59 protein-coding genes (2 of these 59 running past the window's edge) are annotated in these 54296 nt (G+C 64.9%); 19 read left to right on the plus strand and 40 right to left on the minus strand.

Annotation, left to right across the window (positions count from 1 at the left end):
• The 3 genes from DUGA2_RS16195 to DUGA2_RS16200 all read right to left on the minus strand — a co-directional run.
• Positions 1–228 carry the 5' end (the start) of a ligase-associated DNA damage response exonuclease gene (locus tag DUGA2_RS16195; protein WP_070270371.1) on the minus strand. 813 nt of this gene lie to the left of the window's left edge, so 228 of the gene's 1041 nt are visible here — the first part of the coding sequence; it begins with the start codon at positions 226–228; its stop codon lies off the left edge, out of view.
• Positions 229–301: 73 nt separating this feature from the next.
• Positions 302–508, minus strand: a complete 207-nt coding sequence (locus DUGA2_RS33565) for a hypothetical protein (protein WP_141753294.1) — start codon at positions 506–508, stop codon at positions 302–304.
• A gap of 145 nt (positions 509–653) precedes the next feature.
• Complete coding sequence (locus tag DUGA2_RS16200) at positions 654–1607, minus strand: aldo/keto reductase (protein WP_070270369.1); 954 nt, start codon at positions 1605–1607, stop codon at positions 654–656.
• Positions 1608–1695: 88 nt separating this feature from the next.
• On the opposite strand from DUGA2_RS16200, the gene DUGA2_RS16205 reads away from it, so the two are divergent.
• The 4 genes from DUGA2_RS16205 to DUGA2_RS16220 all read left to right on the plus strand — a co-directional run bounded on the left by DUGA2_RS16205 (position 1696) and on the right by DUGA2_RS16220 (position 4736).
• Positions 1696–2577 carry a LysR substrate-binding domain-containing protein gene (locus DUGA2_RS16205; RefSeq protein ID WP_070270367.1) on the plus strand — a complete coding sequence of 294 codons (882 nt, stop codon included), beginning with the start codon at positions 1696–1698 and terminating at the stop codon, positions 2575–2577.
• A gap of 67 nt (positions 2578–2644) precedes the next feature.
• Positions 2645–3151 carry a GAF domain-containing protein gene (locus DUGA2_RS16210; RefSeq protein ID WP_070270366.1) on the plus strand — a complete coding sequence of 169 codons (507 nt, stop codon included), beginning with the start codon at positions 2645–2647 and terminating at the stop codon, positions 3149–3151.
• Between the two features lie 132 nt (positions 3152–3283).
• Complete coding sequence (locus DUGA2_RS16215; protein ID WP_070270364.1) at positions 3284–3871, plus strand: TetR/AcrR family transcriptional regulator; 588 nt, start codon at positions 3284–3286, stop codon at positions 3869–3871.
• Positions 3864–4736 (plus strand): alpha/beta fold hydrolase, encoded by an 873-nt coding sequence (locus DUGA2_RS16220; protein ID WP_070270362.1) that lies wholly within the window; start codon positions 3864–3866, stop codon positions 4734–4736. Before DUGA2_RS16215 ends, DUGA2_RS16220 begins: the two co-directional genes overlap by 8 nt.
• Here the strand turns inward: DUGA2_RS16220 and DUGA2_RS16225 are convergent.
• The 6 genes from DUGA2_RS16225 to DUGA2_RS16250 form a co-directional block, all read right to left on the minus strand.
• On the minus strand, positions 4703–5446 hold the full coding sequence (locus DUGA2_RS16225) for a GntR family transcriptional regulator (RefSeq protein ID WP_070270361.1): 744 nt from the start codon (positions 5444–5446) through the stop codon (positions 4703–4705). The genes DUGA2_RS16220 and DUGA2_RS16225 overlap by 34 nt on opposite strands.
• A 195-nt stretch (positions 5447–5641) precedes the next feature.
• On the minus strand, positions 5642–6865 hold the full coding sequence (locus tag DUGA2_RS16230; protein WP_210402568.1) for an RNA polymerase sigma factor: 1224 nt from the start codon (positions 6863–6865) through the stop codon (positions 5642–5644).
• 40 nt (positions 6866–6905) lie between these two features.
• Complete coding sequence (locus DUGA2_RS16235; protein WP_070270358.1) at positions 6906–7718, minus strand: YciI family protein; 813 nt, start codon at positions 7716–7718, stop codon at positions 6906–6908.
• 33 nt (positions 7719–7751) lie between these two features.
• Positions 7752–8165, minus strand: a complete 414-nt coding sequence (locus DUGA2_RS16240; protein WP_008451034.1) for a YciI family protein — start codon at positions 8163–8165, stop codon at positions 7752–7754.
• Between the two features lie 12 nt (positions 8166–8177).
• Complete coding sequence (locus DUGA2_RS16245; RefSeq protein WP_070270356.1) at positions 8178–8651, minus strand: VOC family protein; 474 nt, start codon at positions 8649–8651, stop codon at positions 8178–8180.
• 158 nt (positions 8652–8809) lie between these two features.
• Positions 8810–9748, minus strand: coding sequence for an alpha/beta fold hydrolase (locus tag DUGA2_RS16250; RefSeq protein WP_141753293.1), 939 nt, complete (start codon positions 9746–9748; stop codon positions 8810–8812).
• 93 nt (positions 9749–9841) lie between these two features.
• Between DUGA2_RS16250 and DUGA2_RS16255 the strand changes: the two genes are divergently transcribed.
• A complete protein-coding gene (locus tag DUGA2_RS16255) occupies positions 9842–10657 on the plus strand; it encodes an ABC transporter substrate-binding protein (RefSeq protein WP_070270354.1) in 816 nt (271 codons plus the stop codon).
• Here DUGA2_RS16255 and DUGA2_RS16260 read toward each other — a convergent pair.
• Together DUGA2_RS16260 and DUGA2_RS16265 are read right to left on the minus strand one after the other, a co-directional pair.
• Positions 10654–11238, minus strand: a complete 585-nt coding sequence (locus DUGA2_RS16260; protein WP_070270524.1) for a cohesin domain-containing protein — start codon at positions 11236–11238, stop codon at positions 10654–10656. The genes DUGA2_RS16255 and DUGA2_RS16260 overlap by 4 nt on opposite strands.
• A gap of 75 nt (positions 11239–11313) precedes the next feature.
• The gene (locus DUGA2_RS16265) at positions 11314–14226 is read right to left on the minus strand and encodes a M12 family metallo-peptidase (protein WP_229214702.1); all 2913 of its coding nucleotides are present in this window, start codon (positions 14224–14226) and stop codon (positions 11314–11316) included.
• Between the two features lie 327 nt (positions 14227–14553).
• On the opposite strand from DUGA2_RS16265, the gene DUGA2_RS34240 reads away from it, so the two are divergent.
• Positions 14554–14889, plus strand: coding sequence for an AAA family ATPase (locus tag DUGA2_RS34240; protein WP_071658923.1), 336 nt, complete (start codon positions 14554–14556; stop codon positions 14887–14889).
• A gap of 33 nt (positions 14890–14922) precedes the next feature.
• A complete protein-coding gene (locus DUGA2_RS34245; RefSeq protein WP_071658922.1) occupies positions 14923–15129 on the plus strand; it encodes a hypothetical protein in 207 nt (68 codons plus the stop codon).
• 19 nt (positions 15130–15148) lie between these two features.
• On the opposite strand, the gene DUGA2_RS33575 is transcribed toward DUGA2_RS34245, so the two are convergent.
• Both DUGA2_RS33575 and DUGA2_RS33580 read right to left on the minus strand, forming a co-directional pair.
• Complete coding sequence (locus DUGA2_RS33575; RefSeq protein WP_141753292.1) at positions 15149–15442, minus strand: hypothetical protein; 294 nt, start codon at positions 15440–15442, stop codon at positions 15149–15151.
• Complete coding sequence (locus DUGA2_RS33580; protein ID WP_141753291.1) at positions 15439–15792, minus strand: hypothetical protein; 354 nt, start codon at positions 15790–15792, stop codon at positions 15439–15441. The genes DUGA2_RS33575 and DUGA2_RS33580 overlap by 4 nt, the downstream gene beginning before the upstream one ends.
• Before the next feature lie 142 nt (positions 15793–15934).
• On the opposite strand from DUGA2_RS33580, the gene mutS reads away from it, so the two are divergent.
• Both mutS and DUGA2_RS16280 read left to right on the plus strand, forming a co-directional pair.
• Positions 15935–18625 (plus strand): DNA mismatch repair protein MutS, encoded by a 2691-nt coding sequence (mutS, locus tag DUGA2_RS16275; RefSeq protein ID WP_070270349.1) that lies wholly within the window; start codon positions 15935–15937, stop codon positions 18623–18625.
• The gene (locus DUGA2_RS16280) at positions 18622–19593 is read left to right on the plus strand and encodes a hypothetical protein (RefSeq protein WP_070270347.1); all 972 of its coding nucleotides are present in this window, start codon (positions 18622–18624) and stop codon (positions 19591–19593) included. The genes mutS and DUGA2_RS16280 overlap by 4 nt, the downstream gene beginning before the upstream one ends.
• A 5-nt stretch (positions 19594–19598) precedes the next feature.
• Here DUGA2_RS16280 and DUGA2_RS16285 read toward each other — a convergent pair whose 3' ends face one another.
• Complete coding sequence (locus DUGA2_RS16285; protein ID WP_008451059.1) at positions 19599–20141, minus strand: peptidylprolyl isomerase; 543 nt, start codon at positions 20139–20141, stop codon at positions 19599–19601.
• 103 nt (positions 20142–20244) lie between these two features.
• Here DUGA2_RS16285 and DUGA2_RS16290 point away from each other — a divergent pair, with 103 nt between their 5' ends.
• The 3 genes from DUGA2_RS16290 to DUGA2_RS34515 all read left to right on the plus strand — a co-directional run bounded on the left by DUGA2_RS16290 (position 20245) and on the right by DUGA2_RS34515 (position 22395).
• On the plus strand, positions 20245–21366 hold the full coding sequence (locus DUGA2_RS16290; RefSeq protein WP_070270522.1) for a cupin domain-containing protein: 1122 nt from the start codon (positions 20245–20247) through the stop codon (positions 21364–21366).
• Between the two features lie 16 nt (positions 21367–21382).
• On the plus strand, positions 21383–21859 hold the full coding sequence (locus tag DUGA2_RS16295; RefSeq protein WP_070270345.1) for a hypothetical protein: 477 nt from the start codon (positions 21383–21385) through the stop codon (positions 21857–21859).
• Positions 21860–22155: 296 nt separating this feature from the next.
• A complete protein-coding gene (locus DUGA2_RS34515; protein WP_071658921.1) occupies positions 22156–22395 on the plus strand; it encodes a hypothetical protein in 240 nt (79 codons plus the stop codon).
• Between the two features lie 169 nt (positions 22396–22564).
• Here DUGA2_RS34515 and bamC read toward each other — a convergent pair whose 3' ends face one another.
• From bamC to DUGA2_RS16345, 10 genes are all read right to left on the minus strand, one after another.
• Positions 22565–23680 carry an outer membrane protein assembly factor BamC gene (gene bamC, locus DUGA2_RS16300; RefSeq protein WP_070270343.1) on the minus strand — a complete coding sequence of 372 codons (1116 nt, stop codon included), beginning with the start codon at positions 23678–23680 and terminating at the stop codon, positions 22565–22567.
• 138 nt (positions 23681–23818) lie between these two features.
• Positions 23819–24694 (minus strand): 4-hydroxy-tetrahydrodipicolinate synthase, encoded by an 876-nt coding sequence (dapA, locus tag DUGA2_RS16305; protein ID WP_070270342.1) that lies wholly within the window; start codon positions 24692–24694, stop codon positions 23819–23821.
• A gap of 84 nt (positions 24695–24778) precedes the next feature.
• Positions 24779–25339, minus strand: a complete 561-nt coding sequence (locus DUGA2_RS16310; protein WP_070270341.1) for a bifunctional 2-polyprenyl-6-hydroxyphenol methylase/3-demethylubiquinol 3-O-methyltransferase UbiG — start codon at positions 25337–25339, stop codon at positions 24779–24781.
• Complete coding sequence (locus DUGA2_RS16315; RefSeq protein ID WP_008451074.1) at positions 25336–26538, minus strand: tryptophan--tRNA ligase; 1203 nt, start codon at positions 26536–26538, stop codon at positions 25336–25338. The genes DUGA2_RS16310 and DUGA2_RS16315 overlap by 4 nt, the downstream gene beginning before the upstream one ends.
• An 8-nt stretch (positions 26539–26546) precedes the next feature.
• Positions 26547–27224, minus strand: a complete 678-nt coding sequence (locus DUGA2_RS16320; RefSeq protein ID WP_070270339.1) for a site-2 protease family protein — start codon at positions 27222–27224, stop codon at positions 26547–26549.
• 107 nt (positions 27225–27331) lie between these two features.
• Entirely contained in the window at positions 27332–27955 is a 624-nt protein-coding gene (locus DUGA2_RS16325; protein WP_070270337.1) for an L-threonylcarbamoyladenylate synthase, read from the minus strand.
• A gap of 43 nt (positions 27956–27998) precedes the next feature.
• A complete protein-coding gene (gene htpX / locus DUGA2_RS16330; protein ID WP_070270335.1) occupies positions 27999–28883 on the minus strand; it encodes a protease HtpX in 885 nt (294 codons plus the stop codon).
• Positions 28884–29014: 131 nt separating this feature from the next.
• Positions 29015–29848 (minus strand): 3',5'-nucleoside bisphosphate phosphatase, encoded by an 834-nt coding sequence (locus DUGA2_RS16335; protein WP_070270333.1) that lies wholly within the window; start codon positions 29846–29848, stop codon positions 29015–29017.
• 29 nt (positions 29849–29877) lie between these two features.
• Positions 29878–30918 (minus strand): threonine/serine dehydratase, encoded by a 1041-nt coding sequence (locus tag DUGA2_RS16340; RefSeq protein ID WP_070270332.1) that lies wholly within the window; start codon positions 30916–30918, stop codon positions 29878–29880.
• A gap of 251 nt (positions 30919–31169) precedes the next feature.
• Positions 31170–32054, minus strand: a complete 885-nt coding sequence (locus tag DUGA2_RS16345) for an alpha/beta fold hydrolase (RefSeq protein WP_070270330.1) — start codon at positions 32052–32054, stop codon at positions 31170–31172.
• Between the two features lie 155 nt (positions 32055–32209).
• Between DUGA2_RS16345 and DUGA2_RS16350 the strand changes: the two genes are divergently transcribed.
• Together DUGA2_RS16350 and hslO are read left to right on the plus strand one after the other, a co-directional pair.
• Positions 32210–32734 carry a gamma carbonic anhydrase family protein gene (locus DUGA2_RS16350; RefSeq protein ID WP_008451088.1) on the plus strand — a complete coding sequence of 175 codons (525 nt, stop codon included), beginning with the start codon at positions 32210–32212 and terminating at the stop codon, positions 32732–32734.
• 3 nt (positions 32735–32737) lie between these two features.
• On the plus strand, positions 32738–33703 hold the full coding sequence (gene hslO, locus DUGA2_RS16355) for an Hsp33 family molecular chaperone HslO (RefSeq protein ID WP_070270329.1): 966 nt from the start codon (positions 32738–32740) through the stop codon (positions 33701–33703).
• Positions 33704–33809: 106 nt separating this feature from the next.
• Here hslO and DUGA2_RS16360 read toward each other — a convergent pair whose 3' ends face one another.
• From DUGA2_RS16360 to DUGA2_RS16370, 3 genes are read right to left on the minus strand one after another with little or no spacing between them, the layout of a single operon-like run.
• Entirely contained in the window at positions 33810–34373 is a 564-nt protein-coding gene (locus tag DUGA2_RS16360) for a GNAT family N-acetyltransferase (RefSeq protein ID WP_070270327.1), read from the minus strand.
• 7 nt (positions 34374–34380) lie between these two features.
• Positions 34381–35121: a hypothetical protein gene (locus tag DUGA2_RS16365; RefSeq protein WP_070270325.1), complete on the minus strand. Its 741-nt coding sequence runs from the start codon at positions 35119–35121 to the stop codon at positions 34381–34383.
• Positions 35122–35123: 2 nt separating this feature from the next.
• On the minus strand, positions 35124–35447 hold the full coding sequence (locus DUGA2_RS16370; RefSeq protein WP_070270323.1) for a hypothetical protein: 324 nt from the start codon (positions 35445–35447) through the stop codon (positions 35124–35126).
• Between the two features lie 120 nt (positions 35448–35567).
• On the opposite strand from DUGA2_RS16370, the gene DUGA2_RS16375 reads away from it, so the two are divergent.
• Positions 35568–37964, plus strand: a complete 2397-nt coding sequence (locus DUGA2_RS16375) for a TonB-dependent receptor (RefSeq protein ID WP_070270321.1) — start codon at positions 35568–35570, stop codon at positions 37962–37964.
• Positions 37964–39139 carry a glycerophosphodiester phosphodiesterase gene (locus DUGA2_RS16380; protein ID WP_070270318.1) on the plus strand — a complete coding sequence of 392 codons (1176 nt, stop codon included), beginning with the start codon at positions 37964–37966 and terminating at the stop codon, positions 39137–39139. The genes DUGA2_RS16375 and DUGA2_RS16380 overlap by 1 nt, the downstream gene beginning before the upstream one ends.
• 97 nt (positions 39140–39236) lie before the next feature.
• On the opposite strand, the gene DUGA2_RS16385 is transcribed toward DUGA2_RS16380, so the two are convergent.
• Both DUGA2_RS16385 and DUGA2_RS16390 read right to left on the minus strand, forming a co-directional pair.
• Entirely contained in the window at positions 39237–40625 is a 1389-nt protein-coding gene (locus DUGA2_RS16385) for an ATP-binding protein (RefSeq protein WP_229214700.1), read from the minus strand.
• Positions 40622–41314 (minus strand): response regulator, encoded by a 693-nt coding sequence (locus DUGA2_RS16390; RefSeq protein ID WP_070270316.1) that lies wholly within the window; start codon positions 41312–41314, stop codon positions 40622–40624. Before DUGA2_RS16390 ends, DUGA2_RS16385 begins: the two co-directional genes overlap by 4 nt.
• 157 nt (positions 41315–41471) lie before the next feature.
• On the opposite strand from DUGA2_RS16390, the gene DUGA2_RS16395 reads away from it, so the two are divergent.
• A complete protein-coding gene (locus DUGA2_RS16395; RefSeq protein ID WP_168167798.1) occupies positions 41472–42251 on the plus strand; it encodes a MipA/OmpV family protein in 780 nt (259 codons plus the stop codon).
• Here DUGA2_RS16395 and DUGA2_RS34520 read toward each other — a convergent pair.
• The 6 genes from DUGA2_RS34520 to DUGA2_RS16430 all read right to left on the minus strand — a co-directional run bounded on the left by DUGA2_RS34520 (position 42245) and on the right by DUGA2_RS16430 (position 49985).
• Positions 42245–43000, minus strand: a complete 756-nt coding sequence (locus DUGA2_RS34520) for a DUF4440 domain-containing protein (RefSeq protein WP_083296344.1) — start codon at positions 42998–43000, stop codon at positions 42245–42247. The genes DUGA2_RS16395 and DUGA2_RS34520 overlap by 7 nt on opposite strands.
• Before the next feature lie 48 nt (positions 43001–43048).
• Entirely contained in the window at positions 43049–44314 is a 1266-nt protein-coding gene (locus DUGA2_RS16410; RefSeq protein ID WP_070270313.1) for an FAD/NAD(P)-binding oxidoreductase, read from the minus strand.
• Between the two features lie 5 nt (positions 44315–44319).
• The gene (locus DUGA2_RS16415; RefSeq protein ID WP_070270312.1) at positions 44320–45039 is read right to left on the minus strand and encodes an SCO family protein; all 720 of its coding nucleotides are present in this window, start codon (positions 45037–45039) and stop codon (positions 44320–44322) included.
• Positions 45020–46306: a selenium-binding protein SBP56-related protein gene (locus tag DUGA2_RS16420; protein ID WP_070270310.1), complete on the minus strand. Its 1287-nt coding sequence runs from the start codon at positions 46304–46306 to the stop codon at positions 45020–45022. Before DUGA2_RS16420 ends, DUGA2_RS16415 begins: the two co-directional genes overlap by 20 nt.
• Before the next feature lie 132 nt (positions 46307–46438).
• Positions 46439–47608 carry a hemin-degrading factor gene (locus tag DUGA2_RS16425; protein ID WP_070270309.1) on the minus strand — a complete coding sequence of 390 codons (1170 nt, stop codon included), beginning with the start codon at positions 47606–47608 and terminating at the stop codon, positions 46439–46441.
• A 10-nt stretch (positions 47609–47618) separates the two neighbouring features.
• A complete protein-coding gene (locus DUGA2_RS16430; protein WP_070270398.1) occupies positions 47619–49985 on the minus strand; it encodes a TonB-dependent receptor domain-containing protein in 2367 nt (788 codons plus the stop codon).
• A gap of 286 nt (positions 49986–50271) precedes the next feature.
• Here DUGA2_RS16430 and DUGA2_RS16435 point away from each other — a divergent pair, with 286 nt between their 5' ends.
• Positions 50272–51348, plus strand: a complete 1077-nt coding sequence (locus DUGA2_RS16435; protein WP_070270305.1) for a poly(3-hydroxybutyrate) depolymerase — start codon at positions 50272–50274, stop codon at positions 51346–51348.
• Positions 51349–51366: 18 nt separating this feature from the next.
• Entirely contained in the window at positions 51367–51858 is a 492-nt protein-coding gene (locus DUGA2_RS16440; protein WP_070270303.1) for a hypothetical protein, read from the plus strand.
• Here DUGA2_RS16440 and DUGA2_RS16445 read toward each other — a convergent pair.
• The 5 genes from DUGA2_RS16445 to DUGA2_RS33155 all read right to left on the minus strand — a co-directional run.
• Positions 51843–52373, minus strand: coding sequence for a gamma carbonic anhydrase family protein (locus DUGA2_RS16445; RefSeq protein ID WP_070270517.1), 531 nt, complete (start codon positions 52371–52373; stop codon positions 51843–51845). The genes DUGA2_RS16440 and DUGA2_RS16445 overlap by 16 nt on opposite strands.
• Positions 52374–52378: 5 nt before the next feature.
• The gene (locus DUGA2_RS16450) at positions 52379–53005 is read right to left on the minus strand and encodes a glutathione S-transferase N-terminal domain-containing protein (RefSeq protein WP_070270301.1); all 627 of its coding nucleotides are present in this window, start codon (positions 53003–53005) and stop codon (positions 52379–52381) included.
• A gap of 20 nt (positions 53006–53025) precedes the next feature.
• Positions 53026–53718 (minus strand): aspartate/glutamate racemase family protein, encoded by a 693-nt coding sequence (locus DUGA2_RS16455; RefSeq protein ID WP_070270299.1) that lies wholly within the window; start codon positions 53716–53718, stop codon positions 53026–53028.
• Positions 53719–53794: 76 nt separating this feature from the next.
• Positions 53795–54184 carry a VOC family protein gene (locus DUGA2_RS16460; protein ID WP_070270298.1) on the minus strand — a complete coding sequence of 130 codons (390 nt, stop codon included), beginning with the start codon at positions 54182–54184 and terminating at the stop codon, positions 53795–53797.
• Positions 54185–54231: 47 nt separating this feature from the next.
• Positions 54232–54296, minus strand: partial view of a hypothetical protein gene (locus DUGA2_RS33155; protein ID WP_083296343.1) — the end only. Its footprint extends 1132 nt past the window's final position; 65 of the gene's 1197 nt are visible here — the last part of the coding sequence; its start codon lies off the right edge, out of view — the gene reads right to left on this strand; it ends in the stop codon at positions 54232–54234.

Consider the following 54296-nt stretch of genomic DNA (forward strand, 5'->3'; position numbering starts at 1 on the left):
CGTGACGCGTTCGCCGTAAGCGAGCCCATCCACATTGATCGGGCCGAGCCGCGCCCGCATGACGTTCACGCCCGGTGCGGCCGCCAGGTAGTGCTGGTGTCCGCCGCGGGCATGGTCGCCATGGGCGTGCGTGATGACAGCGCGCTCGACCGGCCGCCATGGATCGATGTAAAAACCGCCTGGAACACAGTACAGGCCTTCCTTGCGCACTACCACCATATCGGACATGGCTTGCTTTCAAAATTCGATGTCCGATGCTAGCGCCTGCCGGCAAGCCTATCTGTCATCCAACGCACCCAGCTCACACAGTATCGATATATTCCGTCATGAATCCTATGTTGTCGTTCACCTTCTGGTTGATGATAACGTGCTCGTCGCCGACCATCAGCATGGCGTCGATATACGGCGACACCCTGGGCGGCCCGTATGACACGGGTTTTTCTTCCCTGGACAGTACTCCCTGCTTTCCCTGACGCGGTAGGACGGCGTTCTTTTTTCTGGTTGACATAGGTAATCCGTTTTTTATGATCAACAAATCGCTGGACGGGCGAACCGCAGCGCACCGACTCCAGAGTATCGCGGGCGGCGCGCGCACGCCATCGGAGGCTGCCTACAACTATCGTAGGAGTGTCACGGAAAACGGCTAGGAGTCGCTAGGAGTTGATTCCCTTCATGCCCTCGGCCGGGTAGCGGTCGCCGGCCGCCATGCCCGGCGGCAGCGCGGTGGCGATGCGCGCCAGTTCTTCGCCGCTCAGTTGCACGCGCAGCGCGCCCAGGTTCTCCAGCAGATAAGGGATGCGCTTGGTGCCCGGGATGGGCACGATATCGTCGCCCTGCGCCAGCAGCCAGGCCAGCGCCAGCTGGGCCGGCGTGCACCCCTTGCCGGCGGCGATCTCGCGCACGATGTCGACGATGCGCTCGTTGGCGGCCAGGTTGTCCCCGGCGAAGCGCGGGCTGAACCTGCGGAAATCGCCTTCTTCCAACGGCATCACCTTCCCGGTCAGGAAGCCGCGGCCCAGCGGGCTGTAGGCGCAGAACACGGCGCCCACTTCGCGGCAGGCTTGTAGCACTCCTTCCTCCGGGTCGCGCGTCCACAGCGAGTACTCGCTTTGCACGGCCGCCACCGGATGCACGGCGGCGGCGCGGCGCAAGGTGGCGGGCGACACTTCGCTCAGGCCGATGCCGCCGATCTTGCCCTCGCGGACCAGTTGCGCCAGCGCCTCCATCGAGGCCTCCAGCGGCGTCTGCGCCAGGTTCAAACGGTGCATATAGTATAAATCGATATGCTCGACGTTCAGCCGGCGCAGCGAGGCCTCGCACGCTTCGCGGATGTAGGCCGGCGAATTGTCGACGCGGCGCTCGTAGCTGCCGGCCTTGCGCACCAGGCCGAACTTGGTGGCCAGCGTGACATGCTCGCGCTTGCCGCGCAGGAAGCGGCCCAGCAACGCTTCATTGTGGCCGGCGCCGTAGGAATCGGCCGTGTCGTACAGCGTGACGCCGGCCTCGTAGGCCGCCTCCAGCGTCGCCAGCGATTGGGCGTCGTCGGTGGAACCGTAGAACTCCGACATGCCCATGCAGCCCAAACCGATACCCGATAATTTTTTCATGCTGACCTCCTTGTTTGTCGATGCAGGCGAGTCTAGCCAGCATGGGCGGCGCGCGGAATGGGCAAAATCGTGATACCTTTTCGGTATCATGAGAAAACTCGATACCCACGCCTTGGAGATCTTCGTCGCCGTCGCCCAATGCCTGAACTTCCGCCAGGCCGCCGAACAGCTGCACATGACGCAGCCGCCGCTGAGCCGCGCCGTGCGGCAGCTGGAGGAACGGCTGGGCACGCGCCTGTTCGAGCGCGACACCCAGCACGTCGCGCTGACGCCGGCCGCCGCCGAACTGCTGCCGCGCGCGCTGCGCATCCTGGCGCTGCTGGAGCAGGCCGAGCAGGCGCTGCAAACGCGCCAGCCGGCCACGCGGCTGCGGCTGGGCATGACGTCGTCGATGGAGTCCGACCTGTTCCGCGCCTTCACCGACGGCGTCACGGCCGCCATCGACGGCGCCGCGCTGGACACCGTCTTCGACGCCTCGCCGCGCCTGGTGGCCCGCCTGCGCGCGCGGCGGCTGGACGCGGCCATCATCGCGCTGCCGACCAAGACCTTCGACCTGCCCGTGCTCCAGCTGGGCAAGCAGCCGACGCTGGTCGCGCTGGCCAGCCGCCATCCGCTGGCCAAGCGCCGCAGCCTGTCGCTGGCCGACCTGCAAGACCAGCCGGTGTACTGGTTCGAACGCGCGCGCCAGCCGGCCTTCTTCGACCACAGCCACGCGGTGTTCCGCCGCCACGGCTTCGCGCCGCGCTTCCTGCTGGAGCCGCACGACCATCATGTGCTCTTGAGCGACGTGGCGGCCGGCAAGGGCATGGCGCTGCTGCCGGCCTCGTTCGCGGCGATCAGCCGCGGCGGCGTGTCCTACCGCAAGCTGAAGGAAGGCGACGAACTGGCGGCCGGCCTGGGCCTGATCGTCGCCGACGGCCACCCCGCCGCCGCCGTGCTGCGGCGCCTGGCGGCCGAGACGCTGGGCTGATCGGCAGCGTACCGGCGCGGAAACGGCTACCATATCGTCCTCGGCATATTTTTCTTAGAAGAACACCATGACTTTCACCCTCAGCGACACCGCCTACGGCACCGACACTCCCGCAGCCAAGCTCGCCATGTTCGACGACCTGCGCTCGCAACTGACCGGCCTGGTGCACGGCGAGCGCGACCTGATCGCCAACACCGCCAACTTCAGCTCGCTGGTATTCAACAGCATGCCGGGCTTGAACTGGGCCGGCTTCTACTTCCTCAAGGGCGACGAGCTGGTACTGGGGCCGTTCCAGGGCAAGCCGGCCTGCATCCGCATCAAGAAGGGGCGCGGCGTCTGCGGCGCCACCGTGGTCGAAGGCAAGTCCATCGTCGTGCCGGATGTGCATGCATTCCCCGGCCACATCGCCTGCGACGTCAACTCGCGCTCGGAGCTGGTGGTGCCGGTGCGCGGCGCCGGCGGCGAGATCGTCGGCGTGTTCGACCTCGACAGCCCGCTGCCGAACCGCTTCGACCAGACCGACGCCGACGGCATCGAGATGCTGGTCAAGATCCTCGAAGCCACGCTGGCCTAAGCACGTCATTCCCGCGCACGCGGGAATCCATGCTGAGCCGGCACGCACGCGGCCTATGGGTTCCCGCCTGCGCGGGAACGACTTCGTTTTTTTTCGCTTGCCAACAGACCGACCGGTCTGTACAGTAAACCCATGACCACCCCACCTACCCGAGACCGCCTGATCCGCGCCATGGGCGACGCGCTGCAACGCAAGGGCTTGCACGGCGTCGGCCTGAGCGAGATCCTGGCCGCCGCCGACACGCCCAAGGGCGGCCTCTACCACCACTTCCCCGGCGGTAAGACCGAACTGGCCGTGGCCGCCATCGAACAGCAGGTGGCCGAACTGTGCGCCCTGCTCGACAAGCTGCTGCCCGCCGCGTCCGACCCGGTGGCCGCGCTTGAGCAGTGGACCGCCCGCGCCCAGCAACTGCTGGCCGCCAGCGGCTTCCAGCGCGGCTGCCCGCTGGCCACGGTGGCGCTGGAGTCGGAAGTGGACGACGTCGCCATCCGCAAGGCGCTGGCCGACGGCTTCGCCGCCATCCGCGAACGCCTGGCGCTGGCCTTGCAGGCGTCGGGGAAAATCGCCAACGCCGCCGGCCTGGCCGCGCTGATCGTGGCCGCCTACGAAGGCGCGCTGCTGCAAGCCCGCGTGGCCGGCAGCGTGGCGCCGATGGAGCTGGTCAGCGCCACCCTGTTCCCGCTGCTGCGCACCCAACTCCAAGGAAATACCCATGACTAAGCAGCTCACCCTGACAGCGGCCGACGGCTACCCGGTCGTCGCCACGCTCTACCCGGCCGCCGGCGCGGCCAAGGCGCAGCTGATCGTCGCCAGCGCCACCGGCGTGCCGCAGGGCTACTACCGCCGCTTCGCCGAATTCGCCGCCGCGCGCGGCTACCGCGTGCTGACGCTGGACTATCGCGGCATCGGACTGTCCAGCCCGGCCACGCTGAAGGGCTTCGACGTGGACTTCCTGGACTGGGGCCGGCTCGACCTGGCCGCCGCCGTCGACTACATGGCCGACACGGCGCTGCCCTTGCTGATGATCGGCCATTCCTACGGCGGCCACGCGCTCGGCCTGCTGCCCAACCAGCACAAGATCGCCGCCTGCTATCTGTTCGGCACCAGCGCCGGCTGGCACGGCTGGATGCCGCCGCTGGAACGCGTCAAGGTCTGGATCACCTGGCACATCGCCGGCCCGCTGCTGACGCGCTGGCACGGCTACCTGGCCTGGAGCAAGCTGGGCATGGGCGAGGATTTGCCGCTGTCCATCTACCGCCAGTGGAAACGCTGGTGCGGCTTCCCGCGCTACTTCTTCGACGATCCCAGGATGGGCGACATCCGCAGCAGCTACGACCGGGTGCGCATGCCGGTGATGGCGGTCAACGCGCTGGACGATCTGTGGGCGCCGCCGGCCTCGCGCGACGCCTTCATGGCCGGCTACCGCAACGCCAGCGTCACCACCGCCGACATCGATCCGGCCCGCGCCGGCATCGGCGCCATCGGCCACATGGGCTACTTCCGGGCCAGCGCCCAGCCGCTGTGGGAAGACGCGCTGGGCTGGCTTCAGCTTCAGACCGAGCTGAGCTCCGCCACGAAATCGTAGGCGTCGCCGCGGAAGTACGAGCGGCAAAACTCCACCACCCGGCCGTCGGACAGGAAACCCAGGCGTTCGACGGCCAGCCCGGCATCGGCCGCCTTCGCCTCCAGCAGCCGCGCCTGCTCGGCATCCAACAGCAGCGCCGACAGCCGCTGCAAGGCGCGCACCGGCCGGTGGCCGTAGCGGTGCAAGGCCTCGTACATCGATTTATCCACCGCCTCCAGCGAAGGCAGATAGCAGCCGGGCACGGTCGCGTACTCCAGGCACATCGGCGTGTCGTCGGCATAGCGGATGCGGTTGAAACGGTAGACCTGCTCGCCCGGGCTCAGCCGCAGCCGCGCCGCCTCCTCGCTGGTGGCGATGCCGACGGCGCGGTGCAGCCAGGTGCTGTTGGGCCGCCGGCCGCGCGCGCGCATGTCCTCTGAAAATGAGCTGAGCTTGGAAAAATTCTGCTCGATGCGGGTGTGGTTGATGAAGTTGCCGGAACCGGGACGCCGCACCAGCAAGCCCTCCGCCACCAGCCCGTCCAGCGCCTTGCGCACCGTCAGCCGCGACACGTTCAAGTCGGTGGCCAGCTTGCGTTCCGGCGGCAGGGCGTCGTCCGGCAGCAGCACGCGCTGGGCGATGGCCTCGCGCAAGGCGCGCTGCAACTGGTGATACAGCGGCAAGCTGCTGCTCTCGCTCAGCACCTGCTTGATGTTGGTTAACGTCACCATGCGATCCCTTTTTGCCCATAAACAAGTACCAATCCAGTACCAAAAACACACTGGAAACATTGGCGTATTCTTAATTTTCTGCACCAACAAGGTGAATACTAAGCCATTATTTGTCTAAAAAGCACTGGAATCGCATTTATTTTATAAGTGGTATTGTTTTGGTATTAATAGCTGCCGGCGCCACGGCCGGCTTGCTTATTGGGCGGCGGCGCGCGCCAGCAGCAGGCTGCGTTCGCGCTCGTTCTGCGTCAACTGCGCCGCGCGTTCGAATTCGAGGCGGGCCTCGCCGTGCCGTCCCAGCTTGGCCAGCAAATCGCCACGCACGCTGGGCAGCAGATGGTAGTGCTTCAGCGCCGCCACCTCCATCAAGCCATCCACCACTTCCAGGCCCGCCGCCGGCCCGAAGGCCATGGACAGCGCCACCGCGCGGTTCAACTCCACCACCGGCGAAGGCGCCAGCTGCGACAAGGCGTCGTACAGCGCGGCGATGCGCTGCCAGTCGGTGTCGGCCGCGCGCAGCGCGCGCGCATGGCAGGCCGCGATGGCCGCCTGCACGCCATAGGAACCGAGGCCGCGCCCGGTTTGCTCGGCGCGCGCCAATGCGGCCAGGCCGCGCCGTATCAGCATCTGGTCCCAGCGCGAGCGGTCCTGCTCCAGCAGCAGGATGGGCTCGCCGCCCGGGCCGACGCGGGCGCGGGCGCGCGAGGACTGGATCTCCATCAGCGCCACCAGGCCGTGCACCTCCGCCTCGTCCGGCGCCAGCGCGGCCAGGATGCGGCCCAGCCGCAGCGCCTCCTCGCACAGCGCCGGCCGCATCCAGTCGGCGCCGGCGCTGGCGGAATAGCCTTCGTTGTAGATCAGGTAGATCACCTGCAGCACCGACGCCAGCCGCTCGACCAGCTCGTGCGCGCGCGGCGCTTCGAACGGCACCCTGGCCTCGGCCAGCGTGCGCTTGGCGCGCACGATGCGCTGCGCCACCGTCGCTTCCGGCACCAGGAAGGCGCGGGCGATTTCCTCGGTGCTCAGGCCGCCCAGCAGGCGCAAGGTCAAGGCCACCCGGCCATCGGTGGGCAGCACCGGATGGCAGGCCACGAACACCAGCCGCAGCAGGTCGTCGCCGATATCGTTTTCCAGCGCGTCGGCGACGGCGGCGTCGAGATTGGGCGCGGCGTCCTGCAGCACGCCTTCGATTTCGTAGGTGAGCTCCGCTTCCTTTTCCTGATGCATCTGGCGGCGGCGCAGCACGTCCAGCGCGCGGTTCCTGGCGACCGTGGTCAGCCACGCGGCCGGCTGGTCCGGCACGCCGCTTTCGGGCCAGCGCTCCAGCGCCAGCACCAGCGCATCCTGCGCCAGCTCCTCGGCCTGGCCGACGTCGCGCAACATGCGCGCCAGCACGGCGATGATCTTGGCGGACTCCATCCGCCACACCGCCTCGACGATCTTGTCGACCTTGTGCTGCTTATCCGCCACGGGCTTTTTTCTTGAACGCTTCGCGCAGCTCCGTCTCCAGCAGCTCGGCGCGCAGGCGCTCTTCGGCGGCGCGCATTTCCGGCGTGAACTCCTGGTGGGCGATGCGCTCGCAGGCTTCGCGGATCTCCAGCGTCAGGTCGCCGTCGCCCGGATAGGGGTAGGTCTTGGCCCAGGCGATGGCCTCGTCCAGCGACGCCGCCTGCACCATCCAGTAGCCGGCGATCAGTTCCTTCACTTCGGTGAACGGACCGTCGACCACCGAGGTTTTCGAATTGGCGAAATGGACGCGCGTGGCCGAGGCGCTGGCCTTGAGGCCCTCGCCCGCCAGCAGCACGCCCTGCCGCACGCCGGCCTCGTTGTAGGCGTTCATGCGGTCGATCACTTCCGGCGGCGGCGCCAGGTCGGCCTCGGCGCCGGCGTCGGAACGGATGAAGATGACGTAGCGCGTCAACGCCTCGTCACGGCGCGGGATGTTGCCCGCCACCGTGCCGCGCTCGTCGAAGCCGTGGCAGTTGCCGGGACAGCCGGCGTCGCGGATTTCATACACTGCGCCGCTGTCGAACAAGGGCCACCAGCGCACCTGCTCGATCGCATCCTCTTTCGACGCCGCCTCGATCAGCGTGAAGCCGGCCACCAGCTCCCTGGGCGCGAACGGCCCGTGCAGCTGGCTCCACTCGCCGCCGCGGCGCAACAGGCGCACCGCCTCCGTGCTGGGCTTGAGAAAAGTTCCCGGCTCCAGCGCCGGCGGCTGTTGGCCGCGTTCGGTGCTCTGGTTGGCGCGGCGCAGTATCATGAATTCCATCGCATGCTCCTTTTTTCCGCTAAGGTAGCAGCATCACAGGCGGGCGCGCAAGGCCTCTTCCTGCGCGACCAGCTCCGGCGTGGCGACCTCGCCGAAATCCTCCATCTCGAACACCTGGCGGATTTCGATTTCCGACGGCACGTCGAACGGATTCGGGCAGCGCTTCATCCATTCGATGGCCTCTTCCTTGGACTTCACCTGCAGCAGCCAGAAGCCGGCGATCAGTTCCTTGGTTTCGGCGAACGGACCGTCGGTGACGGTGCGCGTGGCGCCGTCGTAGCGGATGCGCGCGCCCTTGGAGCTGGGATGCACGCCCTCGCCCGCCAGCAGCACGCCGGCGTTGACCAGTTCCTCGTTGAACTTGCCCATCGCCGTCATCAACTCGATGCTGGGCATCTTGCCGGCCTCGGAATCCTCGGTGGCCTTGACGATAATCATGAAGCGCATGTCGTTCTCCCCTTAGCCGCAGTTAGGCATCTGCTGTTTCATGGCCTCGGCCATTTCTTCCGGCGTCATGTCCTTGACGTGGGTGGCGATCGACCAGACGTGGCCGAACGGATCCGTGACCTGGCCGTAGCGGTCGCCCCAGAACATGTCGGCCGGCGGCATCCTGGCGGTGGCGCCGGCGTCTATCGCCTGGGCGTAGGTGGCGTCGGCATCGGGCACGTAGATGTGCAGCGTCACCGGGCTGCCCTTGAGCTTGAGCGGGCCGAGGTTGCCGAAGTCGGGGAACTCGTCCACCAGCATGACCTGGGAATCGCCGATGCGCACGGCGGCGTGCATGATCTTGCCGTCAGGCCCGCCCATGCGCGCGGTCTCGACGGCGCTGAAGGCTTTTTTGTAGAACTCGATGGCGGCCGCCGCGCCGTCAACCACCAGGTGCGGGGTGACGCTGTGCATGTCTTTCGGGATGGGATCTACTTTCGCAGTCATGGTGCTCTCCTTTAACGTGGGTTGAAACGAGTGAGAACGCTCACTCTACCTCCACGACGAAGCGGCACAAACCAAATCGACAGGCTTTTCAAAATATTTTTAAATATTTTTTATTGCCGGCATCGCGCGCCGGCCCCGCGGCCGGCGCGGCAGACCGCCTACTGGTCGATGAAGCCCACGATGGCCGGCACCACTTGTTCCGGCGCTTCGTCGATCAGCCAGTGGCCCGAGCCCTGGACGATGACGCTCTTCACATTGGTGGCCACGGTGCCGACCTGCTTGCCGAGGAATTCGCCGGCCGAGTACTGGCCGGCCAGCGTCAGCACCGGCATGGTCAGCTTGGTCTGCGACAGCGGGCCGAAGTCGGCGGCGTCGCGTTCGAAGTCGCTGAAGTAGGCGAAGCCGGCGCGCATGCCGCCCGGCTGGGCATAGGCCGCGGTGTACAGCTTGCGGTCCGCTTCCTTGACCGATTTGGTTTTATCGGCCGAGAAGTCGTTCCAGAAGTGTTCGAAGTAGATGCGTTCGCGGCCCTTCACCAGCGCCAGCGGGGTGTCGCCGTAGAAGTGGAAGTGCCACACGGCCTTGGCCGGGAAGGCGTTGCGCCAGTCGCCGACGCCGGGAATGAAGGCGTCCATCAGTACCAGCTTGCTGGTGTCGGCCGGGAACTGGACTGCGTAGCCGTAGGCCACCATCAGGCCGATGTCGTGGCCGACCACGGCGGCGGGCTCTCTGGTGATGCCTTTGACCAGTTCATGGATGTCGGTGGCCATGGTCTTCTTGTCGTAGCCGCTCTCCGCTTTTTCCGAGCCGCCGGCGCCGCGCAGGTCGGGCACGATGACGGTGTGGCGCTTGACCAGTTCGGCCATGGCGGGCGTCCACATATGGCCGGTCTGGCCGTAGCCGTGCAGCAGCACGACCGGGCTGCCCTGGCCGCCGATCTTGTAGTGCAGCTTGACGCCGTTGACTTGCGCGTATTTGTCGGCGAAACCGGCGACCTTGACGTCGATCGGGGCGGCGGCCGCGACGGCCAGGCCGGTGCTCAAAACCAGTGCTGCGGCAAGCACGGTGCGGCGAAGAATCGTGGTGCTGGTGTTCATGTTAGGCTCCTGAATGGGTGGGTGGTGCAATCACTATATGATTTAAATTCATGGCTATCAATCAGCCAAAAGGCAAGTAATCATTCATAATTTATGAACCTTAGACACCCTTTCCTGACCTCACTGCTGGTTCTGCTGAGCGCCGGAGCGGACGCCTGCGTGCTGCGCATCGGCTACACCTCGCAAAACGCCCCGCCCTATTTCATCGGCACGGATACGATCCCGGCGGCGCCCGGCGCCACCGTCGACCTGCTGAACGAAATGGCGGCGGCGGCAGGCTGCAAGACCGAACTGGTGCGCCTGCCGACCGCGCGCCTGCTGCTGGCGGTGAACGCCGGCCAGATCGACGCCACCGCGCTGGCCTCGCCGCCGGCCGGCCTGCCGTCCGTGGTCTATCCGCGCGACGCCGACGGCAAGCCCGATCCGGCGCGCGGCCTGCAGCACTACACGGTGATCATCGTGCGCGCGGCCGACCGGGCGGCGGCCGAGCGCGACCTGCCCGGCTTCCTGCATAAGCGGCGGGTGGGCGTCTCGCACGGCGTCTCGTTTGCCGGCGAGCTGCGCGCGGCCGGCCTGGCCGTGGACGACGGCGCCGCCGACGCGCGCCGCAATTTCGACAAGCTCAAACGCCACCGCGTCGACGCCGTCGCCATGTCGCTGAACGTGCCCGGCGATATGGACGAGGTGCTGGCGCGCGAACACGGCAAGGATCTGGTGCGGCTGGAACAGCTGTGGAGTTCGCACTCGCTGTGGTTGATGGTCAACAAGGATTACTACGGCTCGCACGGCGCGGCCGTGGAAGCGATGTGGAACTGGATGGGCAGCAAGGGCCGCAAGCGCCTGCCGGTACTGCTGAAGAAGTATGAAGCGCTGCCGCCGCAGGGTGGCGGCAGCGCTGCGCGGCTTTAGCCGGCGCGACGGCGGCGCAGTGCCGCCAGGCCGATCAGGCCGACACCCATCATCAGATAGGTTTCCGGTTCCGGCACGGCGGTCGTCACCAGCGTCAGCGCGCCGTACTGCGGCGCGATGTCGTTGCCGGCGAAGTTAAAGAAGCCGACGTCGGAGAAGTTCAGGGTGCTGGTGCCGGCGCCGATCACCTTGAAGCTCAGGTGCGCCAGGCTGCCGCCGCCGCTCTCGCCGGGCACGGCGCCGAACTTCGCGCCGTACACATAGGACACCAGCCCCGGCGTGCCGTTCAGGTCGACCACGCCGAAGTCGGTGGCGCCGCCGCCCGTGCCCAGGAAGCCGCCCTCGCTCGCGCCGGTCACTTGCAGGTAGGCCGGGTTAAACAGCAGCGAGAAATTGTAGCTGTACAAATCCGTGACGTCGGCGATGCGGATGTCCAGGTCGATGGTCGAGCCGACCACGCCGGTCGACGGCGTGGCGACGATGCTCAGCGACGGATCGGCGGCGTAGGCCGACGGTGCGGCGAAAGCGGCGGCCAGCAGCGCGGCGCCGGCCTGGTATTTCCATTTATTCAAACTCAACATATTCATTTTCCTTTGCCCATCGGGCTTAGATTCGACATCGGCGCCGCGATCAGGCGGCGCCGACAGCAGGTACGCTTACAGACGGCAACCGCCGGCGATGCGTTGCGACACGACCGCCAGGTCGCGCGCATCCACCAGGCCATCCTTGTTCAGATCGGCGCGGACATCGAAGCCGGCCTGGCCGGTGCGCTTGCCCAGCGACGCCTTGACGATGGCATAGTCGTCGCAATTGAGGGCGCCGTCGGCATTGACGTCGCCCACCAGGCGGATCGTGAAGTCAGCGTTCGACACATCGAAGAACACATTGCCGACCGCTGCCACCTTGACGCGCGCCGTGGTGCTGGCCACCAGCGGCAGCGTGACCGACTTGCTGCCATTGTTGGCGGTGCTTTCCGCCAGCGTGTACGGATAGGTTTTGCCGCCGTCGGTGGACAGCGTGATCTTCACGTCGGCGGCGTTGACCGGCGCCACGTTGGTGTTGGCCACGCTCCAGGTCACGGTCTGGGTCGAACCCGCATCCACCGATACGGCGCTGTTCGGCGACGTCACCAGGAAGGGACCGGCGTTGGGCGCCAGCACCAGCTTGGTGCTGGCGTTGCCCACGCCGCCACGGCCGTCACGCACCGTCAGGCGGAAGTTCAGCGCGGCCGGATTGGCGTTGGCGCCGCTGCCGACATAGGCGGCGGTCGGCAGGTACTCCGAGAAGCACGCGATATCCGCAGCGGTCGGGGTGGCGGCGGCGGTCGGGCAGGCACCGGTTTCGGCATTGGTGTTGTTGACCAGGATCTGCGCCAGGTCCGGGAACACGCGGGTCGGATCGGTGCTGACGTGGTTCTCGCCCGGCGAACCATACTTGATGGTGTCGGCGTTGCTGACCACGGCCTGCACGCCGAACTGGCGGAACAGCGGACCGTTGGTCTTGCCGTTCGCGATCAGGCCGGTGCCGTTGGCGCTGCCGACGTCGTTCTGTTCCCACAGATAGGTCAGGGTGTCGCCTTCGCCGTCGGTGGCGCTGCCGGTCAGCGCGAACGGCGTGCGCACCGGAATGGTGTAGCCGGCCGGCACGCTGACAACCGGCGCGGTATTGCCGGTGGCCGACTGCGAACCGCGACGGGTGGTGGCGCCGCCGACGGTGATCTCGCCGACATAGCCGCTGCAACCGCCGCTGCAATTAACCAGCTGCAGCATCGGGACGTTGGTGCCGGCCAGCGTGCCGCCGAAGGTGATCGTGGCGGCAGCGTCGCTCAGCGAGCTGACGGTGACGGTGGCGCCGGCAGGCCAGCCGCTGATGCCCTGGATCGCCGCCTTGACGCCGGCGGTGGTGAAGTTGGTGCCACGGATGATGGCGGCCGAATCGTTGCCGTTGTAGCGCAGCTTGAACTGCTGGGTGCCGGAGAAATTGGTCAGGGCCAGCATCTGCACTTCGTTGACGATGCTTTCGCTACCCGAGGTGTAGGTGACGATTTCATCGAAGCTGCGCTGCGACCAATAGGCGTCGCTGTGGGTTTGCAGGTTGTCGGTGCCGCAAATGCCGGCGTAGGCCATGATCGACGAGCCGCTGCCCGGCTCGACCGAGGTGGTGTCGTTGCGGTTGCCGCCCGAGCAACTGCCGATCACGCCATTGAAGGTGTGGTTGCCGGCGAACTGGTGGCCCAGCTCGTGCGCCACATAATCGACCGCGTAGAAGTCGCCGACCGGGGTGGGAATGCCGGTGCAACCCTGCGCCTTGCTGCTGCTGCCGACCACGCCCAGGCTGGCGATGCCGCCGCCGTTGAGGCCCAGCGCGATGTGGCCGACATCGAAGTTGCCGGCGCCGGCCAGCAGGCCCGCGACGATGCGGTTGCGGCTCAAGGTGCCGCTGCCGCAGCTGGCCGACTGCGAAGCGGTGAAGCAGGCGCTGGCGCCGCACGGCCCGTTGGCGCCGGTCATGAGCGCCGGGGTGTCCAGGTTCAGCGCGTCGGTGGCGTTGATCAGCATCAGGCGGATCGCGGTCTCGTCTTCATAGACCTGGGTCACGCGGTTGATCAGCGTGACCTTGGCCGCCGTGACGTTGGCAGGGCCGCCGAAATAGGTGGCATAGGATGGGTCCGTCACCAGCGCCAGGCGATAGGTGCGCAGCTGGTTGCCGGTGGCGGCAGCGGCGGCGGCCTGGTCGTCCACCACGTGGTACGACACGGTGCTGGTCGACGTGCCGTCGGTGGCGCTGACTTCGTAGGCGCCGAGGTTGCGCGATGGATCGGCCACCAGCGTGGCGTTGATCACGCCTTCCGCGTTGGCGGTGACAACCAGACTCTGGCGGCTGCCGGTGTCGCCTTCGTTGCGCACCGAGACCGTCACCGAAGCGCCCGGCGTGAAGCCGGCGCCGCGCACTTCGACCTTGTCGTCGGCGTGGTAGAAGCCCTGCGACACGGCGATCTGCGCCTCGGTCAGCGGTGCTTCGCGCAAGGCGCCGTGGCTGTTGGCCAGGTCGCGGCTGTGGTAGCTGTTGTAGACGCTGTCGTCCAGCGCGGTTTGCGGATCGACATACCAGGCGCCCTTCGGCGTGCGCACCGAAGCGTGCAGGCCCAGCGGCGTGATGTCCATGCGCAGGCTGGCGTTCGGATCGTCGATGCCCTTGCCGGCGTAGGTCTTGATTTCAGGGTGCTTGGCGGCGAGGCCGGCTTCCATGATCGGCGAATCGACGATGGCGAAGCGCTGGTAGCCGCCGTCCGGGTGCGGCAGGGAAATGATCAACGGGCTGACGGCGGCGGCCTCGGTGCGTTCCAGCGGCGCCGATTGCGCCAGCTTCTTCAGGCCGTTGCGGTTCAGGCTGGCGGCGTGGAAGCGGCGCGGCCCCGTGGTGCTGGCGGCCTGCGCGGTGCGGCCGCCGGCGGGGCCGACGTCTTGCCAGAAGTCGCCGGTAGGCTGGCTCTGGACCTGCGCCTCGGCGGCGATGACGGCGGCGGAGCCGGAGACGGTCCAGCCCAGTGCCATGAAAGCGAATAACATGCGTCCAGCGGTAGGACGCAGCGTTGCCCTGGCCTTTTTGAGGCGGGGAGTCGATGACGGATTCACTGAAAGTTTCATGCCTGCTATACCCTTAATTTTATTGTTGGTCCGAAAGTCTGCTTTTCCCTGTATTTCCCTACGCCATGCGGCAATTTCACTTGGAATACATTCGTTTCCACGAAAAAATATACTCCGCGAAACATTCATGTGTTGCGAACAAGACATGCAAAAGTTTCAATTAAAGTATTGCTTAATTAATTATTTGTCACAACAGTTCCGTGACAATTTTTTTGTAATGAACATGAAACATGAGCGTTTCGGACACAAATGCAAAACATTACTGTTGTCTTTAATACACAGCTCTGGTTTGTATGTTTTGCAAGGTGGCTGAAAGCGAAGGCGGCGGATTGGGCGGACTTTCGTTTGCCGGCGTTCGGTGCAGTCAGGCCGGGTAGAGATCCAGGTAGATTCAGCAGCAAGTCTGCATCATGCCTCCAAGCGCCGCTCGTTCCTCAAAAGGCGATCGCCGCGAACCGCGTGGTGGTCCTCGACGATCACGTGTCGAGCCTTGATAGCGACATTTTGTTCATCGCCAGCAGCCTGATCAAAGCGATTTTGACGAGGTCCGCGCCGGTGGCCAGATCAAGCAAGTGTTCGTGCTGACCCACAATCAACCCTGACCGGCGCGGACAAGCGATGAACGAGGAGACCTTCTGGATGCTTCGCAAGACGCCCAATGGATCCTGTGTCGAGTCCAAGCCCCAACAACCCCATAAAGACCTCCTACGAGTTGCTGTGGGCGGAATTGAAGCGCGATTCAAGGGCAAGGAGCGATCGATCTGCAAATCGCTGTTTTCTTGGGTGAACGACGGCTCCCATTACGCGATGGATGACTTTGTCTGAACGCCCCCCCCTGTTGGCACTATGGTTGCCGTGATTTATCACGTTGGGAGGCTACGAAATCATCAAGCACTTGCCACGCTATCTCATGCAGAACTTTGCCGTTTCCGACTTCAACATGCCACGCCGGGCTGGTGGCGATGTATTCTTTCGCCTCGCCTAGTGAGAAAAATCCTGAGTTTCGCAGCGCCAGTATTGCGTCGGTAATAGACAGCCCTCGCCGCTTTAGCTCCAACAGGATCTGTTCTCGTTCAGCATCGTTGGCCTGTTGCCACTTCGCTTTTACGAGTTCGACACCGATTTCAGATTTACTCATTTCTTCCTCCGACGTCTGATATCTACAATCTTTCCTACATTGGCAGAACTACTACCGGCAGTGCGCTTTCCTTGCACCGTCATTGCCTCATATCCAAGGACATTGCCAGCCTTCAGCAACGCTCGTAACTCAGACAGCAACTCTCTCGCAATTGTCGATTTTTTTATGCCGGGAGGGTCGGACGCCGCATAGATGCAAAGGTTTCTGCAGATGATCGTATCATTTTCCAAAACGACATCTGCCAAAACCGCTACCTCACCTTCCGATGTATTAAACCCATACTCCAAAAGGCCGTCCCTGCCTGCGCGGGCTTCCTCAACTGCAGTTCTCAACGAGTCTTCGACGCTCATTTGGATTAATCCAGTGTACTCCCCCACAGCGGCAGTGTGTTTTCACCAGTAGCACAGCCGAAAGCGGTAAAATGACAGGTTACGCGCGGGGGCTGGTTGAGCCGCCGCAAAACCAGACTCACGCATCGCCGAAAAAGAACCAATGACCACCGTCCCGAACGAAATCAACGCCGCCGCCGTCAAGAACAGCCCCACCGAAAAAGTCACCCCGATGATGGCCCAGTACCTCGCCATCAAGGCCGAGTACCCGGACATGCTGGTGTTCTACCGCATGGGCGATTTCTATGAGCTGTTCCACTCGGATGCGGAAAAGGCGGCGCGCGTGCTGGGCATCACACTGACCGCTCGCGGCAGTTCGGGCGGCCAGCCGATCAAGATGTGCGGCGTGCCTTTCCATTCGCTCGAAGGCTATCTGGCCAAGCTGGTCAAGATCGGCGAATCGTGCGCGATCTGCGAACAGATCGGCGACCCGGCCACCAGCAAAGGTCCGGTCGAGCGCAAGGTGATGCGCGTGGTAACGCCGGGCACGCTGACCGACGCCGACCTGCTGCCGGAAAAAGCCGAACGTCCGCTGCTGGCGATGTGCATCATCAGCCAGCGCAAGGTCGCCACCGCTGGCCTGGCGTGGCTGTCGCTGGCTTCCGGCGCGCTGAAGCTGATGGAGTTCTCCGGCGACAGCCGCACCGTCACCGCCCGCATGCAGCAGGAGCTGGAGCGCATCGCGCCGGCCGAGGTGCTGCGCGGCGATAACGCCGACCTGTTCGAAGATACCCTGAGCTGCCACGTCAACCGGGTACCGGACTGGCACTTCGACGTCGTCGGCGGCCACAAGGCGCTGCTCGACCAGCTGGGCGTGGCGACGCTGACCGGCTTCGGCGCCGACGGCCTGGGCGCCGCGTTCGGCGCGGCCGGCGCGCTGCTGCGCTACGCGCAGTCGACGCAGGGACGCGGCCTGCAGCACGTGCGCTCGCTGGCCACCGAAACCGAAAACGAATTCATCGGCCTCGATGCCGCCACCCGCCGCAACCTGGAACTGACCGAGACCATACGCGGCCAGGAATCCCCTACCCTGTTCTCGCTGCTGGACCACTGCCGCACCGCGATGGGTTCGCGCCTGCTGCGCCACTGGCTGCACCACGCGCGCCGCGACCAGGCCATCGCCCGCTCGCGCCACGAAGCCATCGCCGCGCTGGGCCAGGCCGACGCCACCGGCACGCTGTCGCATACGCTGGCGCAGGTGCCGGATATCGAACGCATCACCACCCGCATCGCGCTGCTGTCGGCGCGCCCGCGCGACCTCGCCAGCCTGCGCGACGGCGTGCAGCAGCTGCCTGCCCTGCGCCACGCGATGCAGCGCGCGCTGACCGACACCGACGGCCTGCTGGCCGCCATCCACGCCGACATGGCCACGCCCGAAGCCTGCCTCGATCTGCTGCAACGCGCTGTGGCGCTGGAGCCGGCAGCGATGGTGCGCGACGGCGGCGTGTTCGCACGCGGCTTCGACGCGGAGCTCGACGAACTGCGCGCGCTGTCCGAAAACGCCGGCCAGTTCCTGGTCGACCTGGAGACGCGAGAACGCGCCCGCACCGGCATCGCCAACCTGCGCGTGGAGTACAACAAGGTGCACGGCTTCTACATCGAAGTCACGCACGGCCAGACCACCAAGGTGCCGGACGACTACCGCCGCCGCCAGACGCTGAAGAACGCCGAACGCTACATCACGCCGGAACTGAAGGCCTTCGAGGACAAGGCGCTGTCGGCGCAGGACAAGGCGCTGGCGCGCGAGAAGATGCTGTACGACCAGCTGCTGGCCGACCTGGCGCCGTTCATCGGCAGCCTGCAAACCATCTCGAAGGCGCTGGCCCAGCTGGACGCGCTGACTTCGCTGACCGACCATGCGCTGCGCCACAACTGGTGCGCGCCGCAGCTGGTGGACACGCCCTGCATCAACATCGCCGAAGGCCGCCATCCGGTGGTGGAGAACCAGATCGAACGCTTCATCGCCAACGACTGCCGCTTCGTCGAAGACCGTCGCCTGCTGCTGATCACCGGTCCCAACATGGGCGGTAAATCGACCTTCATGCGCCAGGTGGCGCTGATCACGCTGCTGGCCTACGTGGGCAGCTACGTGCCCGCCACCAGCGCGACCATCGGCCCGATCGACCGCATCTTCACCCGCATCGGCGCCACCGACGACCTGGCCGGCGGCCGCTCGACCTTCATGGTGGAGATGACCGAATCGGCCGCGATCCTCAACGGCGCCACCGAGCATTCGCTGGTGCTGATGGATGAAGTGGGCCGCGGCACCTCGACCTTCGACGGCCTGGCGCTGGCGTGGGCGATCGCGCGCCACCTGATCGACACCAGCCGCAGCTTCTCGCTGTTCGCCACCCACTACTTCGAACTGACGCAGCTGCCTGAGAGCCATCCGACGGCGGCCAACGTCCACCTGTCGGCGGTCGAGCACAAGGACAGCATCGTGTTCCTGCACGCGGTGCAGGACGGCCCGGCCTCGCAGAGCTACGGCTTGCAGGTGGCGCAGCTGGCCGGCGTGCCGCAGCCGGTGATCAAGGCCGCGCGCAAGCACCTGGCCCGCCTGGAGGCGCAGGCGCTGGACGCCACGCCGCAGCTGGACCTGTTCGCCGCGCCGACCGCCGATGCCGACGATGAGGAACTGGCGGCGCCGGCGCACAGCGCGCCCGCCGCCACCAGCCCGGCGATGCGCGAACTGTTCGATGCGCTCGACGATCTCGATCCGGACGCGCTGACGCCGCGCGAAGCGCTGGATCGCCTGTACCAACTCAAGCGCCTGACGGAGACGGCCCAGGCATGATGCGGCAGCGCGCCCACGGTTTTGCCATGGCCGTTGGCCTGTCAGCGCTGACGGCGTTGACGGCGTTGATGGCCGGCCCGGCGCAGGCCGTGCAGCCGGCGGTGCGCGGCTTCCAGTTCGGCGTGATCGGCCACTCCTTCAAGAGCGGGCCGGATGAATCGGTGCTCAAGCGCGCCATCGCCGACGCCACGCTGATCGCGCCCGCCTTCATCGTCGCCACCGGCATCAAGGCCAGCACCGAGCCTTGCAGCGACAGGCTGTACGCCCAGCGCCGCGCGCTGCTCAACGAGGCGGCGCCGCCGATGATCGTGTCGCTGGCCGGCAGCGACTGGAGCGCGTGCGTCAATTCCGTCGGCCGCTCGAACGCCATCGAGCGCCTGAACCGCCTGCGCGAACTGTTCTACGCCGACGGCGAATCGCTGGGCGAACGCCGCCTGCCGCTGACGCGCTTGTCGGCCAGCGCCAAGTTCCGCAGCTACGCCGAGAACGCGCACTGGGAGTACGGCAAGGTGCTGTTCGCCACCATCAACCTGCCGGCCAATAACAACCACTTCCGCGCCGAGGCTGGCCGCAACAGCGAGTACGAAGACCGCCTGGTGGCCAACCGCGCCTGGCTGCACCGCCTGTTTACGCTGGCGGAGCGGCAGAAGATGCAGGGACTGGTGCTGTTCTCGGACGGCGATGTCGGCGTGCAGGCGGAGCAAGGCTTCTCGCTGCTGCCGAGTTTTCAGTCGAAACAGGACGGCTTCGCCGAACCGCGCCGGCAGATACGGGCGATGGCGGAAAAATTCAAAGGGAAGGTGCTGCTGGTCGATACGCAGAGCGGCGCGGGGACCGAACCGGCCATCGTCTGGCGCGGCAATGTGGGACATCTGAGCCTGGCCGCCGAATGGGCCGAGGTGCGCGTCGCCCCCGGCACCGCCGCCCTGTTCACGCTCAAGGGCGGCAGCGCCGAGGCGACGCCTTAATTCACTTAGTGAATCGGGTGGATGGCGACGTGATCGCCGTCTTCGCCTTCGTCGTCCTCGTCACCGTGGTGGTGGCCGTGGGCGCCGTGCACGTGGCCGTGGGCGATTTCTTCTTCCGACGCTTCACGCACGTCGGCAACGCTCAGCGAGAAGCGCAGCGCCATGCCGGCCAGCGGGTGATTGCCGTCCAGGACCACTTTGTCGTCAGCGATATCGGTGACGGTGAAGATCATCGCTTCTTCGCCATCGTCGCCGTCCGGCATGCCTTCGAACTGCATGCCCACTTCCAGCGGCTCTGGCAGGCGGTTGCGCGGCTCGACCTTGACCAGCGTGGCGTCGTAGTCGCCGAACGCATCTTCCGGCTCGATCTGGATGATCGACGAATAGCCGACTTCCTTGCCATCCAGCTCTTCTTCAATTTTAGGCAGCGTGTTCTCGTAGCCGCCGTGCAGGTAAACCATGGGCTGACGGCCGTCTTCGATCAGATTGTCCTGGGCATCGGACAGCTTGTAATTCACAGTCACGACCGTGTTCTTGGCAATCTTCATTTTGTAATTCCTTTCTGTATATAAGCCCCGGAATTATACCTTGGATCGCCTGCCGGACCGCCGCCAGCCCGACAATCGGCGCGGCGATGGTTATAATGAGCGCATGAAAAAATTACCTCTCCTCGGCGATATCACGCCGGCGCAGTTCCTGCGCGACTACTGGCACAAGAAGCCCCTGCTGATCCGCAACGCCATCCCCGGATTCAAGCCTTTGCTGAGCATGGAGGCGCTGACCAAGCTGGCCTCGACCAACCACGCGGAATCGCGCCTGGTGACGAACGTCGACGGCCAGTGGAATATGCAGCACGGCCCGCTGGAAAGCCTGCCGCCTATGGACCAGAAGGAATGGACCATGCTGGTCCAGGGCGTCAACCTGTTCGACGCCAAGGCCGATGCGCTGCTGCGCCAGTTCCGCTTCATTCCCGATGCCCGCCTGGACGACCTGATGGTCAGCTTCGCCACCGATGGCGGCGGCGTCGGTCCGCACTTCGATTCCTACGATGTGTTCCTGCTGCAGGCCCAGGGCCAGCGCCGCTGGAGCATCGGCCCGCAGAAGGACTTGACGCTGGTTGAAGGCTTGCCGCTGAAGATACTGGCCAATTTCAAGCCGAACGAGGAGTTCGTGCTGAACCCGGGCGACATGCTGTACCTGCCGCCGCACTACGCGCACGACGGCATCGCCATCGGCGATTGCCAGACCTACTCGATCGGCTTCCGCTCGCCGTCCTATCAGGAGCTGGGCGAAGCCTTCCTGCAGTTCATGGCCGATTCGATCGACCTGCCGGGCCGCTACGGCGATCCGGAGCTGGAGGCGACCTCCAAGCCGGCGGAAATCCCGCGCCACATGCTGAACACGATCGCCGAGGAAATCAACAAGGTCAGCTTCACCGAGGAAGACATCACCATCTTCCTGGGCGAGTACATGTCCGAGCCTAAGCACAATGTGTTCTTCACCGGCCCGGCCAAGCCGCTGACGTTCGGCAAGTTCGGCGAAAGCGCGGCGAAAAAAGGCTTGTCGCTGTCGCGCAAGACGCAAATGCTGTACCGCGGCAAACATGTGTTCATCAACGGCGAATCGTTCGGCGTCAGCCGCGCCGACAAGATCACGCTGGAGGTGCTGGCCAACGATCGCGCGCTGGACGGCGCGGCGCTGGCGGCGGCCTCGGACGATGTCATGGACGCGTTATACACTTGGTATCAGGACGGCTGGATCGAGTTGGGCTAACCACGGGGGAAGCAGCATGGAACGGCAGAGTTTTCCATTCACCACCAGGGCGGAATTTCTCCAGCACCTGTCCAGCTGCATCGCCCGCGCCGAGCATACGCTGACCATGTTCGACCCGGATTTCCACATCTGGGAACTGGGCGCCAGTTCCACCGACGCCCAGCTGCGGCACTACCTGAAAAACGGCGGCCGCCTGCAACTGGCGGCGCACGAGGGCCGCGCCGTCGAGCGCGACGCGCCCCGCTTCCTGCGCCTGATCAAGGACTACGGCCACCTGGTGGAGGTACGCCGTACCAGCCAGCAATTGCGCCAGCTGACGGACTCATTCTGCATCGCCGACGACCGCCATATTGTGCGCCGCTTTCATGCCGATCATTTCCGTGGCGAAGCGGTTTTTGACGGGCCGGAAGATACCCAAACCAGTGCCGAACGTTTTATTACAATTTGGTTGGAGTCAGCGCCCGGATTGTACGCAAACTCAACTGGATTATGAGTCAGTTCAAGGTAAAATGCCGGTGTTCGATGCGAACACTGGTATTTCGTGCAAACTCTGCTAAAGTAGAGTCGAAACCGAAATGTTGCGATATCGCAAAATAGTAGTGAAAACGGCTGTTTGTCCTATTGCGACGCACTAAAAATCGCTATAATATTCGGTTAGGAAGTTTCCGTTGTCTGGCAGGCACCATTCTAGGTACGAAAGCCTTCGAAGACGACCTAATGAGCGATAATTACCGGTAATTATTAATCGCAACAATTGTGTTTAATTTTGAATTAATTAAGGAAAACCCCATGAAAAAATCCCTGCTGATCGTTTCCCTGCTGGCTGTTGCTCTGGCTGCTTGCTCCAAAAAAGAAGAAACCACCACCGTGACCCCAGCTCCAGTAGCTGCTCCAGAAGCCGCTGCTCCAGCTGCTGCTCCAGCACCAGCACCAGCTGCTGACGCTGCTGCTCCAGCCGCTGCTGCTCCTGCCGCTTCGGACGCTGCTGCTGCTCCAGCCGCTTCGGCTGCTCCTGCTGCTTCGAAGTAATCAGCTTGCGGAAAACCCGCTGGCCTGAACGCGATCAAGATCGCGCTCAGTGCAAGCGGGTTTTTTTTCGTCCCAAGCTTTTGCATCCAAATGGAAAGAACCATGTAGATGCAGATATAAAAAAACCGGCCAAAGCCGGTTTTTTTATTGGGGCCTAATAAAGGGCCGATTACTTCAGTTGCTCGTGCAGCAGCGTCAGGATCTTATCGGCGACCGGCGATGCTTCCGCCTTGCCGCTATTGCTCAACACGGTAACGGTGCTGCTATTACCCGCGCCGGCTTTCACCGAAATACGATAGCGCTGCGCTTCCTTATCGGCTTCCGACGACGAACCCCAGCTGAACAACTTGCCGAAGAAGCCCTTGGTTTCCGTCGTATCGTCAACGTAGCGGACGAAGTAAGTACCTTGCGTGCGGTCACGGTCTTCCACGGTGAAGCCGGCGCGGTCCAGCGCCAGGCCGACACGGCGCCAGGCGCGGTCGAAGCCCTCGTCCACCTGCACGGCGCGCTCGGCGCCTGCGCCCACCAGCGATGCATGCTGCGGTTGCACAATCGCACCGTCGACGGCGGTCTTGGCTTGCGCTACTTCGGCGCCGTTGCCCAGCTTGGTCATCAGGCGCGCCAGGAATTCGGCTTCCAGGCCCGGATCGTTAGGACGCGGGGTCCAGGTGGTCGATTCCTTCTGGGCGCCGGTGACAACTTCCTGCGCGCCGCGATGGCTGACGTAGATCTCGCTGGCGCCGTCGGCGCGGCGTTCGATGCGGGTGCGGAACTTGTCGCGCTCGCCGCTCGAATAAACCGAGTCGAAGACCTTGCCGATGGTGTTGCGGATGAAGTCTTGCGGTATCTTCGCGCGGTTCTCGTTCCACTCGGTTTCCATGGTGCCGGCGGTGGCGTTTTCCTTGGCCAGCACGAAGCCCGAGTCTTCCCAGAACTGCTTCAGCTGCGGCCACAGTTGCTCGGGCGTCTGCTTGATCACCAGCCAGCGCTGGTTGCCGTCGCGCTCGACCTTGATATCGTTGATGCTGGTCGGCACCACGGTACCGGCGGCAGGCGTGCCTGGCACGATGGCGCCAGGACCGGCGACGATGCCCTTGGAGGCGTTGTAGCCGGAAGCGGTGGCGACGCCGTTGTTCGAATCCGGCAGCGAGTAGCGGTTATCTTTCTGCAATTGCGTCAGATCCGGCGGCACGTCCAGCGTGCTGGCCTTCTTGGCGGACTTGTAGTCCACTTTATCATTACCGACAACGGAGCTGATCATGCCGCAACCGGTCAAACTGGCCATCAATGCGCCTACTACGACGGCGCGCTGCGAGGAAATAGAAGCTGTCTTGCGAATAGTCATGTCGTTACTGTTTAAGAAGCTGAAAAGCAGCAAATCAGGGTTGATCCGAACCGAGGTCGGGGCTTGTTGCTAAGGTTTTTACAGCACGCCGGCTTCTCGCAGGGCCGCGCGCACCGCTTCGTGGCAGTCGGCCGCCAGCGGCACCAGCGGCAGACGGATGCCGGCTGGCATTTTGCCCATTTCCGCCAGCGCCCATTTGACCGGCACCGGATTCGGCTCGATGAACAGTTTTTGATGCAGCGGGAACATTTTATTGTTCAGTTCCACTGCCTTGGCGATATTGCCGGCGATCGCCGCTTCGCACATGTCGGCCATGTCGCGCGGGGCGACGTTGGCGGTGACGGAGATGTTGCCGGCGCCGCCGGCCAGCATCAGCGCCATCGCGGTCGGATCGTCGCCCGAGTACACGGCGAACGATTTCGGCGCAAGGCGCAGCAGGTCGTAGCCGCGGCCGATGTTGCCGGTCGCATCTTTGACGCCGACGATGTTCGGGATGTGCGCCAGGCGCAGGATGGTCTCGTTGCTCATGTCGGCAACGGTACGGCCCGGCACGTTGTACAGGATCACCGGCAGGTCCACCGCTTCGGCGATGGCCTTGAAGTGCTGGTACATGCCTTCCTGGGTGGGACGGTTGTAGTACGGAACCACTTGCAGCGTGGCGTCGGCACCGGCTTCCTTGGCAAAACGGGTCAGCTTGATCGCCTCGGCGGTCGAGTTGGCGCCGGCGCCGGCGATGATCGGGATGCGGCCTTTGGCGTGGGCGACCGTCGCCTTGATCAGCGCGCAGTGCTCTTCCACGCTCACCGTGGCCGATTCGCCGGTGGTGCCGGCGATGACGATGCTGTCCGTACCTTCGGCGATGTGCCAGTCGATCAGCTGATTCAGACCCTCGAAGTCCAGACTGCCGTCTGCGTTCATCGGGGTGACGATTGCTACTATGCTGCCCTTAATCATAGGAAACCACTGCATAAAGTATTAAAACAACGATTGTAGACGATAGGCCGCCGATATGGTGCATTCGGGGCGACAAATCGGCCGTCAAAATGGCGGTAAAAGTGCCGCCACGCGGGGAAAATCAGGCTTCACGGCGCACAGACGTTGCACCATGGCAGCTTTCGGCGTATCGATGACGCCGTCTTCGAAGGCCACCACGCGCAAACTGTGGGCGCGCGCCAGTTCTAGCAACTCGCCCGCCTGTAGCAGAAAGGCCGGATTCGATGGTTTGCCGAACTGGGCGTTACCGTCCGCGAAGGTTTCATAGATCAGCACGCCATTCGGCGCCAGGCTGGTCAACATGTCGGCGATTAGCGGGCGATGCAGGTAGTTTGTGACCACGATGCCGGCAAATCGATCGGGACCAAAGGGCCAGGCGGCGCCCGCCTCTTCCAGGTCGATGGCGCTGGTGGTGATTTCCGGGCCGGCCGCGGCGGCCAGCGCCTCGGCGTCGCGGTCCACCGCCACCACGGCGTGGCCCAGCGAGGCCAGATGGCGCGAATGGCGGCCGCTGCCGCAGGCCAGGTCCAGCACTTCGCCGCCGGGGATCAGCGGCGCATAGCGCTGCACCCAGGATGAGACGGGGGTGTTCACAGCGTCGCTCATGAGTAGGCCAGCCCCATCGCTTCGCGCACGTCGCGCATGGTTTCCAGCGCCAGCTTGCGGGCCGCATCATTGCCGTCGGCGACGATGGCGCGCACCAGCGACGGGTCGTCCAGATACTGCTGGGCGCGCTCGTGCATAGGCTCCTGCTCCTTGACGATGGCGTCGATCACCGGCTGCTTGCATTCGATGCAACCGATGCCGGCGGATTTACATCCTTTTACCACCCATTCCTGGGTAGCGTTGTCGGAATACACCTGATGGAACTGCCAGACCGGGCAACGGGCCGGATCGCCGGCGTCGGTGCGGCGCACGCGGGCCGGATCGGTCGGCATGGTGCGGATCTTCTTTTCGACCGAGGCCTTGTCTTCGCGCAGCGCGATCGAGTTGCCATAGCTCTTGGACATCTTGCGGCCATCCAGGCCCGGCAGGCGCGAGGCGGCCGTCAGGCGGGCTTGCGGCTCGACCAGGATCAGCTTGCGGCTGCCTTCCAGGTAGCCGAACAGGCGCTCGCGGTCGCCCATCGACAAGCTCTGGGCGTCGTCCAGCATGGCCTTGGCTTGTTCCAGCGCCTCTTCCTTGCCGTCCTGCTGGTATTCGGTGCGCAGCTCGTTGTAGAGCTTGGCGCGCTTGCTGCCCAGCTTTTTCACCGCGTCCTGCGCCTTCTCTTCGAAGCCTTTTTCCTTGCCGTACAAGTGATTAAAACGGCGCGCAATTTCGCGCATCATCTCGATATGCGGCACCTGGTCGTCGCCCACCGGCACCTGGCTGGCGCGGTAGATCAGCACGTCGGCGGCCTGCAGCAGCGGGTAGCCGAGGAAGCCGTAGGTGGCCAGGTCTTTATTGGCCAGGTTCTCGATCTGGTCCTTGTAGGTCGGCACGCGCTCCAGCCAGCCCAGCGGCGTGGCCATCGACAGCAGCAGGTGCAGCTCGGCATGTTCCGGCACGCGCGACTGGATGAACAGCGTGGACTGCGACGGATCGATGCCGGCGGCCAGCCAGTCGACCAGCATGTCCCAGGTGCTGCGCTCGATAACGGTCGGGTCGTCGTAGTGCGTGGTCAGCGCGTGCCAGTCGGCCACGAAGAACAGGCATGGCAACTCGGACTGCATCTTGATCCAGTTCTTCAAGGCGCCGTGGTAGTGGCCCAGGTGCATGGCGCCGGTGGGGCGCATGCCGGATACAACACGATCGGGATACATAGTCGGGCTCAGCTCAGAATGAAAATAAGGGGGTACAACAGCACATAGAAGATGCTTTGCAAGACGTGCATGCCGCCAACCAGGAAGCCGGTCAGCAGGCCGAACTGCATCATCAGGATCAGGCCGATGAACACATACATGCCGTAGCGCTCGATCTGTGCGTACTTGCGCGCCAACGGCATGGGCAGGATGCCGGTGACGATGCGGCCGCCATCGAGCGGTGGCAACGGTATCAGGTTGAAGATGCACATCGCCGAGTTTACAGCGTAGCCCGCCTCGGCCATCTTGACGAAGAAGTCATCCGGCGGCATGCCCAGCGCCTGGATCATCACCACCCACAGCGCCATCCAGCCCAGGCCCATGGCGAAGTTGGCCGCCGGACCGGCGGCCGCCACCAGCGCCATCTGCTTCTTCGGATTGCGCAGGCGGCCGAAATCGACCGGCACCGGCTTGGCGTAGCCGAGCGCAGGCAGGTGCAGCAGGCTCAGGATCAGCGGCAGGATGATGGTGCCGAAAGGATCGATGTGGCGCAGCGGATTGAGGCTCAGGCGCCCTTCGTTGGCTGCGGTGGGGTCGCCGAAATAGCGGGCGACGTATCCGTGTGCGGCTTCGTGCAGGGAAATTGCAAAAAGAACAGGGATCAGGTAGACCGTGATGGTCTGGATAATACTGTCGGTTTCGTTCATGAGGGGGATTTTACCAGAGGCCGGGTAAGCCACTTGCTGCGCCGTCAGGGGCCGGCGCACTTGCCCTGTTGAATGCCTGACAATGACAGACCAGGCTTAGGCCGGACTTACAGGCCGAACATGGCCGCATCGCCCCTGCCCTGGCGCACCAGCTCGGCGCCCGAACCGCTGAGGTCGATCACCGTGGTGGGTTCCATGCTGCAGGCGCCGCCGTCGATGACCAGCTCGATCTGCTTGCCGAGGCGCTCGCAGATGGTGTCGGCGTCATTGAGCGCATCTTCCTCGCCCGGCATGATCAGCGTCGTGCCCAGCAGCGGCTGTTGCAATTCTTCCAACAACGCGTGGACGATGGCGTCCTCGGGCACCCGCAGGCCGATGGTCTTGCGCGACGGGTGGCTGAGGCGGCGCGGCACGCACTTGGTCGCCTCCAGGATGAAGGTGAACGGGCCCGGCGTGGCCGCCTTCAACAGGCGGAACTGGCGATTGTCGACCCGCGCATAGACGCCGATCTCGCTCAGGTCGCGGCACAGCAGGGTCAGGTGGTGTTTTTCATCGATGCCGCGGATGCGCCGCAGCCGCTCGACGGCGGCCTTGTCATCCAGATGGCAGACCAGGGCGTAGCAGGAATCCGTCGGCACGGCGACGATGCCGCCGTCGTGCACGATCTGCGCCGCCTGCTTGATCAGGCGCGGCTGCGGATTGACGGGATGGACCTGGAAAAATTGACTCATATGGCCGCTGCCGGGGCATGCTCCCGGCCGCTGTTGATAACGCTTAGGATTGTACGCTACGCAGGGCGGCAATACGCTGTTCGAACGGCGGATGGGTCGAAAACAGCGCGCCCCAGCCACCGGCGCCGGTGATGCCGGCCGCCGCGATCGACTGCGGCAAGGCGCCCGGCTCCATGCCGTTCAGGCGGGCCAGCGCGTGCTGCATCGGCACGCTGCTGCCCAGCAGCTTGGCGGAACCGGCGTCGGCGCGGAATTCGCGCTGGCGCGAGAACCAGGCCACGATCAGCGAGGCGGCCAGGCCGAAGATGATCTCGCACACGAACACCGTCACCATGTAGCCGATGCCGGGGCCACGACGCTCGTTGTCGTTATTCTTCAGCAGCATGTTGTCGACGAAGAAACCCACCACCCGCGCCAGGAACACCACGAAGGTATTCACCACGCCCTGGATCAGGGTCATCGTCACCATGTCGCCGTTGGCGATGTGGGCGACTTCGTGGCCCAGCACGGCTTCGACCTCGTCGCGGTTCATGTTTTCCAGCAGGCCGGTGGACACCGCCACCAGCGCCGAGTTCTTGAAGGCGCCGGTGGCGAAGGCGTTCGGCTCGCCGTCGTAGACCGCCACTTCCGGCATGCCGATGCCGGCGCGCTCGGACAGCGCCTTGACGGTGTTGACCAGCCACAGCTCGGTCGACGACGACGGCGCGGCGATCACGCGGGCGCCGGTCGACCACTTGGCCATCGGCTTGCTGATCAGCAGCGAGAAGATCGCGCCGGTAAAGCCCACCACCAGCGAAAACGCCAGCAGGCTGCCCAGCTGCAGCGTGCTGCCCGATCCCGGACGGCCTATGCCCAGCAGCGACAGGACGATGGACAGCACCAACATCACGGCGAGGTTGGTGGCGATAAACAGGATGATGCGTTTCATGGGAAGGTCTCCGGTACAGGCAAAAAATTTGCCCAAATCATAAGGTATGACCGTGCGAACGCAAATTCAAGATACAAGCTCTTACATCGCGCCGGTAATCGGCGCGCGCATCTACCGTCGACATTTACCGCTTAAAACCAGTCGTGCCAGACGGGTGTGACATTAGCCGGCAGCGGCGGCAGCAGCGCGAAATCGACGCGGGACTCGCCCGGTGCATGGAAATCCGTGCCGCGCGAGGCCAGGAAGCCGTAGCTGTTGGCCAGCTGCGCGTAGACCGCGTACTGGTCCGGCGTGTGGCTGCCGGTGACGACCTCGATCGCCGTGCCGCCCAGCTGCTTGAACTCGTCGAACAGCTGGCCCTGGGCCAGTTGGCTGAACTTGTAGCGGCCCGGGTGGGCGATCACGGCGACGCCGCCGGCGCCGCGTATCCAGTTGACCGAGTCGGCCAGCGTGGCCCAGCAGTGCGGCACGTAGCCCGGCTTGCCTTCGGACAGGTATTTCTTGAACACTTCGGGAATGTTGGCGCAGGCGCCCACTTCCACCAGGTAGCGCGCAAAGTGGGTGCGCGACATCAAGTCGGGATTGCCGACGTACTTGAGCGCGCCCTCGTAGGCATCCGGTATCCCGGCCTTGGCCAGCTGATGGGCTATTTCGCGGCCACGGTTGTCGCGGCCGGAACGGGTGCGGGCCAGGCCCTCGACCAGCCCGGTATTGTGCTCGTCGATCTGCAGGCCGACGATGTGCACGGTTTCGTTGGCCCAGGTGATGGAAATCTCCACCCCTGTGACGAAGCGCATGCCCTGCTCCTGGGCGGCGGTACGGGCGGCGGCGATGCCGCCCACTTCGTCATGATCGGTCAAGGCCCACACGTCCACCCCCGCCTTGCGCGCGTGCTGCGCCACGGCGGCCGGCGCGAGGACGCCGTCGGAAACATTGGAATGGCAGTGCAGATCGACTTTCAACATATGGCTCAATGATTACGGCAATGAAGTGATCATTGTACGCTGCCTGCGCTCAAACCATGTGCCGCCGCGTCAAGCCCGGCGCTGCGGACGCGCGCGCCCCGCGCCAGCAGCTCGGCGAAGCGCACCGGATCGATGTTCGAGCCGCACACCAGCAGCGCCACGCGCTTGCCGGCCAGCCGCCCGCGCAGCGGCCCGAACAACGCGGCAGTGGCCACCGCCGCCGCCGGTTCGGCCACCAGCTTGGCGTCGCGGAACAGGTGCAGCATCGCCAGGCAGATCTCGTCGTCGCTGACCCGCACCACCTCGTCGACAAAGCGCCGGCACACGCCGAAACTGTAGGCCATCGCATATGGCGCCCCCAGGCTGTCGGCCACGGTGTCGACCCGCTCCAAGGCCTCCGGCACGCCCGAGGCAAAGCTGCGGTACAGCGCATCGGCGCCGTAGGGCTCCACGCCGTACACGGCGCAGGCAGGGTTGACCTGCTTGACGGCGGCGGCGATGCCGGCGCACAGGCCGCCGCCGCCCACCGGCACCACCACTGCGTCCAGTTGCGGGATCTGCGCCATCAGTTCCAGGCCGATGGTGGCCGTGCCCTGCGCCGTCAGCGGCCCCTCGTAGGGATGCAGCATGGTGCGCGCCTCGTCGCGCTCGATCTCGCGGCCGCGCGCGAAGGCCTGGTGCACATCGGGCATCAGCAGCACTTCGGCGCCCAGCTCGCGGCAGGCGGCGATGCGGGCCGGGCTGGCGTGCTGCGGCATCACCACCTTGGCGCCGCACCCGGCCAGCCGCGCGGTGTAGGCCGCCGCGATCGCATGGTTGCCGGCGCTGACGGCGACGACGCCGCGCCGCCGTGCCGCCTCGTCCAGCGCGGCGATGCAATTGAGGGCGCCGCGCAGCTTGAAGGTGCCGGTCTTCTGGAACAATTCCAGTTTCAGCCAGACTTCGCCGCCAGCCAATTGCTCTTCGATGACGCCGGTCTGCCAGCGCCACACGGGCGTTTCAAGGATCTTTCCGTGCAGGCGGCGGGCGGTGTCGCGGATCTCGGCCAGCGAGGGATAGGATGTGCTCATGGTGCTGCTCCATAAAATATTCGAGGGAATGCGGGCTGAGCCCGTGGAGGCTGGGGGCGCCGAGCACCGGCGCAGCCGCAGCTCAGCGACCCTGAATAATTCGAATAATGGAGACGGCGGACAGGCTCCGACCGGCCAACGCAACGGCACCAGCGTCGGAAGCGACGTGGCGGCGGGTTGGCAAGATGGTCGGATAAGAGGTCATGTGTTTAATCATGCCAAATAGCCAAGGCCTTGGCAAGCGATTCCGGTCAGCGCGCCAGGAAGGCTTCGATCAGATGGGCCAGCTCCTCGGGCTGGTCGTGGTGCAGCATGTGGCCGGCATCGGCCAGCACCTTGCATTCAACGTCGCGCAAATGGCCCAGGCGCCGCGCCAGCTCGGCACGCCCCTCCTGCTCGCCGCCCATCCAGGTCCACATATTGGTCTGCTCGGCCTCCACCCACAGCACCGGCGCCGTGATGGCGCTCCAGCACGCCATGATGTCTTCCACGTGGTAGGGCAGCGGGCCGGGCTGCTTGTGCGCCGGATCGCCGAGGATTTCCCACTCGCCCGCATCGTTCTGCGCCGACCAGTGCTGCGCCAGGAAGGCCGCGCGCTCGTCGCCCAGGCGCGGATTGGTCTTTTGCAGGCGGGCCGCGACGGCCGCCTGCGACGGGTAGTTGCGCAGCTCCGGCTGCTCCAGCAGCGCGTCCATCCACTTGGCGTAGCGGCCCGGCGCCTGCTCCGGCTTGCTGGAGCGCAGGCCGCCGCCCTCCAGGTTGATCAGCTTGCGGATGCGCTCCGGCCGCGCGCCGGCGTACAGCCCCACCACGTTGCCGCCCATGCTGTGCCCCAGCAGGTTGACCGCCTGGTCCGGCGAGTAATGGCGCAGGATGGCGTCCAGGTCGGCCAGGTAGTCGGGGAACCAGTAGGTATCGCCGCCGCAGCGCTGCGACAGGCCGAAGCCGCGCCAGTCCGGCGCGATCACGTGCCAGTCGCCCTGCAAAGCATCGACCACGAACTGGAACGAGGCGCCGACGTCCATCCAGCCGTGCAGCATGAAGATCTTGGGGGCGCCGTCCCGGCCCCAGTGGCGCACGTGGCAGCGCAGGCCGCGGATGGTCAGGAATTCCGAGCGGGACGAAGTGAAGGTCATGATGGTCCTTGAAAATGCGTAAGCCGGCGCAATATCGGTTGCTTGCCGGCGATGAAGTAAAATAATAGCACGACCGTTCGATAGCCGCTCAAGCGTAAAATAGCGCCATCCCACCGCTCATCAGCGCTGTATTCAGCACTCAACTAAGGTTTCCAATGTCTATATATCAACTGGGCGAACACGCGCCCGAGATCGATGCATCGTCATTTGTTGCCGACTCTGCCACCATCATCGGCAAAGTCAGCCTGCACGCCAACAGCTCGGTGTGGTTCGGTGCGACCCTGCGCGGCGACAACGAACGCATCACCATCGGCGAAAACAGCAATGTCCAGGAAGGCACGGTCATGCACACCGACATGGGCTACCCGCTCACCGTGGGCAGCAACGTCACCATCGGCCACCAGGCCATGCTGCACGGCTGCACCATCGGCGACGGCGCCCTGATCGGCATCCAGGCCGTGATCCTCAACGGCGCCAAGATCGGCAAGGGCTGCCTGGTCGGCGCCGGCGCGCTGGTCACGGAAGGCAAGGAATTCCCGGACCACTCGCTGATTATCGGCTCGCCGGCCAAGGCCGTGCGCACGCTGACCGCCGAAGACGCCGCTCGCCTGCTCGCCAGCGCCGACAGCTACGTCAAGCGCGGCCAACTGTTCAAGACGCAACTCAAAAAGATCGGATAACACATGAGCATTACCCCCATCATCGGCCAGGACACCCTGCAAAAATTCATCTTCGATAACGCCGCCGTGCGCGGCGAGTTCATCGACATTTCCGCCACCTGGCGCGAGGTGCTGTCGCGCCACGCCTACCCTGCCCCGGTCAAGAAGCTGCTGGGCGAGATGGTGGCCGCGGCCGCGCTGCTGTCGGCCAACCTGAAGTTCAACGGCACCATCATCATGCAGATCCATGGCGACGGCCCGCTGCGCCTGCTGGTGGTCGAATGCGACGCCGACCTGAACCTGCGCGCCACCGCCAAGCTCGATCCCGACGCGGCCATCGCCGACGACGCCACGCTGCAGGCGCTGCTGAACGAGCATGGCAAGGGCCGCTTCATCATCACGCTCGACCCGGCCGACAAGATGCCCGGCCAGCAGCCATACCAGGGCATCGTGCCGCTGGACGGCGACGACGTCAGCACCGTCATCGAAAACTACATGCTGCGTTCGGAACAGCTGGACACCAAGCTGTGGCTGGCGGCGGACGACAACGTCTCGCGCGGCCTGCTGCTGCAAAAGCTGCCTTACAACGGCGGCACGACCGCTGCCGAGGCGACGCCGCTGACCGAAGACGACGCGCTGGAAACCTGGAACCGCGCCGTGATCCTGGGCTCGACCCTGAAGCAAGAAGAGATACTGTCGACCACCATCGACGTGCTGATGGAGCGCCTGTTCTGGGAAGAGACCATCCGCGTGTTCGAACCGCTGCACCCGGCCTTCCACTGCACGTGCACGCGCGAGAAGGTCGGCAATATGCTGAAGATGCTGGGCCGCGCCGAAGTCGACAGCGTGCTGGAAGAGCAAGGCCATGTCGGCGTCAACTGCGACTTCTGCGGCCAGCACTACGACTACGACAAGGTCGATTGCGCCCAGCTGTTCGCCACCGACGCGCCGGTCGAAGCGCTGATACCGGCCGGCGAAGTGAAGCACTAAACCCCGCACTGCAGGACGGGGTCTGGGGAGGGCTGCGCCCGCATCTCGCAGTGCGAGATGCCCCCATCCGGGGTCAGCCCCCTAAGTGCTGCGGCTACCGTATCGCTTAGGCGTACGGGGTTTCGCCGTCACGCGGATTAATGAAAGAAGTCAGCACATGATCGGCCCACTCGCCGCCGATCTTCAGATACTTCCTGGCCAGCCCCTCCCGCTCGAAACCCAGCCTACGCAGCAGCTTCTCGCTGCCGCTATTACGGGGCTGGTAGTTCGCCATGATGCGATGCAGTCCGTGAACGTCCAAGATATCCGCAATCGCCGCCACCAGGGCCTCATGCATCAGGCCTTGTCCGGTGTGCCGGCTGTCCAGCGAGAATCCCAGGTGACACGCTTGAAAAGGTCCGCGCACGATATTCGTGAAGCTGCACTCCCCCACCACTTGCGCGCTATGCGGAAACCGCAGCAGCCAATAGACCGCCGAGTTTTCCTCGGCCTGCCGCGCCATCTGGCGGAGTCGTTCCTCAACCGCCTGCATGGTGTAGAACCGGTCGTTGCGTTGAGGCTCCCACGGTTCGAGATGGGCGCGGTTCGCCTCGCGATACGCCAGCAGCGGGGCGCTGTCGGCCATCCGAGGGCGCGTGAGCAGCAGGCGCTCGGTCACCAGTGAGTCCATGCCGGCGTCACTCCGTCAAGGCCTTCGGCGGCGCCAGCTCGGCGCGCGCTGCGGGGTCCGCCACGTAGCGGCTGATGGCGCCGACCAGCACGGGCAAATCGATGCCGAAGTGCGTCGTCAGCAGAAAGATATCGGCGCCCGTCCAGCCACGGCTTTGCCCAACGTACTTCATGAACTTACCCAGCTTGGCGGGCGGCTTGACGTCGCATGTTTCCGGCGCATCGAGCGACAGCAGCAGTACCGGATTGCTGTGCATCTCGCCGGCGGACACCCGCGCTATCCGCTCCCATGGCAACAGCACCGTCCAGCCCCGCACGCCCAACGTCAATCCTTCCGGCGTGAACTCGATGTATTGATTCGGCAGATAGCCGACGGCGACGCCGGCCAGCATCAGCGCGCCCACGCCGACGATCACCCAAAAACTGAGCCAGACCAGGTACGGCGCGGCGGGACTGAAGACCAGCAACACGACGCCCAAGCCCAGCAGCAAGCCGCCGAACAAGACCAGCCGCAGCCGCGAAGGCCGGATGCGCACGCCGCCGACGACCTGGATCCCATCCACCCGCTGCCGCGCATAGCGCCGCTTGCGCACTATCGTGTTGATCCCCACTGCGGCGCACATGCCGAAGAAGGCGATGGTCGTCACGCCGGTATTGAGGTCGCGCGGCAGTATCACCGCCCCCATCAGGACAAACATGGTGCCGATCGCGGCCAGCGCCCAGTCCCGCAAGCCCGGTTTGGTATCCATGCTCAGTACTTGGCGCAGCGGATTTCCATCACGTCGATGGAACCCAGGGTCTGGGCGGAGGTGGTGCTGCGCACCAGATCGACCCGCTCGACGCAGGAGCCGCGCAGCAAACGCTCCTGGTTGCGGGTGCAGATCGTCACCGTGCCGGCCGAACTGGTATTGCAGTAGAAGCCCTCGGTCCGCATGCGCACCAGCGCCTGATCCAGCGGCATGCCAGGCTGCACCGTCTGCGTGATGAAGTTGCCCAGCGCGGCCTGGTTCACCGTATAGCAGCCGGCCAGTTGAGCTACCAACCCCGCCAGCGCCAGCATCAAAAGTTTGCGCATCGTGATCCTCTCTCTATTTGCAGCCAGCAGTGTATCTCACCGGCGTCATGATCCGGTAACACTCAGTGCCTATCATGCGCAAAGTTTTCATTTCCCTCCAACTGGTATTCAAGGCCGATCATGAACAAGAAATTATCCGCAGTGTGCTTCGCCGCGCTGAGCTTCCCCATGCTGGCGATGGCCGCCAACGTCGCCGCCGCCGTGGCCGACATGGCCGCCGACGCACCGGCTACCGCAGCCGGCCACGCTACGGAAGCCGAAGCGGCCGCTGCCGCTCCGGTCGCCACGATCGAGATCGCCACCCGCAGAACCCGCTCCTCGGTCGCGCTGACCAAGGGCGACATGCAGAAGATCCTGCCGGGCATTAACCCGTTGAAGGCCTTGCAAACCCTGCCCGGCGTGAGCTTCCAGACCGCCGACCCATGGGGCAACAACGAGCAGAACCTGTCGCTGTTCATCCACGGCTTCAGCGGCCCGCAGCTGGGCTACACCATGGACGGCGTACCGCTCGGCGACCAGCAGTACGGCAACTACAACGGCCTGTCGCCACAGCGCGCCGTCATCAGCGAGAACGTCGGCAACGTCATCCTGTCGTCCGGCGCCGGCGACCTGTCGACCGCGTCCACCAGCAACCTGGGCGGCACCATCGAGACCTTCTCCAGCGATCCGCAGCGCAGCCGCAACCTGGCGGTGCAGCAGACCGTCGGCAGCTACAACACCTCGCGCACCTTCCTGCGCTACGACACCGGCGACTTCGGCAGCGGCAACAGCGCCTACATCTCGGCCGTCCACCACGAGCAGAAGGCCTGGGACTTCAACGGCCGCCAGGGCGGCGACCAGGTCAACGCCAAGTTCGTCAACCAGAGCAACGCCGGCAAGCTGACGCTGTTCTTCAACTATTCGGACAAGATCGAGCCGAACGAAGACGCCACCGTGCGCTCGGCCACCGAGAAGTACCAGCCGTACACCCGTCCGTTCATGTACCCGAACTTCCAGACCGCGCTGAGCTACCTGTCGCCGACCGGCGCCACGCCTGCGGCCGAAGGCAACAACTACCGCAACTACTACAGCGACGCCCAGCGCAAGGACTACCTGACCTACGCCAAGTTCGACATGAACATCGGCGAATCGACCACCTGGTCCAACCAGGTCTACTACCACAACGACGACGGCGTCGGCGTGGTGGCCGGCCCGATCGGCGTGGCCGGCCTGCCTGGCCTGTTCGCGGTCTACTTCCCGGGCCAGAACCTGAAGCAGGTGTTCGGCAACTCCGGCTACGCCACCCGCACCACCGAATACGCGATCAACCGCAACGGCTGGCTGTCCACGCTGACCAGCGAATTCGGCAACCACAAGCTGCAAGGCGGCCTGTGGCTGGAGCACAACCGCTCGTCGGCCTACCGCCGCTGGTACGCGCTGGACGTGAACAACCCAAGCTCGCCGTACGACCGTCCGAGCAATCCGCTGATCACGCAGTACGGCAGCGAGATCAACAACAAGGTCGCGCAGATCCACGTGCAGGACGAATGGCGCGTGCGCGACGACCTGGCGCTGCAAGCCGGCTTCAAGTCCAGCCTGCAGTTTGCCGACGGCCAGTTCCCGGTGCAGCCGGCCAAGGGCGCCATCGCCAACGGTTCGCTGGCCCTGCCGGTCGGCGAGATCATCACCAAGAAATGGTTCCTGCCGCAGGTCGGCGCGCGCTGGGACATCACGCCGCAAGACCAGATGTTCGTCAACGTGCAAAAGAACATGCGCCAGTTCGTCACCTACGGCGGCGGCGGCGCCTCGCCGTGGAGCCTGGCGAGCCAGGCCGCGTTCGACCTGTTCAAGAGCAGCGCCAAGCCCGAGACCTCGATCACCTATGAGCTGGGCATGCGCACCAGCCACCAGCTGGACCTGGGCCCGCTCAAGGCCTTCGATGGCCAGGTCAACCTGTACCACGTCGACTTCAAGGACCGCCTGCTGACCATCAGCCCGACGCCGGTGATCACCTCCATCATCGGCGGCAATCCGGTGCTGGCCAACGTCGGCAGCGTCAAGACCGACGGCATCGACATCTCCGGCACGCTGCACTTCGGCCGCATGTTCTCGTTCTACGATGCGGTGTCGTTCAACCGCTCGACCTACTCGGACAACTACAACAACGGCAAGGATGTCGTGCCGACCTCCGGCAAGGCCGTGCCGGGCAGCCCTGAGTGGATGAACAAATTCGTCGCCACGATGACCGTGGCCGACACCGAGTTCCAGCTGATCGGCGACTACGTCGGCAAGCGCTACGCCACCTACACCAACGACCTGGACGTGCCGAGCTACTTCCTGATGAGCCTGGGCGTATCGGGCAAGCTGCCCTTCCTGAACAACAGCTGGGTGAAGAACGCGCGCTACCGTTTGAACGTCAGCAACCTGGCCAATCGCGAAGGCAGCCTGAACGTGGTGGTCGGCGCGGCCAGCGGGACTTACAATACCTTCCCGATTGCACCACGTCAGGGCTTCCTGACTTTGATGGCGGACTTCTGATGAACGGACTGTATTTACCTCAACGCCTGTCGCGGCGCGGCTTCATCCAGACGGCGGCCGCCGCCGGCGCCGCGCTGATGCTGCCCGGCTCCGTGCTGGCGGCCACTGCTCCGGCCTCGCCGGACCTGTCCGGCATGCCGGGCGTGGGCGCGGTCGGCGCGGGGACCAAGACCCCGCTGGTGTTCGGCCACCGTGGCGCCAGCGCGCTGCGCCCCGAGCACACGCTGGCGTCGTACGCCAAGGCCATCGCCGACGGCGCCGACTACATCGAACCCGACCTGTGCAGCACCAGGGATGGCGTGCTGGTCGCGCGCCATGAAGCCTTCCTCAGCGAAACCACCGACGTCGCCAGCCATCCCGAGTTCGCCAGCCGCAAGACGCGCAAGACCATCGACGGCGAAACCCACGAAGGCTGGTTCGTCGACGACTTCACGCTGGCCGAGCTGAAGACGCTGCGCGCGGTCGAGCGCCTGCCGCAGTACCGTCCCGGCAGCGCCCGGTACGACGGCATGTTCCAGGTGCTGACGTTCGAAGAGATCATCGACTTCACGGCGGCGGAAGCGGCGGCGCGCGGGCGCATCATCGGCCTGGTGCCGGAGCTCAAGCATTCGACGTATTTCGCCAGCGTTGGTTTGCCGCTGGAAGACCGGTTCCTGTCCATCCTGGCCGCGCACGACTACACGCGCCGCAACCCGGTCGAGATCCAATCGTTCGAAGTGGCCAACCTGAAGTACATGCGCGGCAAGCTGGGCCAGCGCGCCAACCTGCGCCTGATGCAGTTGGTGATCGCCGAGAACGTGCGGCCGATGGATGTGGCCAAGGCCGGCGGCACGCTGACCTTCGCGCAGATGTGCACGCCGGCCGGCCTGCGCGACATCGCCCAATACGCCGACGTGGTGGCGCCGCCGACGCGCGCGCTGATCCCGTTGAAGAAGGACGGCAGCCTGGATCAGGCCAGCTCGCTGGTGGATGACGCGCACAAGGTGGGCTTGCGGGTGGAGCCTTGGACCTTCCGTCCGGAGAATCATTTCCTGGCAGCGGACTTCCGCAACAATGCGGGAGATACGGCGCGCAACGAGGCGGGTTCCATCGCCGAGATCAAGCGCTACATCGCCACCGGCATGGACGGCTTCTTCACCGACGACCCGGCGCTGGGCCGGGCCGCGCTCGCCTGAAAGGCTGGGGTCAAGTCTGACATTCGGACACGAGCTCTACAGCAATAGCTGTAGAGCTCGTGTCCGAATGTCAGACTTGACCCCATCAAAGCGGGATTTACGCCAGCGGCAGCTGTACTTGCGCCAGCAGGCCGCCGCCCTGTGCGTCGCCCAGCTCGATGCGGCCGCCGTGGCTGGCCGCCGCCGAGGCGGCAATCGCCAGCCCCAAGCCGCTGCCGCTCTTGGTCTGCTGCGGATCGCGGAAAAACCGGTCGAACACGCGCACGCGCAACGCCGGCGCGATGCCCGGACCCTGGTCCTCCACCGTCAACAAAGCCTGCCCCGCCGCCCGCGACAAACTCACCCTGACCACGCCATGCGGCGGACTATACTTGATCGCGTTCTCGACCAGATTGTCCACCAGCGACACCAGGCTCTCGCGCTGCCCCATCACGCTCACCGGCTCGGCCACCGACAGCTCCAGCTCGACGCCATCGCGCGACGCCAGCCCCGACAAGGCCGCCAGCCTGTCCTGCAGCAAGGCGTCCAGCGCCAGCGGCGCGTGCGGCTCGTCGCCGGTGGCGTCGCTGCGCATCAGCTGCAGCAGCTGCCCCACCAGCCGCCCGGCGCGGTTGCCGCTGCTGAGGATGCCGTTCAACAGCTCGCGCTGCACCGGCCCGTTGTCCTGTCCCTGCAAGGCTTCCGCATTGACGCGCATGGCCGCCAGCGGCGTGCGCAGTTCGTGCGCGGCGTCGGCGATGAAGCTGCGTTCGCGCAGCGCGCTCTGGCTGACCCGCAGCAGCAAGGCGTTGACGCTGTCGACCATCGCCGCCAGCTCGCGGTGCGGCGGCCTGAAATGCAGGGGCGTCAGATCATGCGGGCCGCGTGCCGCCACCTCCTGCGCCACCCGCCGCCAAGGCCGCATCGCGATGCGGATCGACCACCATGCCGGCAAGGGCAGGAGCGGCAAGCTGATCAGCAAAGGCAACAGGAAGTAGCCGCGGGAATTGATCTTCATGAATAAATTCATCCAACCGACCGGCGCCGCCAATGTCACCAGGGTGTCCGAGCGGTGCGAGCGCATGCTGCGTGCGCGGTAGCGTTCGCCTTGAAGATACACGGTCTCCAGCTCGTCCAAGCCCTTGCCGCGCAGGCCGGGAAAGGCCCCCTTGGATAGGTAGATCAGGCGCCCGCCCTGCCAGACCATCAGCATCGGCCCCAGGGAATGCAACCCGCTGGCATCGAAATCTTCGCGCTGCGCGTCGTCGAAGGCGAGCAGGATTTTTTGCTGCAGCGCCGGCTGGCTGGCCAGGTTCTCGGCCACGCTGAAGACCGCATCGAACGACTTGGGCGAACTCAGATAGCTGATGCTGTCGCCGCCCTCATAAATGATCAGGGCGATCACGCCGCCCCACATCACCAGCACCAGCGCCACCTGCACCACCATCAGCCGCCGCACCAGCGTCGGCTCGGCGACCACGCGCCACAGGCGCCGCAGCAGAATCACGCGGCACCGCCGCGCGCCTGCTGGTCGATCACGTAGCCAATGCCGCGCACGGTGCGGATATAGCCCTCGCCTATCTTGCGCCGCAGGTTGGCCATGTGCACGTCCAGCGTGTTGCTGGCGTTGGTCTGGCTGCCCGGCAGCGTTTGTTCCTCCAGCACGCGCCGCGTCAGCACGCGGTCGGTACGCATCATCAACATCTTGAGCAGCGCGTATTCGCTGGCGGTCAGCTCCACGGTGCGCCCGCCGACGCTGACGCGCCGCGTCGGCGCATGCAGCACCAGGCCGCGCACCTCGATGGTCTCGCCGTCGAAGCCGTAGCTGCGCCGCGCCAGCGCGCGCACCCGCGACAGCAGCTCGGCCAGCACGAAGGGTTTGACCAGGTAATCGTCGGCGCCCCGGTCGAGGCCGGACAAGCGGTCATCCAGCGTATCGCGCGCGCTGAGGATGAGCACCGGCAGGCCGCCGCTGTCGCCCTGCACCGGATTGCGACGCAACTGGGCGAGCAGGGTCAGGCCGTCGCCGTCCGGCAGGCCCAGGTCGAGCAGCACCAGGTCGCAACCATCATGCGCCAGGCTGCGTGAGGCGTCGTCCAGGGTGCGCACCCAGACCACGTCCATGCCCTGCTCCGACAGCGCGATGCGCACGCCGTTGCCCAGGTCCAGGTCGTCTTCTATCAGCAGGATTTTCATAGGCGGTATTAGACCATCCGAATCTGAAGATGAGCTAAAGACCCGTCTTCATGCTTTCTTCATCAAAGGCTCAGATTGCCTTCATGCGTGTTGAACATACTGCACGCAGTTTACCGGGCCATTGGGGCTCCGGTACTACTTTTGAATGGACTTCACCATGAATTTACGCCTGATCTCCGCTGCAGCCGCCTGCCTGCTGCTGCCCACCCTGGCCGTTGCGGCCGACGACAGCCAACTCATGCTCGGTGGCGGCGTGGCCGCCGGTGCGCGCTACTCCGGTTCCAAGCAGAACGCCGTCGCACCGGTGATCCTGATCGACTACAGCCACGCCAGCGGCTTCTTCGCCAGCACCCTGCGCGGCATCGGCTACGGCGGCGAAGGCGGCCCGTTGACCTACAGCGCGGCGCTGGGCTATCGCGGCGACCGCAAGGAAAAGAATGAGAAAGGATTGTTCGGCAACACCGGCAGCGCCAACCTGAAGGGCATGGGCGACATCAAGGGCAGCGCCAACGCCATGCTGAGCCTGGGCTACAAGCCGATCCCTTTGCTGGAGTTGAACGTCAGCGCCGACATCCCGCTGTCGCAGCGCGAGAACGGCAAGACCTTCCACACCGGCATAACCGCGCATTTGCTGGATGCTCCCAAAGATCAGATTTCGCTGGGCGTCGGGGCCGGCTTTGCCGACAGCAAATACGCGCAGACCTACTACGGCGTCACCGCCAAGCAGGCGAGCACGTCCAAGTTCAAGGCTTACCAGGCGAAGTCCGGCCTGTACGAAGCCAACGTCATGCTGACATGGCAGCACAAGCTCGACCAGAAATGGGGCATCACCACGATGGTGGGCGCCACCCATCTGCTGCGCGAAGCCTCGCGCAGCCCGCTCACCGAGCGCAAGACCAGTCCTACCGCCGCGGTCTACGTCAGCTACGCCTACTGAAGCACGGGGCTGCTGTGGACGACGGCCAATTGCCACGCGCCGTTGTCCGCCTGCCGCCAGATGCGGGTGAAGCGCAGCAAGGTGTCGAAGCCCTGACCGCCGTACTGGCCGCCGAGCTTGACGAGGATGGACGTCATCGGCAGCGCAGCGCCGCCCAGCACTTTCAGCTCGACCGTTTCCACGCTGCGCAAACGCAGCGTGCCGGAACGGTGCAGCTCCAGGTCTTGCGCCTTGTCGATGATCTGTCCCATGTGGTTGGTGAAGAGCAAATCCTCCGCCAGGATGCGGTCCAGCGCCGCCACGTCCGACGCCTGCATGGCCAGACGTAGCTGTTCCTCGGCGTCGCGGATTTCCACATGGCGCTTCAGCGCCACCAGCACGTCGGGGAAATCGCCCACCACCATCGGCCCGAATTCCGCTTCCTGCGGGCCGGTGATCTCGGTGCTGTAGCTGATGCGCGTGAGGCCGGACGGCAGCGCTTCGATGCGGTGGAACACCAGCACGCGGTTGCCGTCGATGACGGTCTCGTCGGTGAACTCCTGGTTCTCGCGCACGGTCAACAGGGTGCTGGTGAAGATGTCGTCGCCCGGCACCTGCATCGTGAAGCGCGTGCCGTCGGCGAACGGTCCGTGCAGTTCGATATTAACGATGCCGGCGTTCCACTGCTTCCAGCCGGCGACGTCGGACCACAACGCCCAGACGGCCGCCGGCGTGGCGCTTGTTTCTATGCTTGCTACATGTGTCCACATGGAATTGTCCTTGATTCAATGGAGAGCGCAGCATAGCCAAGTATTGATTTAAATGCAATCGATGTCCGGCCCGGCCAACCACTCCCGCCCCTTCAGCATGGCCCGCCAGTACAAGGGCGGCAGCACATGCCGTTTGAGCAGCCAGGCCAGCCGCGACGGGCGGGTGCCGTCGATCAGCCAGCCGGGCAGACTGGGCGACAAGCGGCCGCCGTAGCAAAATTCGGCCAGCACCACCTTGCCGCGCGCTACCGTCAGCGGGCAGGCGCCGTAGCCGTCATAGCGCGCCAGGCCTCGCGCCCCGCGCTTGACGCCGCGCAGCGCGGCCAATACATTGTGCGCCACCACCGGCGCCTGGCGGCGGGCGGCGGCGACGGTCTTGGCGTTGCCGCAGTTGACGACGTCGCCCAGCGCGTGGATGTTGCCCCATTGCTTGTGCATCAGCGTGGCCGGATCAACGTCGAGCCAGCCGCCCGCATCGGCCAGCAGGCTGCCGCGTATGAAATCGGGCGGCGTCTGCGGCGGCACCACGTGCAGCAGGTCGAAGCCGCGCTGGATTTCCTCGCTGCCGCCATCCGGCAAGGCGCGGCGGAAGGTCGCCGTCCTGGCAGCGCCGTCCACTGCGACCAGCGTGTGACCGAAACGCAGGTCGATGCCATAAGCGTCGACATACTCCATCAACGCCGGCACATAATCCGCAACGCCGAACAGCACCGCGCCGGCGCTGCAGAATTCAATTTCGATATCGCCCAGCACGCCGTTGCGGCGCCAGTGGTCGGCCGCCAGGTACATCGCCTTTTGCGGCGCGCCCGCGCACTTGATCGGCATGGCCGGCTGGGTGAACAGCGCGCGGCCGCCGCGCAGCTGCCGCACCATCTGCCAGGTGTAGGGCGCCAGCCGGTACAGGTAGTTCGAGGTGACGCCGTTGCGGCCCAGCGTCTCCGACAGTCCGGCTATGGCGTCCCAGTCCAGCTTCAGGCCGGGGCACACCACCAGCTGGCTGTAGTGCAGCATGCCGCCGTCGGCCAGCACGACGGCGTCGCGCTGCGGCGCGAAGCCGGCCACCGCCGCCCTGATCCAGCGCGCGCCGCGCGGCATGGCCCTCTCCATCGGCCGGGCCGTGGCGGCGCTGCGCATCGCGCCGCCGCCCACCAGCGTCCAGCCGGGCTGGTAGTAGTGGATGTCGCCCGGTTCGACGATGGCGACATCCAGCCCGGGCTGCCGCGCCAGCAGGCTGGCCGCCGTGGCGATGCCGGCCGCGCCGCCGCCGACGATGACCACCGAATGCCTGGCCGACATGGGGCTGTGCGTCAACATGGCCGCTAGTACCGCCGCCGGCCGGCCGCCGCCTGGGCGGTGTCCTTTTCCAGCAGCAGTGTCTGGATATCGCGGTAGATCAGCTCGAGCTGCAGGAAGGCTGGACTGTAGATCTCGCGCACCCTCCCCTGGCGGTCGAGCAGGAACAGCTTGACCTGGTGGTAGTACAAGCGCGTCGGCTTGCCTTGTGCGTCGAGCTGCACCGACGTGCTCTGCCCCAGATCGTCGAGGATGGGTTGCAGCTTCTCCACCGAGCGCGAAGTCAGGAAGTGCCAGCGCAAGGGCTGGCCGGCGCTGCCCAGCGCGCCACCGTAGAGGCGCATCGCCTCCGGCGTATCGTTGACGGGGTCGAAGGACACACTGGCGAACTGCACCCGCCGCGCCATCGCAGGCGTGTTGAGCAAGCGCTCGCGCAAGCCATGCAAGGTGGCGAACAACGCCGGACACGCGGTCGGATCACTGCAATAGGTGTACATGAAATTGAGCAACGTGACACGGCCGGTGGTGTAGCGTTCCAGCGGCATGTCGCGGCCGTCGCTGTCGAGCACTGTGCCGCGCGGCCCCTGCTGGATCACCGGCAGGTGGTAGCTGCCGGCGGCGGGCACGATCGGTTGCGGCGGCACGGCCGCCGGCCGCTGCGCCGCGCCGGCCAGCCGCGCGCCATCCGTTCCGCTCAACAGCAGCAGCGGCAGCAGCGCCCAGATGTCAGCGTATCGACGCCACATTGGGAGCCGGCTTCGCGCTGAACTTCATGTGATGCGGACGGCCCAGCTTCTCCTTGTAGAAATCGATCTTCCATTGCTGGCTCAACTCGCGGCCATCCCAGTGGAAGAGCTTGATGAAATGGTCGTCGTTGTCCAGGTCCCAGTGTTCAAGCAGGCTGGTGGTGATGTACAGGCGCTTGCCGTCCCAGCTCTGGCTGACCATGTTGACGTGCTTGCCGGTGACTTTCTCATAGACCTGGCGCGGCGCTTCAGGATTGCTCAGGTCGAACAAGCGGGTCTTGCCATCCATGAAGGTGTTGACCCACAAACCCTTGCCGTCGGCCGTGATCGACATGTCGACCGGCAGCGGAACCTTGGCCGGATCGCCTATCGGGCCAACGTCGCGCGCCTGCCAACGACCGTCGGCATCGGGCCGGACCAGCCACAGCTTGGAGGTCAATGCGGTGGCGGTGATCGCCCAGTTGTCGCCCGGGGCCTGCGACCAGCGTACTTCCAATGGCGCGCCCGGGGTGCTGAAGATCTGCTGCGGCTTCATGGCCTTGAAATCCCACAGCACCATGGTGTTGCCGAATTTCTGCATGGCCGCCGGATCCTTGATCAGCTTGCCCAGGTCGGTGCGGTAGTTGTTGTAGCCGGTGAAGCTGGAGGTCAGCATGGCGTTGCGGCCGGGATTGATCGCCAGGTCGTAGCCGTAGCCGTCGCCCTGCACGTCGCCGATCTTGTCGGTCGGGTTGGGGTAGCGGGCCACCACGTCGCCCTTGTTGTTGTAGACCGCCATGCCGGTGGCGCCGCCCATGTCGCGCGGGTTCGACAGGAAGCCGACCAGCATCCGCCCCGGCAGCGCGTAGAAGGTGTGCGGGCCGACGAAGCCGCTCTTGTCGACCACGTCGTTGATGGTCTTCACCAGCTTGGGATGGGCCGGGTCGGTGCCGACGTCGAACACGAAGATCTTGCTGTCCTGCAGCCGCCCTGCCCACAGGTATTTGCGGTCTTCGGTGAAGCCGACATGGTGGGCGTCGCCGCGTCCCGGCACCGACAGCGAGTGGATCACCTTGCCGTATGTCGGCGAGGCCGGGTTGACGTCTATCGTCACCAGCTTGTCCTGGCCATTGCCGACGCCCGCGATGCCCAGCGTCCAGACATGGACGTAGTCCTCCTGGCCCTTGATCAGGTTGGCCATGTAGGGCGAGTTGCAGGTTTCATCGGCGGCGGCGGGGCCGGCCAGCAATACGGAAAGCAGCACACTGACGACGGGCAGCAATTTCATTCCGGTCTCCATGCATTTTTTATAATGTATTCAATTTGACATCGTCCAGTTGAAAAATCAACAGTTACTTTCCGACCTGCGCGAAAAGCCACAGCTGGCTTTTCGCATGCAAGTTCGTTCTATTTCTACTGATCAGCGGCGATCGGCACCGGCCTTGGGCAGCGCGGCCGTCATGTCGACCCAGCTTTGCGGCTGCGGCTTGTTGCGCTCGCGGACGCCGAAGAAGCTCACCACCAGCTCGCCATTCTTGTCGAAGAATTCCACCGACGTCACGCCGGCGCGCTTGATCACGTAGCCGCTGTTGAAGGCGTTGTCGCGCAGGTGCAGATTGAATTCAGGGTCCAGCACGTTGAACCAGCCGCCCGCTTCCTGCACCTTGCCGACCTTGCCGCTGTAGATCTGGATCGCCGCCTCGTTGCCGAGGAAGGCCATGATCTCCAGCTTCTGCTTGGCCGACTCTTCCAGCAGCTGGCGCACCGCCAGCGGCGTCACGCGCTGCACGGAACTGGCCGGCGCCAAGCGCATCGCCTGTTCGCGCGTCAGGCCGAACTCGCCCAGCAGGCGGTTGAACTGGTGCACATCGGTCAGCTCGTTCCAGGCCAGCTGGTATTCCTTGACGTCGATGGCGCTGTCCGGTTTCTCGGCCGTCTTGGCCGGCGCCGCCGTCACCTTCAGGTCCGCGCTTTGCACCGGGTTGCGGAAGTCCGCCACCAGCTTGTCGAACACCGGCACGCCGGCCTCGCTCTTCACGTAGACCTTGTGCACGGCGTCGCCGTGGGCATCGAAGAATTGCAGGCTGCGCGACACCACGCCGTCCTTGCCCGGCTGGACGACGGCGAACGCATACTTCCAGTTCTTGAAGGTGAAGCGCATGTCGATCTCGCCGCCCAGGTAGCCGCCGGCGATGTTGCGCAGGCGGGCTTCGCGTTCCTTTTCCTTGTCGGCGTCGAGGCCGGTGATTTCTTCCTGCGGCTTGAGTTTGGTGGCGACGCCGGTGCGTTCCAGCACGCCGTTCTCGTTGCGCGTCAGCGCCATCACCGTGCCCAGGTCCAGCGCGCGGCGCATGATTTCACGCGGCACGTTCTCCCCTTCCTGCAAACGGGTGACGGTCTTGCCGATGCCGATCGCCAGCAGGTCGGCTTCGGACACGTTCAAGGTCTTGGCGGCGTCGCGTGCTTGCAGACGGGGCTGGCTGGTGCGCAGCGCATCGTAGCGTTCGGACAGGCTGGCGGCGCCCGCTGGCAGATAGTTCAGCAACAGGGCGCCGGTCAGCGCCAGGGCAAAGCGGTGGTGAGCTTTCATGGGTAACTCCTTAGTAGATCACTTTGAGGTTGACCGCGTAGTTGCGGCCCGGACGGACATAGCGTTCGATATCGGCCAGCGTGGCGGTGGTGGTGCCGACCGGCAGGCTGCGCGCCGAAGCGTAATCCCAGTACTTCTTGTCGCCGAGGTTGTAGACGCCGGCGTTCAGGACCACGTGCTTGCCGATGTTCCAGTAGGCCGTGAAGTCCATCACGGTCGAACCCGGAACGTTGAAGCGCGCGGCGCTGGTGTCGGAGATCACGTCATCGGCGGCCTTCTTGCCGCGCACGGTGCTGACCGCGAAGGCCGCGCCGCCACGCAATGCCGGATCGTCATAAGCGAACACGGCGTTGGCCTTGTACGGCTGCACCGACGGCAAATCGGCTTTCTTGCCGGTCGTGCGGTTTTCCGCCGTGCCCTGCGAGATGCCGCCGGCCAGCGCCACGCTGTAACCCTTCATCGGCGCCAACCACTGGCCCAGTTGGAAACGGCCGCTGACTTCTATGCCCTTGGTGTTGGCCTTGCCGATGTTCTCCGGACGGAACAGGCCGAAGGTGATGGTCGGATAGTTGACCGGGTCCAGCGGCTGCGCGGCGTACTCGATCATGTTGCTGTAGCTGGTGTAGAACACCGAGGTGCTCAATTCCACGCCCGGAACCGGCGCGCCTTTCAGGCCGATGTCGAAGGCGTTGCTGGTTTCCTTCTTCAGGTTCGGATTGCCCATCACGGCGTAGGCATTGCCGGCGGCGGTGTAGGTGAACGAATCGTAGGTGCCGGTGCGCTCGGCCGCGGTCGGCAGGCGGGTGCCACGGCTGTACTGCGCATAGGCGCTGAAGCCCGGTGTCAGCTCGACCGACAGGTTCAGGCTGGGCGTGAAGAAGGAATCGGTTTCATCCTTGATTTCCCTGGCCGCGCTTGGCACGGCGATGAAGTACGCCTCCAGGTTTTTCGGATGCAGCTTGCGCTGCTCGCCGCGCAGGCCGGGCGTCAGCGTGGCCTGGTGGCCCAGCATCGCGAAGCCGAACTCGCCGCGCAGATAGGCCGCCAGCTTGTCGGTGTCCATGTCGGCCATGCGGTTCTTCATGGTGATCTGGTGCGCGCCGGTCTTGATGACGGTGCGGTCTTCCTGCCATGGACGACGGCTCTCCTGCTGCTCGTAGCTGATGCCGTAGCTCAGCAGGCTGTTCGCGTCCAGCTGCTTGGTGGCGTCCGCCGCCAGGCCCTTGCTGTTGTTGTAGAAGCCGGTCGTGATGTTGCGCAGGTAAGGCTGGCTGCCGGTGATGTAGCTGGCGCGGGTCAGGTCGACCACCGAGGCGTTCTGCGTGTAGGCGCGGGTGTCGAGCGTATCGAACAGCAGGCCGGAGCCCGGCGTGTAGTGGTGCTCGATGCTGTAGCGGCTGCGCTCGGTGCGCGAGTTCTGCGCCGCGCCTTCCGGATACGACGGGCCCAGCTTGTTGGCGTAGACGCGGTCGTGCGTGGATTTGTAGTTGTCGACGGTGAAGCCGAGTTTCTGGTTGCCGCTCAGCGTCCAGTTCAGCTTGGCCAGTACGGCGTCGGAAGTCCAGTCGTCGGGATTCAGTGCGACATTGCCTCGGCTCTTGCCTTCGTCGCCGGCGCGGTGCACGCCGACGATCAGGCCCTTCAGTTTGTCGCTCAGCGTGGCCGCCGCCGTCACCGCATGCACGCGGGCGCCACGGTCGGAGGTGTAGCCCGCCTTGTAGTCGGCGTAGAGCTTGCGGGTGGTCAGGTACTCTTCCGGCGTCTTGGTGATGAACGATACCGAACCGCCGATGCCGGGCGTGCCTGCGCCGGCCGGGCTGGTGCCGGAACCGATGCGCACTTCGCGGAAGGTTTCGGGATCGAAGTAGTCGCGGCCGATGCCGAAGGCGTTGGTGGAGTTGCCGTCCGGCTTGGGTGCGGCGTCCGGCAGCGCGATGCCGTCCAGCTCCAGGCTGACGCGGTTGCCTTCGGCGCCACGGATGTTGATGCCGGTATTGCCGGCGCCATCCCAGATATTGCCGGAGCCGCTGGCCGCCGTCGGCACGCTGACCAGCGGCGCGTAGCGGGCGAGATTGGCCATGTCGATGGCGTTGTTCTGGCCGATCTGCTCGGCGCCGATGACGATGGTGGCGCCGCTGCGGGTGTTGCTGCTGTCGTCGCGTTTGGCTTTGACCAGGATCTCGCCCAGTGCCACGGATGCGGCGGGCGCGTCGGCGGCGTTGGTGGCGTTGGTGGCGTTGGCGGCGTTGTTGGCATAGGCGGCAGGCAGCAGCGCGGCGCCCAGCAAGGTCAGCAAGGCGGATCGCACCGCCAGTGTCACGGCGTGGGGAGACAAAGGCGCGGCCGTATGCCGGGCGCCCGAAATGATAGCGGCCATAGAATTCCAAGAGTGGGGGGTGACGGCTGGCTCTCGGACCTACGGCGATTGCTGGCAAAAATACATTCTAACAATAATGATTCTCATTTACAAGCGGCGGCGTGGTGAGAATCCGCGACCGCATTGCTAGATAAAAGTTAAACATTATTCTTATTGCATCTTTCCGTTCTTCAGGTATCTTGATAAAGCTCAAGAGTCCGCCGTGAGGCGCACGCAGAATACCGCTTCCACCCGGCCGGCAGCTACAGGCCAAATCCCCCGAAAAATTCACGACAGGAGGTCCACGATGGTTGCTAGTGCAGACGGGAAAATCGTTCAACTCGGATCGTATGCGGCGTCAAAAGGAAACAACTCCATCTCCGGCCTGTCGTCCGGCGCCTTCATGACCGTGCAGTTGCACCTGGCCCGTTCGGCCAGCTTTGCAGGCGCGGGCATCATCGCGGGCGGGCCGTTCCGCTGTGCCGAGACCTACCAGCCCGCCGGGCTGGTGACGGCGGAAGACGCCCGCATCGAGAACTCCCTGTACATCTGCATGAACCCGCTGATCCCGCAAACCGGTCCCGACGCGCAACGCCTGGTCGAGATGGCGCGCGAAACCGCCCAGGCCGGCCTGATCGACGACATCGCCAACCTCGCCGACGACCGGCTCTACATCTTCACCGGCAGCCAGGATGACGTGGTCTATTCCGACGTGGTGGAGAGAACCCGCCAGTTCTACGAAATGCTGGGCGTGAAGAGGGACAACATCGCCTATCACGACGACGTGCCGGCAGGCCACAGCATCATCACGGACAATCCCGAAGATTCGGAATTGCAGACCAACCAGCCGCCGTACATCAACAACGGCGGCTTCATGCAATCCCACGACATCCTGCGCCATATCTACGGCGATCTGAAAGCACCGGCAGCGCAAGCCAACGGCCAGCTGCTGCGTTTCGATCAATCGGAGTTCCTCGGCGAGGATGCGCCGTGGGCCAGCATGAGCCGCTTCGGCTACGCCTACATTCCATCCAGAGTGCTGGAAGGCGCGGTGAAGGCGCCGCGCGTTCATATCGCGCTGCACGGCTGCAAGCAGGGCTACAACTACACCGACTACGTCAACGGCCGCGCGGACATCGCCAACCAGCCGCCGTACGGCAACCGCTACATCACGACCACGGGCTACAACAACATCGCCGAGAGCAACGACATCATCGTGCTCTATCCGCAAGCCGAAGGCACGGACAACGGCGCCATCCAGAATCCGGACGGCTGCTGGGATTGGTGGGGATACAGCAACAAGGACGCCGCGTCGCCGTACTATTCGCGCCACGCGGTGCAGATCAAGGCGATACACGCCATGCTCGACCGCCTGTGCGCTTGAGCGACCAAGGAGAATCCAATGAGCAAATTTCCCGTCTCGACCAGCCTGCATGGGGATACAGCAGGCATCGCCGCCGAATCCGCAGCCATCGCATCGAACGCGATAGCGCCCCTGGCGCACGCCATGACCGCGCAAAGGCTGCTGCAAAAAGACGCCACGCACCTGGTCAACAACAGCGCCGTCTCGATGGCGCTGGTCACGCGGCTATGGGATCCGGTCGTCTGGAGTGAATGGACGCAGCTGCAGGCGGCCATCATGCAGCGGCTGTATGTGCAGCATCAGAACTGGCACAAGGGCTGCGCCATCCTGATCGACGATTATGGACAGCTGCGGCAAGCCAACACCATGTCCAAGCTGGTGGAGAAGCAGAGCAACCTGGTGTCGCAATCGGCCGAACTGGTGGCCAGCCAGGCCACGGACTTCGTGGCGCTGCTGGAGAACATCGATGTCGACTATGGTTATTGGGCCAGCCAGAAACTGCGGGCCGATAACTATCAAGCCGCCAGGTAGTTGTTCTTCACGCGGACATAGTGCTCCGCCGAATATTTCAGATAAGCGATTTCTTCGGCGGTCAGCGCCCTGACCTTCTGCGCCGGACGGCCGACGTAGAGGTGGCCGCTTTCCAGCACCTTGCCCGGCGAGACCAGGCTGCCCGCGCCGACCATCACCTGGTCCTGCACGACGACGTCGTCCATGATGATGGAGCCCATGCCGATCAGGCACTCATTGCCGATGGTGCAGCCGTGCAGCAGCACCGAGTGGCCGATGGTCACATAATCGCCGATGACGAGCGGCGAACCGTCCGGCTTGGCGGCGTTCTTGTGCGAGACGTGGCCCATGGCGAAATCCTGCACATTGCTGCACTCGCCGATGACGATGCGGTTGACGTCGCCGCGCAGCACGGTGTTGCACCAGACCGAGCTGTCGCGGCCGATGCGCACGTCGCCTATCACTTGCGCGGAGGCGTGCAGATAAATGTTTTCGCCGAGGACGGGGCTGGTGTTGAGATAGCTGGAGATGGGCATGTTTTTCAAGCGATATAGGTGGTGTCGCCGTGCGGCGCGGCCTGGAAGGCAGGCAGCGCTTCGGCCTGGCGCGAGAACTCTGCCTGCAGCGGATAGCGGGATGCGTCGACCACTTCCGGCAGCATCTGCTGCATGAAGTGCCAGGTGACGGCCGTCATTACGCCGGCATGGTCGAGCGCCGCCACCGACAGCGGATGCGCGCCCAGCTCGGCCTCCAGCGCATCGAAGGCCGACAGCATCTGCGCGGTGACACGGTCCACCCACGGCTGATGCAGCTTCTCGGCGGGACGCACCATGCGCTCGTACACCAGTTGCACGCCCTTGTCGCAGGCGGCCAGCGCCAGCCCCAGCACGCGCAGTGAGCGCATCAGTTCGGTCGGCATCGACGGCGTCAGGCGGCTGGCCGGCATGGCCAGCGCTTCCGCGTACTGCACGATCAGCGTCGAGTCCATCAGCACGGTGCCGTCGTCGGCCACCAGGGTCGGCGCCTTGACCACCGGATTGATCTGGCGGAATTGCTCGTAGGTGCTGAACACCGACAGCGATTGGTGTTCGAAGCGCACGCCCATCAACTGCAGCGTGACGGCCACGCGGCGCACATAGGGCGAATCCAGCATCCCGATTAATTTCATGTTTTCTCCAATAGTTAAGCCTAAGCCAGCGCCCACTCGGCGGCCTTGCGCGCGTGGATGGCGGTGGTGTCGAACAGCGGCACGGCGGCGTCCCGCTGCGCGACCAGCAGCGAGATTTCGGTGCAGCCCAGAATGATAGCCTGCGCGCCCTGCTCCACCAAGCCGGCGATGATGCGGCGGTATTCGTCGCGCGAACTGTCGACGATGCGGCCCAGGCACAGTTCTTCGTAGATGATGCGGTGGACGATGTCGCGGTCGTGCTGCGCCGGTACCACCACGTCGAGGCCGTGATGCTCGCGCAGGCGGTCCTTGTAGAACGCCTGCTCCATCGTGAAGCGCGTACCCAGCAGGCCGATCTTGCGCAGGCCGGCGTGCTGGATTTCAGCGGCGGTCGGGTCGGCGATGTGGAACAGCGGAATGTCCACCGCCGCCTCGATGGCGGGCGCCACCTTGTGCATGGTGTTGGTGCACAGGACCAGGAAATCCGCGCCGGCCGCGCGCAGCGAACGCGCCGCATCGGCCAGCACGGCGCCGGCGGCGTCCCAGTCGCCCGCGTGCTGCAGGCGTTCGATGTCGTGGAAGTCCACGCTGTACAGCACCACCTTGGCCGAATGCAGGCCGCCCAGGTGCTGCTTCACCGTCTCGTTAATCTGGCGGTAGTAAGGTACCGTCGATTCCCAGCTCATGCCGCCTATCAGGCCTATCGTTTTCAAGCGCGCCCCTCCGAAAAACCGGCCTCGCGACACGCGGGCCCGGCCCGCCAGCATACACGCCGCGACGGTTTTTTGCTCAAGCCTCGGGGCGGGCGTAGCTGACGGTGAGGATTTCCCACTGGTGGCCGTCGGGCTGGTTCCAGTAGACGATGCTGCCGCCGTTGTAGCTGCCGACCTGGTTGTCGTTGTCCGCAAACACCGAGCTGCGGTAAGGGATGCCGGCGGCCTTGATGCGGCCGAGGATGGCGTCGAAGTCCGCCTGCGCGACGCGGAAGCAATAGTGCTGTAGCGGGATGGGTTCCGGCCACTGGTCGAAGTCGATGGTCAGGCTGTCGCTGACGAACACCGGCGCGAAGGGTCCTACGCCGGTGCTCGACCAGGGCACGCCCAGCAGTTCCGCCAGCTGCTTGGCCGCGGCGATCTTGTCGCGCACGGGTATCAACAAATGATCAAGATGGATAGTCATACGCACCTCCTGTTCTCATTTTAGCGAAGCGGAGCTCTGGACCATGCTTACGGCGCGAGATAAGCGGCAAGGCCAACAGTCGGGATGACCAGCTTGTAGTTGCCGGGCGTTT

It is taken from the genome of Duganella sp. HH101 (assembly GCF_001758795.1).
Classification (GTDB): domain Bacteria; phylum Pseudomonadota; class Gammaproteobacteria; order Burkholderiales; family Burkholderiaceae_D; genus Rugamonas; species Rugamonas rivuli.

Bases quoted from the DNA above. Each gene is read 5' to 3' on its own strand.
- DUGA2_RS33565 (WP_141753294.1), bottom strand. From the start codon at position 508: ATGTCAACCAGAAAAAAGAACGCCGTCCTACCGCGTCAGGGAAAGCAG.
- DUGA2_RS16200 (WP_070270369.1), bottom strand. From the start codon at position 1,607: ATGAAAAAATTATCGGGTATCGGTTTGGGCTGCATGGGCATGTCGGAG.
- DUGA2_RS16205 (WP_070270367.1), top strand. From the start codon at position 1,696: ATGAGAAAACTCGATACCCACGCCTTGGAGATCTTCGTCGCCGTCGCC.
- DUGA2_RS16210 (WP_070270366.1), top strand. From the start codon at position 2,645: ATGACTTTCACCCTCAGCGACACCGCCTACGGCACCGACACTCCCGCA.
- DUGA2_RS16215 (WP_070270364.1), top strand. From the start codon at position 3,284: ATGACCACCCCACCTACCCGAGACCGCCTGATCCGCGCCATGGGCGAC.
- DUGA2_RS16220 (WP_070270362.1), top strand. From the start codon at position 3,864: ATGACTAAGCAGCTCACCCTGACAGCGGCCGACGGCTACCCGGTCGTC.
- DUGA2_RS16225 (WP_070270361.1), bottom strand. From the start codon at position 5,446: ATGGTGACGTTAACCAACATCAAGCAGGTGCTGAGCGAGAGCAGCAGC.
- DUGA2_RS16230 (WP_210402568.1), bottom strand. From the start codon at position 6,865: ATGGAGTCCGCCAAGATCATCGCCGTGCTGGCGCGCATGTTGCGCGAC.
- DUGA2_RS16235 (WP_070270358.1), bottom strand. From the start codon at position 7,718: ATGGAATTCATGATACTGCGCCGCGCCAACCAGAGCACCGAACGCGGC.
- DUGA2_RS16240 (WP_008451034.1), bottom strand. From the start codon at position 8,165: ATGCGCTTCATGATTATCGTCAAGGCCACCGAGGATTCCGAGGCCGGC.
- DUGA2_RS16245 (WP_070270356.1), bottom strand. From the start codon at position 8,651: ATGACTGCGAAAGTAGATCCCATCCCGAAAGACATGCACAGCGTCACC.
- DUGA2_RS16250 (WP_141753293.1), bottom strand. From the start codon at position 9,748: ATGAACACCAGCACCACGATTCTTCGCCGCACCGTGCTTGCCGCAGCA.
- DUGA2_RS16255 (WP_070270354.1), top strand. From the start codon at position 9,842: ATGAACCTTAGACACCCTTTCCTGACCTCACTGCTGGTTCTGCTGAGC.
- DUGA2_RS16260 (WP_070270524.1), bottom strand. From the start codon at position 11,238: ATGTTGAGTTTGAATAAATGGAAATACCAGGCCGGCGCCGCGCTGCTG.
- DUGA2_RS16265 (WP_229214702.1), bottom strand. From the start codon at position 14,226: ATGTTATTCGCTTTCATGGCACTGGGCTGGACCGTCTCCGGCTCCGCC.
- DUGA2_RS34240 (WP_071658923.1), top strand. From the start codon at position 14,554: ATGCAAAACATTACTGTTGTCTTTAATACACAGCTCTGGTTTGTATGT.
- DUGA2_RS34245 (WP_071658922.1), top strand. From the start codon at position 14,923: ATGAACGAGGAGACCTTCTGGATGCTTCGCAAGACGCCCAATGGATCC.
- DUGA2_RS33575 (WP_141753292.1), bottom strand. From the start codon at position 15,442: ATGAGTAAATCTGAAATCGGTGTCGAACTCGTAAAAGCGAAGTGGCAA.
- DUGA2_RS33580 (WP_141753291.1), bottom strand. From the start codon at position 15,792: ATGAGCGTCGAAGACTCGTTGAGAACTGCAGTTGAGGAAGCCCGCGCA.
- mutS (WP_070270349.1), top strand. From the start codon at position 15,935: ATGACCACCGTCCCGAACGAAATCAACGCCGCCGCCGTCAAGAACAGC.
- DUGA2_RS16280 (WP_070270347.1), top strand. From the start codon at position 18,622: ATGATGCGGCAGCGCGCCCACGGTTTTGCCATGGCCGTTGGCCTGTCA.
- DUGA2_RS16285 (WP_008451059.1), bottom strand. From the start codon at position 20,141: ATGAAGATTGCCAAGAACACGGTCGTGACTGTGAATTACAAGCTGTCC.
- DUGA2_RS16290 (WP_070270522.1), top strand. From the start codon at position 20,245: ATGAAAAAATTACCTCTCCTCGGCGATATCACGCCGGCGCAGTTCCTG.
- DUGA2_RS16295 (WP_070270345.1), top strand. From the start codon at position 21,383: ATGGAACGGCAGAGTTTTCCATTCACCACCAGGGCGGAATTTCTCCAG.
- DUGA2_RS34515 (WP_071658921.1), top strand. From the start codon at position 22,156: ATGAAAAAATCCCTGCTGATCGTTTCCCTGCTGGCTGTTGCTCTGGCT.
- bamC (WP_070270343.1), bottom strand. From the start codon at position 23,680: ATGGCCAGTTTGACCGGTTGCGGCATGATCAGCTCCGTTGTCGGTAAT.
- dapA (WP_070270342.1), bottom strand. From the start codon at position 24,694: ATGATTAAGGGCAGCATAGTAGCAATCGTCACCCCGATGAACGCAGAC.
- DUGA2_RS16310 (WP_070270341.1), bottom strand. From the start codon at position 25,339: ATGAGCGACGCTGTGAACACCCCCGTCTCATCCTGGGTGCAGCGCTAT.
- DUGA2_RS16315 (WP_008451074.1), bottom strand. From the start codon at position 26,538: ATGTATCCCGATCGTGTTGTATCCGGCATGCGCCCCACCGGCGCCATG.
- DUGA2_RS16320 (WP_070270339.1), bottom strand. From the start codon at position 27,224: ATGAACGAAACCGACAGTATTATCCAGACCATCACGGTCTACCTGATC.
- DUGA2_RS16325 (WP_070270337.1), bottom strand. From the start codon at position 27,955: ATGAGTCAATTTTTCCAGGTCCATCCCGTCAATCCGCAGCCGCGCCTG.
- htpX (WP_070270335.1), bottom strand. From the start codon at position 28,883: ATGAAACGCATCATCCTGTTTATCGCCACCAACCTCGCCGTGATGTTG.
- DUGA2_RS16335 (WP_070270333.1), bottom strand. From the start codon at position 29,848: ATGTTGAAAGTCGATCTGCACTGCCATTCCAATGTTTCCGACGGCGTC.
- DUGA2_RS16340 (WP_070270332.1), bottom strand. From the start codon at position 30,918: ATGAGCACATCCTATCCCTCGCTGGCCGAGATCCGCGACACCGCCCGC.
- DUGA2_RS16345 (WP_070270330.1), bottom strand. From the start codon at position 32,054: ATGACCTTCACTTCGTCCCGCTCGGAATTCCTGACCATCCGCGGCCTG.
- DUGA2_RS16350 (WP_008451088.1), top strand. From the start codon at position 32,210: ATGTCTATATATCAACTGGGCGAACACGCGCCCGAGATCGATGCATCG.
- hslO (WP_070270329.1), top strand. From the start codon at position 32,738: ATGAGCATTACCCCCATCATCGGCCAGGACACCCTGCAAAAATTCATC.
- DUGA2_RS16360 (WP_070270327.1), bottom strand. From the start codon at position 34,373: ATGGACTCACTGGTGACCGAGCGCCTGCTGCTCACGCGCCCTCGGATG.
- DUGA2_RS16365 (WP_070270325.1), bottom strand. From the start codon at position 35,121: ATGGATACCAAACCGGGCTTGCGGGACTGGGCGCTGGCCGCGATCGGC.
- DUGA2_RS16370 (WP_070270323.1), bottom strand. From the start codon at position 35,447: ATGCGCAAACTTTTGATGCTGGCGCTGGCGGGGTTGGTAGCTCAACTG.
- DUGA2_RS16375 (WP_070270321.1), top strand. From the start codon at position 35,568: ATGAACAAGAAATTATCCGCAGTGTGCTTCGCCGCGCTGAGCTTCCCC.
- DUGA2_RS16380 (WP_070270318.1), top strand. From the start codon at position 37,964: ATGAACGGACTGTATTTACCTCAACGCCTGTCGCGGCGCGGCTTCATC.
- DUGA2_RS16390 (WP_070270316.1), bottom strand. From the start codon at position 41,314: ATGAAAATCCTGCTGATAGAAGACGACCTGGACCTGGGCAACGGCGTG.
- DUGA2_RS16395 (WP_168167798.1), top strand. From the start codon at position 41,472: ATGAATTTACGCCTGATCTCCGCTGCAGCCGCCTGCCTGCTGCTGCCC.
- DUGA2_RS34520 (WP_083296344.1), bottom strand. From the start codon at position 43,000: ATGTGGACACATGTAGCAAGCATAGAAACAAGCGCCACGCCGGCGGCC.
- DUGA2_RS16410 (WP_070270313.1), bottom strand. From the start codon at position 44,314: ATGTTGACGCACAGCCCCATGTCGGCCAGGCATTCGGTGGTCATCGTC.
- DUGA2_RS16415 (WP_070270312.1), bottom strand. From the start codon at position 45,039: ATGTGGCGTCGATACGCTGACATCTGGGCGCTGCTGCCGCTGCTGCTG.
- DUGA2_RS16420 (WP_070270310.1), bottom strand. From the start codon at position 46,306: ATGAAATTGCTGCCCGTCGTCAGTGTGCTGCTTTCCGTATTGCTGGCC.
- DUGA2_RS16425 (WP_070270309.1), bottom strand. From the start codon at position 47,608: ATGAAAGCTCACCACCGCTTTGCCCTGGCGCTGACCGGCGCCCTGTTG.
- DUGA2_RS16430 (WP_070270398.1), bottom strand. From the start codon at position 49,985: ATGGCCGCTATCATTTCGGGCGCCCGGCATACGGCCGCGCCTTTGTCT.
- DUGA2_RS16435 (WP_070270305.1), top strand. From the start codon at position 50,272: ATGGTTGCTAGTGCAGACGGGAAAATCGTTCAACTCGGATCGTATGCG.
- DUGA2_RS16440 (WP_070270303.1), top strand. From the start codon at position 51,367: ATGAGCAAATTTCCCGTCTCGACCAGCCTGCATGGGGATACAGCAGGC.
- DUGA2_RS16445 (WP_070270517.1), bottom strand. From the start codon at position 52,373: ATGCCCATCTCCAGCTATCTCAACACCAGCCCCGTCCTCGGCGAAAAC.
- DUGA2_RS16450 (WP_070270301.1), bottom strand. From the start codon at position 53,005: ATGAAATTAATCGGGATGCTGGATTCGCCCTATGTGCGCCGCGTGGCC.
- DUGA2_RS16460 (WP_070270298.1), bottom strand. From the start codon at position 54,184: ATGACTATCCATCTTGATCATTTGTTGATACCCGTGCGCGACAAGATC.